This is a genomic window from Pedobacter sp. GW822-FHT03F06, assembly GCF_058801365.1.
The window spans coordinates 117,367-175,037 of sequence record NZ_JBXANE010000006.1 but is presented as its reverse complement, the minus strand read 5'-3'; the positions used below and the strand labels follow the sequence as shown (position 1 = coordinate 175,037).

The window sequence follows — 57,671 nt, the reverse complement described above, 5'->3', positions numbered from 1 at the left end:
TGGGATAATCTGTTCTGGTTTAAAGCGGTTACGCGGCAAGAAACCCGCAGTTTGCATCCCCAAAGGTTTGTAAAAATTTTCGTAGGTATATTGATTTAAAGGCTCTTCGCTAATATGCTCCACAATATCTTTCATTACATACATACTGATATCGCTGTACACATATTTGCCGCGTGTTTTAATTGGCGAATTGAGCATTTTAGGCCACATAAAATCTTTGAAAAAGCCTTTTTTGATATAATAATTATCGGCCACTTTGGTCGGATAAGCTGCCGAAGAATCCCTGCTATAATCACCTGTTTTCACATAATCGTGGAAAGGGATATAAGGAATGAAACCAGCCTGGTGCAACATCACCTCACGAACCTGGATGTTGTTCATCGGCGTAGTACGCGCCTTTGGGATATAAGCGCCGATGTTGGTATCTAATTTCAACTTTCCTTCTTCAAACAAACGCATTACGGCCGGTGTAGTTGCCGTTACCTTGGTTACAGAGGCCAGATCGAAAATATCGGTTACTTTATCAGGCACATTGGTATCATAAGTATGTGTGCCGTATGCCTTGTTAAAGATCACTTTACCATCCTTAGCTACTAAAACCACCAATCCTGGCGTTGCTTTCTGCGCAATTGCTTCAGCGGCAATGGCATCAATTTCTTTTAAGTTATTTGAGTTTAAGCCCGCATCTTCGGGTACGGTATATTTTAAACGGATGGCTGTTGTAGTAAAACCAGACCCCATGGTATAACGGGCAGAATATGCTGTTGTTAGTTTATTCGAAGCGGCAATGCCACCAAAAATATATTGCGGCACAATGGCAGCCGCATCTGCACTGTTTTGGGCAGTCCACACAATTGGCGATTTTAACAGATCGAATGATTTTAAACCTGGTCCGTTACCAAAAAAAGAAATAATTACCTGTTTATTTTTACTGATACTGTTAATGAAATTAATGTATTTCGCCTTGTTTACATTCTGATCATCGATACTGATTAAAATGGTATTAAAATATTTAAGATCATCTTCTAAATCGTTCAAATTCACGCTATCTTTATAAGAATCGGCAGAAAATGAGGTAATTTTATCATATTTATTCGCCAGACTATCAAAAACGGTACTGTAAGCAAAACTCAGGCTAACCGAAGCAATATTCTTTTTCTCCAACGATTTTAAAGGAATAACACCATCCTGATTATTTAATAACACGGTTGCATTAGCTATCGCGTTGGCAATAGCCAGTTTTTTCTCATTCGCTGTATGCTCCTGTGCGCAGGCCATTAAACATAAAATATTGCAGCAAAATGCTACAAACAGGATACACAATCTATTTCGCTTCATATACTTTTTCTCCGTTCAGGTAGGTTTTTAAAACTTTGGTTTTTAATATGTTTTGTGGTGTTGATTTCAAAATATCGTGATCGAGCATAACAAAATCGGCAAATTTACCTTTCTCCAAACTGCCCTTTTCATCTTCTTCAAAATTGGCTTTTGCTGCCCAGATGGTCATTCCGCGTAAAGCTTCTTCAGGCGTTAAGGCATTTTCCATTTGGAAGCCCCCTTTCGGAAAACCTTTTGCATCCTCTCTCACTGTTGCTGCATAAAACGTTAATAATGGATTAGTGTTTTCGACCGGGAAATCAGTGCCCAAAGGAATCCAACCATTTTGTTTTAACAATTGTTTGTAAGCATAAGCACTTTTTAATCTTTCGGCACCTAAACGCTGTCCGGCCCAGTACATATCGGAAGTGGCATGTGTAGGCTGTACTGAAGGGACGATATTGGCTTTGCCGAACAGGTCAAAATCTTTAGCGTTAACTACCTGTGCATGTTCAATGCGCCAGCGCTGATCGTTTTTACCTTTTAAAATTTTATTGTAAATATTCAGGATTACGCGGTTGGCCGAATCGCCAATGGCATGGGTACACATCTGGAAATGATTGGCCGCGATCTTTTTGGCCACTTCTTCAAAGTGTTTTTGATCGCTCAATAGAAAACCTGTTTTATTTGGCATGTCGCTATATTGGTGCAATAAGCAAGCCCCACGCGATCCCAAAGCGCCATCGGCATAAACTTTAAATGATCTCACATTTAAACGGTCAGTTTTAATCGGGCCACGATTAAATAAATATTTATAATTATCAGACTCATCAGAAAGCATGACGTATAGCCTCATTTTAAGTTTTTTCTCTTTCTGCAGTTTTTCAATAAAATCAACAGCTAAATAACTTAAACCACAATCGTCAATAGTGGTTAAACCAGCAGCAAAACAATTTTTCTGTGCATCGATAAATATTTTTTCGGCCATTTTAGCGTCTGGTGATGGTATTTTACGCTCTACTAAAGCTACGGCATTATCGATTAAAACACCGGTTAACTTCCCGTTTTGGGTAAGCATATCGCCTCCTACCAGTTTCTGTTCTCCTTTAATACCAGCATCATCTAGTGCTTTTTGATTGGCGATAGCCGCATGGCCATCAATACGGTTTAAAAATACAGGGCGATCAGGGAAAAGTGCTGTTAACTTTTCGTTAGTAGGGAAAGCTTTATTGTCCCAATCGTTTTGGTCCCAGCCATTACCAATTAACCAACCATCAGGATGCGTTTTAGCAAAGTCGGTTAAGCGCTTAAGTACTTCATCCCACGATTTTGTTTCTCTTAGATCAGCTGTCTGCAAACTTTGTCCGTAGCCATAAAAATGGGCATGAGCATCGATAAAACCTGGATAAACAGCTTTTCCATCGGCATTAATTTCTTCTTTGCCAGCGTATTTTGCTTTGATATCATCACTTTTGCCCAGGGCCAAGATTCTACCATTCTTTACAGCAAAGGCCTCAACTGTTTCGAACTTGTTGTTTACGGTATAAACTTTAGCATTATAAACAACTACATCAGCTTCTTCCTTCCTGGCACAAGAAGAGAAGAGTATAGCTAGAAAAAGGCTGTATAAGATGGATTTCATATCGATAAAGATAGAAAATTGAAATCATTTGGCTTTGTAAATTCGGTTTTACAGAGGGTAGTTTTTTTTGCCACGGAAACACAGAAAGCATGGATTTTATTTCTTAGTTTTTTGCCATATCCTGTCCGTAGAGTTAAGCGCAGCGTCTCTACGGATTGGCTAATAAGATTGAGTTTTCAAACTCAACAATTAAGAATGAGTCAGAGACTCTTTTTTATTCGTCATCCCGTAGAGCCCTTCGGAACTCTACGGACACCTAGGTTTTTATCCGTTCATAGATCCTGAAACAAATCCGATAGCTATCGGATCAGTAGGACGGCTCTTCGTAAAAATGGATGTTTATTTCTTCACGATGTTTGGATGAAGAGCCCTTTGTAAAATAAACCCGATGGAAGCGGTATACTTTTTGGCTGCCCTTCGACTCCGCTCAGGATGACAGCCAAAAAGATACAGCAGACAGCGGGACTCCCAGAACCGATTGACACCGGAACCTGTTTTTCAAAAAAACAAAAAATTTAAGCATAAAGAATTAATTCCTTCCAGCCATATCCTTCGACTCCGCTCATGATGACAACTGGTGTAAATAAAACCAGTAGAAGCAATTAATCCTATTTACCAACAGTCATTTACATGTTGAGTTTTAAACAAATCGGGTTCTTTAAGCTTATTTTGCATAATTTAGCAAATTCACTTTGCCTTAATACATGACTGATATTATTCACTTATTGCCTGATGCTGTTGCCAATCAAATTGCTGCCGGAGAAGTTGTTCAACGACCTGCTTCTGCGGTAAAAGAATTGCTCGAAAATTCGATAGATGCCGGCGCAGATAAAATTCAACTGGTAGTAAAAGATGCCGGAAAGGCATTGATTCAGATTATAGATAACGGCTGTGGAATGAGCGTTACCGACGCCAGAATGTGTTTCGAACGCCATGCCACTTCGAAGGTAAAAAAAGCGGAAGATTTATTCGCCATCCGTACCATGGGTTTCCGCGGCGAGGCCATGGCTTCTATTGCAGCGATTTCGCAGGTAGAAATGAAAACCCGCAGGCATGAGGATGAAATCGGTACCTGTATTTCTATCGAAGGTGCACAGGTAACCAATCAGGAACCCGTTGCCACCTCACCAGGCACACAGATTTCGATTAAAAACTTATTTTTCAATACGCCTGCCAGAAGGAATTTCCTTAAAAGTAATCCGGTAGAAATGCGCCATATCCTGGATGAATTTCAGCGGGTAGCATTGGCGCACCCTGCTGTATTTTTTAGTCTGCACCATGATGGCACCGAGATTTTTAACCTGCCAAAAGGCAATTTAAAACAACGTATTGTCCACCTTTTTGGTAACAACTATAACGAACGTCTGGTTCCTGTTGAAGAGGAAACAACCATTATTAACCTAAAAGGTTATATCGGTAAACCTGCTTTTGCAAAGAAAACCAGGGGCGAGCAGTTCTTTTTTGTGAATAACCGTTTCATTAAAGATCCATATTTAAACCACGCGGTAAGCTCTGCTTTCGAGGATTTATTACCGGATGACAGTTATCCGCTCTATGTACTGTTTATAGAGATCGATCCATCAAAAATCGATGTAAACGTTCATCCCACTAAAACAGAGATTAAGTATCTGGATGAAAAATCCATTTATGCGATTATGAAATCGGCGGTAAAACGTTCAATTGGCCGTTATAATATTTCGCCTACTTTAGATTTCGATCAGGAAACAGGTTTTAGCAATATGATTACCCATAAAGCGGTTGAAGATATTGTGCCACCGAGCATTAATTTCAATCCTGATTTTAATCCATTTGCAAGCGACAGCAGTTCTACATCCGGTTACGCCTCATCGCCAAGAAATTATGAAGCCAAACCGAGTGCTAAAAACTGGGGTTCGCTTTACGAAATAACAGAACAGCCAATTGTAGAACAAACTTCTATTTATGCTGATGAGACTGTTTTAGAAACCAAACAAAAGCAGTACATGCAATTGCACAACCGCTACATTGTTTCGCAGATTAAGTCGGGCCTAATGGTGATCGATCAGCAAATGGCACATGAGCGGATCCTTTACGAGCGTTTTCTCGTACATCTGGATGACCGCAAAGGTGCATCGCAGCAGAGTTTATTTCCGCAAACCATTACGCTTAATGCCAATGATTTTGAACTGGCTAAAAGTTTACTGGATGATATAAAAAGTTTGGGCTTCGATGTACGGGAGTTTGGGAAAAATACGTTGGTAGTAGAAGGCGTTCCGGTTGATCTGGGCAGCAGCAACATTAACGAAACGCAATTATTTGAACAGTTGATTGAGGGCTTTAAAAATTCGCAGCAGGAACTAAAATTGAGCAAACGTGATAGCCTGGCCAGAAGTTTAGCAAAAAATAGTGCAATTAAAGCGGGAACAAGCCTTGGTCAGGAAGAAATGAATACCTTAATTGATGAGCTTTTTGCCTGTAAAACACCTAACTTTAGCGTGAGTGGTAAACCGATTATCCAAACCATTACTTTGGCAGAGCTGGATAAGAAGTTTGAGAAAGGTTAGCAAGGTCGGAGGCCTGGAGTCGGAAGTCCGAAGATTAATGGCATAGCAAAACTTGAAGCCAAAGAGCAATACAAAACAGTTAACCGATTAACCAGTTTAAACAATTAACCAGGTTCGGCGTTTGGTGTTAGGCGTGTAGCGCCGATTAACTGATTAACCAGTTTAAACAATTAACCGATTTTTAGAATTAAATGAATAACATATATATTCCACCAGTAGTAAAAAACCTGCTGATTATTAACGTCTTATTTTTCGTGGCCAGCTACCTACTAACCACTCTTCACCTCGATGATCGGCTAGCGGTATATTATTTTGATTCTCCGAAGTTTGAGATATGGCAGCCGATTAGCTACATGTTTATGCATGGCGGGATAGCGCACATCTTTTTTAACATGTTTGCATTGTATTCTTTTGGAAGTTTATTAGAATCAAGATGGGGAGGCAAAAAGTTTATTATCTTTTATTTTATTACCGGACTAGGTGCGCTTGCATTGCAATGGGCCGTACAGGCTTACGAAGTACACCAGATTATAGGTAGTGCCACTAATAACGGAAAAATAAACCTTGCCGCATTATTTCAGGGGGAATTCAACACAAACCAACTATCGATGGCACAGGCGGTTACACTACGAAGCATCTATTTTGGCGGTATGGTTGGTGCTTCTGGTGCTATTTTTGGTTTATTGGTTGCTTTTGGTATGCTTTATCCAAATGCCGAATTACTGATTATGTTTATTCCTGTTCCGGTGAAAGCAAAATATATTATACCCATTTATATTTTAGTAGAGTTATCTTTGGGTGTTGCCCAGTTTGAAGGCGATTCTATAGCCCATTATGCTCACCTTGGGGGTGCTCTAATCGGCTTTATACTTGTTAAAATATGGAAAGACAAAAACGATACATTTTATACGCTTTATGAATAATACTTTCAAAGATTTAAAATACAAGGTTTTTCAATCGGGCAACCCATTGTTCTTTTACATCGGGATTAATGCAATGCTATTTTTAATTATCGCTGTTATCGGGGTAATTAGCAAGCTAAGTGGCCAAGGTGATATTATTGATATATTCGTAAGCGATTATTTAGCGTTGCCAGCAAATATTTCGAAACTGCCCGAACGCTTTTATACCCTGTTTACCTATATGTTTATTCATGACGGGATTCTTCATATCCTGTTTAACATGCTGGGCTTATTCTGGTTCGGCAATATATTCATGAATTTCCTAAAAAGCCGTCAATTTCACTTTGTATACCTGGCTGGGGGGCTATTTGGAGGTATATTTGCTGTTGCCGCGTTAAATGTATTTCCACTTTATGCCAGTGGATTAGCAGGCGTAACCATTGTGGGGGCATCTGCCGCTGTGATGGCCATTATTTTTGCCGCAGCAACACTGGTACCGAATTACACCATCATGCTGCTTTTCTTTGGCGAGGTTAAAATTAAATGGATTGCCATTGTCTATTTCATCCTCGATTTTATTGCCATCGGATCGGTAAATGCAGGTGGAAGTTTAGCCCATATCGGTGGTGCACTTTTAGGTTTCACTTTTATTAAAAGTTTGCAGAGCGGAAGAGATTGGAGCAAGCTGTTCGAACGAAAACCAAAACTAAAGGTAGTCCGGAATGAGAAACCAGTTAAAAAACCCGAATTTAAAGGCGGTGTTTCCCAACAGGAAATAGATGCCATTTTAGATAAAATATCAACCTCAGGATACGATAAATTAACAGCAGTAGAAAAAGAAAAACTGTTTAAGGCAAGTAAAGATTAATGGCCACAAAAAAAAAGAAGTATAGTTTAGTGGATAAACTCCTTTTGCCCATTGCCGTTGCATTGGCAATTGCTTTGCTATTGGGGGTTCTTGCCGGAAATATGGATCCAAGAAAACATGCCATTATTGCTTTTTTCGGTCTCGCCTATCCCTTTGTCCTGTTCATTAATATTATCTTCTTGGTCTGGTGGCTTTTAAGCAAAAAATGGATTTTTGCAATTGCTACCGTTCTGGTTATTGCACTTGGTGCTAAAACTTTAAAAGCAACCTTTGCCATTGGTGGCGATGAAGGTGGTACCGAAAAAGCAGACAATAGCATCCGGATGATGACCTACAATGTACATAGCTTTAAACTATACGGCGAAGACAATACCGAATCGGTAAAAGAAAAAATGCTTCAGGTGGTAAAAGATCAAAATCCCGATATCATCTGTTTCCAGGAATTTTTTACCCGTTACAAAGGCGCTTTTGATACGGTTGATAGCTTAAAAGCATTGTTAAATACAAAATATTACTATTTCGTACCCACCAATAAAAACGATTACGAAGCTACTGGCTTAGCCATATTTTCTAAATTCCCGATTAAGGATTCTGGTAAAATCCCTTTTGTTGAAGGTTTCCCCGGCAACATGAGCATTTATACCGATTTAAACATTAAAGGAAAAACCTTACGGGTTTATAACGTACACTTTCAATCTATCTCTTTCGAAAAACAGGATTACGAATACTTAGATAAGGTAAAGGAAATGAATACCGAACTGCAGCCATCTAAACGGATTTTAAGGATGCTGAAAAGTGCCTTTTTGAAACGTAGCGGTCAGGTAGATATTATGAAAAAGGAAATGGCAACCTGTAAAACCCCTTACCTTATTGCCGGCGATTTTAACGATACCCCGGCTTCTTATGTGGTTACTCAGATCACCGCCGGATTAAACAATAGTTTTATTAAAAAGGGTAACGGTTTTGGAAAAACCTACAATGGTAAATTCCCTAATTTCCAGATCGATTATATTGCTACTTCTAAGGATCTTGAGGTATTAAACTATAAAATTACCCAGGCCAAGTTATCCGATCACTTTCCGGTACGCAGCGATTTGAGGTTTGTGCCTTAATATTACCGTTGACTGAAGTCAACGGCTAAGAAAACCCCGCTTTACCGTCGGCTTTAGCCAACCGGGACCAAGCAAAAAATTTTCATCTGGAGCGCAAGGCCTGTCAAAACAATAAGTTTCTTCCCGTTTTCCGCTTTTACGCTTCGTTTCCTCGTGCCTCGTTGCTGCAGGTAACGCTTCAACCGGGGCTAGGTGGCCAAAACAGTTTTCATTTTTGGGGTTGCAAGGTGCACAAACCCTTGTTCCTAAACCCGATAGAGCGGAATAGCCCGGAGCGCAGCGAGGACTATAAGCGAAAGCGGGACTGAAGCTACCAAGAACCACAAGCCAATCATTTCCTAAATCCATTTCACATCTTATTCCGTTGACTGAAGTTAACGGCTAAGGAAAACCCCGCTTTACCGTTGGCTTTAGCCAACCGAGACCAGGCAAAAAATTTTCTTACCATACATCAACAATAGATTTATTCCTTATCTCCATATTTGCTTCATAAAATTTAAAAAAAATCTTCAAAAATATGAGCTTAATAGATGCCCTAAACTGGCGTTATGCCGTTAAGAAAATGAATGGTCAACCTGTTGAACAAGAAAAGGTTGATAAAATTATTGCTGCAGCACACCTGGCGCCAACATCCTCTGGCTTACAGCCATTTAAAGTAATTGTGGTAACCAACCAGGAATTAAAAGAGAAAATTGCACCGATTGCCTATAACCAATCGCAGGTTATCGATTCTTCCCACCTATTGATTTTCGCAGCCAACGAAAACTACACAGAAGAAGGTATTGATGCTGTTTTTAGCAGAATGAATGCGGAGCGTGGCTTACCTGAAAGCGGAACCGATGCTTACAAAGCGCAGTTAAAAGGCATGGTATTATCCAGAACTGCTGAAGAAAACTTTAACCATGCAGCCCGTCAGGCTTATATTGGTTTCGGTATCGCCATTGCAGAAGCAGCTTTGTTAAAAGTAGATGCTACCCCAATGGAAGGTTTTAATGGCCCTGCTTTAGATGAACTTTTAGGTTTAGATAAAAAAGGCTTAAAAAGTGTTACGCTATTGCCATTAGGACACAGGGATGAAGCCGGCGATTGGTTGGTAAACCTTAAAAAGGTACGTTCACCTAAAGAAGAATTCTTAATCGAGCTTAAATAACAGGCAAACAACATCATAATTTAAAACAGGCCGCTATTTAGCGGCTTGTTTTGTTTTAGAACATATTGCGATTGCGCCTCCCCATGTATCGCACAGAATGAACCTACGTGCATCGAACCAGCCTGGGATTTTGAGACAATTAACCGATTTAAACGATTAATCAGTTAACCCTAAAAGTACCCACATATTAGATCCTGAAACAAGTTCAGGAGGACGGTATGTGGGGAAATGAATCAATGAACAGTGAACTAATGACCTATGAACTTAAATCTTTTGTAAAAAAATGTTAAACATCATCACATTTTATGTGCTCTATTTATAATTGGATATATTTACGGGCTTAGCATTTAATATCCATTCCATGAAGATTTTTAGATTATCGTTTATCATACTGTCACTTCTATCAACACTAAGTTTTTCTTCGTCGGCACAAACCGATACCATTAGCATAAACAGTATCATTGCCAAAACGAATAAGGTGTTGAGTGATTATCCTGCTGAAAAAATTTATCTTCATTTCGACAAACCCTATTACGCTGTTGCCGATACGGTTTGGTTTAAAGCTTATGTTACCGAAAATCAGAATTTCTTATCTGCAATTAGTAAGATCATTTATGTTGATGTGATCAATCAGAAAGATTCGCTTATCCAGACTTTAAAACTACCCATTACCGGTGGTTTTGCTTACGGTAGTTTCCCCTTAGATCAGATTAATTATAAACAAGGTAACTACCATATCAGGGCTTATACTTTATGGATGCTAAACAATGAAGATCCTGCTTATTTTAACAAAACTTTTTATGTAGGGGAAGCCATTGATAAAGAAGTAAAAACCCATATCACCTATAAAAATACGTCTACCGATAAGTTAGAAAAAATTGACGCACGCGTACAATTTAAAGATGCCAATAATAAACCATATGCCAATAAAAATGTAAGCTGGCAAGTGGTTACGAGTTATACCGTTATTGCTAAAGGAAGGGGCACAACCGATGCCAATGGCTTTTTAACAATAGCCATGAGCAATGCACAAAAGGCAGAATATCAATTACAAAAAGGCGAACTGATTACCAGCATTAATACAACTGATAAAGATGTGGCAAGCAGTAGCTTTCAACTTAAAAATGCTATTGTAAGCAAAGATTTTCAATTTTTTCCTGAGGGTGGGAGTTTAATTGCCGGCTTAACCAACAAGGTAGCCTTTAAAGCCATTAAAAGTGATGGTTTGGGCATTAGCTCAAAAGGTACGGTAACCGATAATGATGGCAAAACAGTAGCTGCTTTTACTGCTCAGCATTTAGGAATGGGCAGTTTCAACTTATTGGCTGAAGCTGGAAAAACCTACAAAGCGGCAGTTACTTATGCTGATGGCACTACTCAAAATTATAATTTGCCTGCAGTTGCCGCAAATGGTGTAGCCATAAATATAGATAATAGCAGCGCTGATAATGTGGCCATAAAAATTGCAGCAAATGATGCTTTCTTTGAGCAAAACCAAGGCAAAAAGCTTTATTTAATTGCGCAGAGCAAAGGCGTGATCTGCTATGGTGCACAAACTGCATTATCAAACAAAGAATACAATACAACCATACTTAAATCTAAATTCCCGAATGGAATTGCACAATTTACCTTATTTAATGAATTTGGTAAACCATTAAGCGAACGCTTGGTTTTTGTTCAGCATAAAAATACCATGGCCGTAACTTTAACCAGTGCCGCAACTACTTACGGAATCAAGAAAAAGGTTAAAATAAATGTGGCGGCTAAAAAAGACGGCGCCCCTGTAGAAGGTAGCTTCTCGGTAGCGGTTGTAGATGAATCGAAGGTTCCATCAAGTGAGGACGCAACCAGTACTATATTAACGGGGCTATTATTAAGCAGCGATGTTAAGGGTTATATCGAAAAAGCAAATTATTACTTTAATGCACCCGACGCGAAGAAAAACGCAGATTTAGATGTATTGTTACTTACCCAGGGCTACCGCAGTTTCAAATACACTGATATTATTGCCAATAAATTACCTAAAATTGATTTCTTACCAGAACAAGGCATCGAAATTTCGGGTGTTTTACGTCAGAACAATGGTATACCAGTTAGAAAAGGAGCCTTATTATTAACCATACCTGATAAACGTTTTAATTTAGAAAGTACCACAGATCCTGTAGGGAATTTTAAATTCCAAAACCTGATATTTAACGACTCCTCTAAAGTGACCATTACCGCTAAGTACAATGTAAACTACAAAAACATGACCTTAAGCTTAAATGGTGCACCAGTACCTACACTAACCAGAAACTTTAGCGCTGCTGAAGAAGTTTTAAATATAGATAGTGCTTTAACCAATTACTTAGATAACAGCAAAAGGCAATACGCTTATTTACATACTTTAAAAGATGTAAACATTAAAGCCGCAGTTGTTCCAAAAGTAAGTCATAAGGATTATCCTGCACTGAGCGGACTAAGCCAAATGGCCGACCATGAAATAAGTGGAGATCGTTTAAAAGGCTGTGGGCTTTTAATCAACTGTTTACAGGGCATGTTGGCTGGTGTTACTTTTGCAGATAACAATTTCTACGTGAGCAGAGATTATAACCAGGGCAAAAAAATTCCGATGGGTATCTTTATCAATGGAATGAACGTGGATGTAAACCAGATCAATACACTTGATGCCAACCAGATCGAATCGGTTGAGGTGTTCTTAAGAGATGAGCTGGGACTGGTAAACCGTGCAAACAATGTAAATGGGGTGATTGTATTCAACCAAAAGAAAGCACCTAAAGGCACTAAAATTTCGAAAGCACAGCTGATGGATATGCTACCCAAATACTACGAACTTACTTTCTCACCACAGGGTTACAACAAAGAAAAACAGTTCTATTCTCCAAAATACGATGTTCCTGCAAGCATGAACCGCAATGATTTAAGAACTACCATTTACTGGAACCCTAAAGTGGTAACCGATGCTACAGGTAATACTTCTTTCGAATATTACAATGCAGATGGCAAAGGCCAGTATAAAGTAATTATTGAAGGTATAGATGCTAACGGAAATTTAGGAAGATCAGTGTTTAAGTATCTTGTTAAATAAGAAATGAGGAAAATGGGATTGCAAACTGGATGACAGGTTTTGCAAGGAATCGTCATCTCGACCGTAGTGTTCCAAAGGAACTCCTTCGGAGGAGAGATCTTTTGGACTATATTAAAAGATCTCTCCGCTCCGCGTTGCTTCGGTCGAGATGACGACTTTCTTTTGGAGCCTGCCAATGGATAGCCTATCAAGGGGCAAATATTTTTTATTTTCGATTATAAAGGGTCTTTAACAACATATCATTAAGATTGCAGTAGGAAAGGTCGTAATTGCAAACTACCACTCTCATTTATCTTACATCACCTCAAACGGCAGCTTCTCTCCTTTTAAACCAGCCAAAACATTTTTAACGATAATCTGTGCCATGGCCGCCCTGGTTTCTTCGGTAGCGGAGCCGATATGTGGTAAAACAGCTACGTTTTCCATAGCTAACAAGGGATTATTTTTATCCATTGGCTCCGGATTGGTTACATCCAAACCTGCTCCCCATATCATTTTCTCCTCTAAAGCTTTTATCAAATCCTTTTCATTATGGATACCACCTCTGGCGGTATTAATGAAAATCGAATTGGGTTTCATCTGCTTAAAAACATCAAGTGTAAATTTACCCTTCGTTTCGGGCGTTAGCGCAGTGTGTACTGATAACACATCACTTTGTGCCAAAAGTTCTTCAAACGAAACATATTTGGCTCCGATTTCTCTTTCAGCTTCTTCGTTACGCGATCTGTTGTGATAAATTACCTTCATCTGGTAGGCTGCCTTACATTTTTTGGCCATCTCCAATCCTATTTTCCCTAAGCCAAAAATGCCGAGGGTTTTGCTATTTACCTCAATTCCGAGTTCGGGTGATGGCTCATAGTTTTTCCATTCGCCTTTAATGATTTTTTTGTGCGAAAAAAAGGCCTTTCGTGATACGGCAAGCATTAATAAAAAAGCGGTATCGGCAGTTGCGCTGCTCAAAACACCAGGTGTATTTCCGATAGGAATATTAAACTTTTTGGCGGCAGCTACATCTACCTGATCGTAACCTACAGAATGTAGAGCAATAACCTTTAAATGGCTACAAGCCTTTAAAAATTGGGCATTAATTTTATTTGGCCCAACGCTGATCAAGGCATCCTGATCCTGGCAGGCTTCAATCAGTTCTTCGGCTGTAATCTGTCGGTTTTCTTTCCATTGGGTAATCGAAATATTGTTTTCTTCCAGTTCTTTTATGCCAACTGAAGCAATGTTGCCGCTTATAAATACTTTCATGTTTTATTTAACACTAAAAATTCTAAGGTGTTTTGGATAATACGAATTGACTTATGGGTACTATTTCACAGTTGCTGATAACACCTGGTAAGTATTGGCACTAAAATAGCCCAATGCCTGGTTAGAGATATTAGAAGTTGGGTTGGCGGGAGTTGTACCCTGATTTGGCCCCCGGTTCGATTGCTGACTTAAAGCATACCAATAATCGAAAATATTCGAATCGATACACTCCATTTCTATTTTAATCTTGTCGTTCGAATTCAACTCATCACTGTCGTGGTCGTTAGTTGGTGGTTTAAAAAACAACTGGATCCTTAAGTCGTTTCCATTTGTTAAACGATCGTTATTTACGTAGAAACGTTCCGATAAAATATCATTTACATAAAGGTTAAAATGATAAAAATTGGTTTCGTTAGCAGGATCTTTTAAAAATACAGCAGCAGTTTTACGTTCGCGGCCAAAGAAAAAGTTTTTAATCACCCCTATCGAATCCATTTTAACCATATTGGGCATTTTCGAACTGGCGGTGTAAGTTTGTCCTTCGGCAGTAACATTTAAATTATAGGTAACACCCGGCACGCCCTTCATTTTATTGATATAGGTTCCTGGTGTTGTACCTTCTTTAAAAACATAAGTATTCCCCTTATTATCGGTTACAGTTACGCTTGCTCCCGAAACTTTCGGAAAAATATTGGCTTCGGTATAACCGATGGTTTTGCTGATCTTAATCTGCTGATCGATCAGCGAATCGTTAATTACACCTTCAATTACCAGTTGAGGATCGGCATTTTCGGTTTCAATTTGAATAATTTTCTTGCAACCTGTAAAACAGAAAGTGAACAGCGAAAGGTATATAATCAGTTTTTTCATGCTTTTAAAATTTAAAGTTCCAGGTAATTGATGGAATAAGACCGAAAAGTGAAGTCTGCTGAGCGGCAGTTTTACTCGGATCGTTCGGATCTGTAATAAACTCAATAGAGTAGGGATTTTTTCTAGCCAATAAATTATAAATCCCGAAATTCCAGCTCGACTGGTATTTCTTACCAGGTTTCCCCTCTAAAGTTGCACTTACATCCCAACGCATATTATAAGGCATTCTGCCTGCATTTCTTTGCGTATAATAATAAGCAGCCTGGCCACCAATATTATATTTCCCTGCCGGATAAGTAACGGCATTACCTGTGCTGTAAATAAAACTCGAAGAAAAAGTCCACCGCCTGGTCATGTTGTAAATGCCAACTAACGAAATATCATGCGTGCGATCTTGCCGTGCCGGAAAATATTTACCATCATTAAGTTCAGTAAATTTACGTTCAGTACGCGATAAGGTATAACCCACCCAGCCGTTCAGCTTGCCAAATTTCTTCTTAAAAAACAGCTCCAATCCATAAGCCCTGCCTACTCCGTATAAAAGTTCTGATTCTACATTGGAGTTAGCCAATAATTCGGCCGCATTTTTATAGTCGATCTGATTCTGAAGCCACTTATAATAAATCTCTCCCGAGAGTTCATAATTGTTATCCTGAATGTTTTTGAAATACCCCAAAGCCACCTGATCGGCTATTTCGGGTTTAATATTGGTACTGCTCAACACATACTGATCGGTTGGCGAGCTGGAAGTAGCGTTGGTTAAAATATGGACGTTCTGGGTATTCCGGTTATAAGAAGCCTTGATCGAATTTTCTTCGTTAAACAGATAACTCACCGAAAAACGTGGCTCCAGGTTAAAGTAGTTTTTATGGAATTTTCCCTTGGCTACATTTTCTGTCGACAGGGTATTCCCATCGGCATCATATGTACTAAAATTACCTGGCCCCATTAAAGAAAAAGCAGCCAAACGCATACCATATAAAAAGTTTAAATGTTCGTTTACAGCCCACTCGTCAGAAATGTAAGCTGCTGATTCGATACCATAACGCCTTTCCTGCGTAAGCGAATTTACCTGCGATGCTTCATCGCTATCAATATCAATCGGCGAAATACGGTGCTGTGTGGCATTGATACCAAAACGAAGGGTATGTTTATTGCTGAAATACTGAAAATCTTCTTTAAAGTTAAAATCCCGAACCAGCGAGGTCGCTTTAAAGTTGGTCGCATCATTTAATAAGCGAACGGTATAATTATAGTTGTTGTAAATTAAGGAGGTATTCGAAAACAAACGGTCGCTAAAAATATGGTTTAAGCGGATGGTGGTGGTTACATTACCCCAGTTGTTTTCGAACAGGTCTTTAACACCGATATTATCCTTGCCAAAATAGCCGGAAATATAAATGATATTTTTATCATTGATTTTATAATTCGCCTTGGCATTAATATCATAAAAATTTAAGGTACTGCCGTTAACAGATGAATCTGGTGAAGCCCTTAAAAACAGATCGATATACGTTCTACGGAAACTCACCATAAACGAACCCCTGTCTTTTACAATCGGCCCTTCTGCTTTTACACGCGAAGCAATCAACCCGATCCCACCCTGAAATTTAAATTCCTTGTTGTTCCCATCGTCCATTTTAACGTCTAAAACCGATGATAAACGGCCTCCATACTGTGCAGGCATACCGCCTTTGTATAAACTTACATCCTTAATCGCATCAGCATTAAAAGTAGAGAAAAAGCCCAGTAAGTGAGAGGAATTGTATACCACCGCTTCATCCAGAATTATTAAATTCTGATCGGCAGCACCACCGCGCACATAGAAACCTGTGTTCCCCTCGCCGCCTGATTTTACGCCGGGCAACAGCTGGATGGTTTTTAAAATATCTTTTTCGCCTAGTAATACCGGTATAGAATTAAGCGATTTCATATCGATCCGCTCCAGGCCCATCTGCGCACTTTTAACGTTTTCGTTTTTACGGTTGTTGGCACTTACCGTCACTTCGTCTAAATCGTTTGCACTCTTTAATTCCTCATTTAACTTGGTATCTTTTGTTAGATTGATGGTTTTAACAATGGAGGCATACCCTGTATAACTTACGGCCACAGTGTAGGTACCTTCAGACTGTGTTAAAGCAAAATAACCATAATTATTGGTTAGGGTTGCTGCGGTAGAAGCCCCGGAAATCCGGATGGTGGCGCCTATTAAAGTTTCGCCTGTACCTGCATCGCGGATGGTGCCGCTAAGGGTAAATTTCTTTTGAGCAAAAATAGGGATGGAGAGAAAAAGGAGGAAGAATAAAGTTAAGTAGTGTTTTATGAGCATATCGGCTACTATCTAAATTTTTAAGTGGAAACCAAATGTACGAAATCCAAGTCCTATTAACGGATAGTGGGGAATTTCTTAATACAAGTTTGGGTTTACTTATTAATAACGGGATAAATGGCAATATGGTGTGAGCGTAACCGGTATGGGCTTAAATGATCTTTACCCGCCTGTTGAAAGGTGATCAGTTTTGAAGATTCTTTAGGCATATGGCAGTCGATACAATTGGTACTGAGCGATCCTTTTGCTAAAATGGCTTTGCTATGGCTGGTACTTTTGTGGCAATTGATGCAGCGCTGCGAATAAAGGCTTAAGTTCCCTTTAATATTTTCGTGTGTATTGTGGCACGATTGGCAAGTCATGGTTTCACTTTTCCGATAACAATTACTGCCCTTTAGCATGGCACTTTGGTTACCGTGCACATCAATATTACCACCACCGAAACCTGTAAAATCCTGCGAATAATAAGCCTCTAAATCGTCGCCGGGCTGGAAACCGAAAACAGATCGCTGTGCCACCAAAGTATTGCCCGAATGGCAAACCGCGCAAACATCCATCTTTTGTTTTCGGGTAAGTGTTTTATACAATGTGATAAATTTTGCATTCTTCTCTTCAGGGTTTTCCATATGAAAAACAACATGCTGTTTACCTGGTCCGTGGCAACGTTCACAATCTATCCCATAAATAACAGCACCCTTTTCCATTTCCTCATCTTTGGAAAAAGTAGATTTTTGTGTGATTTTAATATCAACATAAGATGCGTGGCACTCTAAACAACGGCTTGTTATCGCCCGATCGTAATAAAAGCTTTCTTTTGGAAAACCAGGGCTGATGGCCCAATTCTTAATAGCAGCGAAGTAAGATAAAGGCAGTTCGTACATCTTTTTGCCTTGCCAATAGGTATAAGTATAGGCTTTTTCGCCTGAACCAAACTGCATGTCAAACTTTTCGGCACGCACAGCTTTGCCATCCTGATAAGCGACCTGAAATATACCGCTGTCTCTTTTTTCAATCACCACTTTTTGATGTTCGTTGTATAAAAAGTGATTCGAATCAGGGGCAAAAACCTTTAACAAAGCTGTATCTACCACAGGCTTAGAGGTTAAACCATGCGGACTATGGGCATAAGATTGCGATAAATCTTTATGGCATTTCGCGCAGGTAGCCGCTCCGGTATAGGCCTCGCCCCTCGCATCTGCGGGCAATTGACTGGCCACATTCATGCATCTCGAAAGAACAACAACCGCAATGGCAATTGCGCCCAAAATAAGCAGGATACGTTTTACGCCTTTCAAGATGATGTTTTGTTTTTATTTTACAAATTGAATATAACCAAAATTATAACCTCCAACAGCTGTTAAAATCTTAATCTTTTGTTTACCTGCTTTTAAAGCAAGCTTCTTAACCTCAAAAGTTGCAAACTTCTTATTGTCTCCGGTATTTGGAACCACAATATCTTTAGCTACCACCTTGCCATCGATTATAATGGTCATCCTACCTCCAGCGTTATCTGCCGCAGCATTTATTTTTAAAGTGTAGCTTCCTTTTTGCGAAACATTTACGGTGTACTGCAACCATTCTTCTTTTTCGATATGGTTTACATAATACTTTTCGTACTGAGCAGAATCTTTTGCAATATCTACCCCATCATTCCGGTAAATCCGGCCACGGTTACCTGCACTTCTTTTTCCTGTTGAGGTATGGTAATCGGCTGTATCGGTATCGAAATAAGCTTTGCCGTTTTTACCTAAATCGTAATCTACAGCATACACAATGCCTTTATCTTTAATTAAATTGGGCTTAAACGGCTTGGTTTCATTACTAAAGGGCTGACGGATCATGGCATCTATTACATCTCTGTGAATGATGGTATTTTCTAATCTCGAATAAATAGCCAGCTCCATTAAACCGCTGTATACATTGCTGTCTTTGGGTTTATTGCCACCATTATTCAGGTACTTCACCAAAGCATCATAATTGGGATTCGATTTAATCTCCATAGGATTATTCGCCCCTATCTTTTTCAATGGCCACCAAGACCAGCCGATATTGTTTTTTTCTAAAAGGTGGATGGCATCCGTAAACCAAACATTAGAATTTTCACCAGTTTCGCCCAGCCAAACCGGAACATTCTGCTCATCCCTGGCCTTGATAATGTGTGCAATTGACGCCTGATCGTTATAATTCCAATATTTATGGTAACTCAAAACCATGTTTTTATCCCACAGTGGAAAAATGCCATTGTAATTATTGCCCCAGCCATTGCCTTCGATAATAATAATATGTTTTTGATCAACTTCGCGGATAGCCTTGGTAATTTCGACCATTAACTTTCTCAAAGGTGCATTCACTTTTTCTTTCGTCCCATTTTTATCTTCATCAGGGTTTGAGAAACCGTAGTTAGGTTCGTTCAAAATATCGTATGCGCCAATATAAGGTTCATCTTTATAACGTTCGGCCAGTTTTTTCCAGAGTGCAATGGTCTTCTCCTGATTGGCCTCACTATCCCATAGGTATGGTTTTGATGGATCGCGGTCGGCAATATTTAAATCGTTTCCTTGTCCACCAGGTGCAGCGTGTAAATCTAAAATTAAATACATTTTATTGGCCTTACACCAGGATAACAGGCTATCGGTTAAGGCAAAACCTTTCTCTAACCAGGTATTTTTGCCGGCAACAGGTTCTTTATCTGTTGGCAAAGTGTATAAGTTGTAGTGCATAGGCAAACGGATGGAATTAAAGCCCCAGCGTTTCATCGAATCGACATCAATTTTACGCATATGGTTGGCCAGCCAGGCATCGTAAAACTCCTGAGTCTGTTTTTGCCCCATCAATTCTTCTATCCGCTCGCGGATGCGGTATTGTTGTGCTTCTTTATTGATTTTGAGCATATAACCCTCTTGTAACATCCAACCGCCTAAACCAAAACCACGGAGTAAAACATTCTCGCCTTTTGCGTTGACTATTTTTTTGCCATCGGCTTTTAAAAACCCTTGGCAAAACGCTGTAAACGAAATGGTACTGAGCAGAAAAACGTATAATATCGATTTTGTGAAAGACATAAAAATAAGGTTAGGTTTTAGATAATTACCAGATATAAGTGGCTACAGATCCTTTATCGAGCGTTGCGACAAGTGTTTTGCCATTAAAGCTAATATTAAACGTAGTGGCATTTTTGCCGCTATTGGCTACGATTAAAACATGTTTGCCACCAGGTGTTTTAAAGGCAACATTTGGCAGATCGGTTAAATAATTTGTAGCTACCCGAACAGCGCCAGGCCGTACAAACTTAGAAGCATGGGCAATGGAATAATAAGCCAGGTTTCTGCTATAAGAATCTTTATCAATGGTTACTGCACCCTGGCACATCGAACAGCCGCCCCTATCGGTATAGGGTTTGTTTTCAGGATCGGCTGCCAGATTCCACTCCAATACATTTTTGCTCCAGTTTCTGGTAGCACCGATAACCAAACGACTAACCGGATTAACAATTTTAATATCCGCAGCATCTGGCTGTTCTACTACCATTTGCTCAGAAAAGTAAATGTTCTTATCAGGATGGGCATTGTGTACGTCAGTTAAAGCTTCTATCTTTCCTCCGTACAGGTGAAAGGCGGATCCATCGATATATTTTTTGGCTTCCGGATCGTCTAAAATGCTAATCGGGTAATCTGGCCGATCGGCATTATGATCGTAAACAATAATTTTGGTCTTAATATTGGCTTTGGCAAAAGCAGGACCTAAAAATTTCTTTACAAAAAACGCCTGATCTGGTGCAACCATGAGCAAGCTGGGGTTATTACCTGGGTGTAAAGGCTCATTTTGAACGGTAACCGCATCAATAGGAATACCTTCCTTTTGCATTTCCTGTACATACCTTACAAAGTACTTGGCGTAAGCATCGTAATATTCGGGTTTTAACATCCCGCCCCGGGCATCGTAGGTGGTTTTCATCCATAAGGGAGGAGACCATGGCGAACCCATAATTTTTAGCTTGGGATTTATGGCCAGGATTTCCTTCATTACCGGAATCACATCCACTTTATCCGGGCCAAGATCAAATTTAGCCTGTGTTAAATCGGTTTGTCCTTCGGGAAGGTCGTTATAAGAAAATACTTTTTCATTCAAATCAGAGGCGCCAATGCTTAGTCTGACGTAGCTTACCCCAATATTATTTCCATCAGTAGCAAATAACTCTTTTAATAAAGCCGCTCTGGCCTGTGCCGACATTTTAACAATATGCTGCGCACTTCCACCTGTTAAGGCATAACCGAAACCATCAATGGTTTGATAGGTTTCTTTGTCGTTTACGGTAATGGTTGGCAGATTGTTTTTAGCTACATTAAAACTTAATTTACTTGCCTGTTTGGCAAATAAAACAGATCGATCGGCTTTGGTAAGCCAAACTTCAGGCTGGTTTTGAGCAATAACAGCAAACGAAGAACAGGTAAAAACACAAATGATAAAAAGGCGAAAAAATTTGGTAGAAAGCATAGCTAAAAGATGAGCAGATTAAAAAAAACAGGAAGAAAGATTTCGCTTTCTCCCTGTTAACAATTAAACATTAAGCGTGTATAATAGATGAGCAACTATTTTGTTCCACCCCACTCTTTATTCTGCTCGATTTTGGTGTTGTTCAATTCGCCTTGCGGAATTGGGAATACTTCGTGTCGACCAGCAATGAAACCTTTCGAAGCCAATGTTGCAGCAGCTTTGCCCCAACGTACAAGATCAGGAAAACGCTGGCCTTCGCCTGCTAGTTCCAATCTTCTTTCTTTTTCGATGTTGGCCTGTGTTACGGCAACAGGATTAAGCCCTACCCTTGCACGAACGGCATTGAGCAAAGTATAAGCCCTTGAGCCTACCCCAACTGCTGCACCAGCATTCATCAAAGCTTCAGCCTCCATTAGATAGGTATCGGCCAAACGGATTTCATATTCGTCTATTCCGAAATTTAACTCTGGTGTATTTGCGGCTGCCTGGGTAGTTAAGCCCATGTACTTAGCAAAGAAATACCCTGTGTTATTGTATCCGGCAGTATACTTGGCAATGCCATTGGTTTGCAGACTATCTAGATTGGCTACCGTGGCCGCATTTCTCGGATCGAAATGGATGAAATCAAAAAAGGCCTTTGTAAATACAAGGAAACTATAGCCGCTAAAATAATCAGGAGCAGTAGAAACCGTTTTACTGTATCCCCGTGGACCCGTTGTGATGGACAGTAAATTACCTTCGCTATTACCTGCAGCAGACCAGTTGCCATTAGATTTATTGCTGTGTACAAACTCTATAATGGATTCTGAATTGAATTTATTGCTTGGTTTCCATAAATCGCCAAAATTAGGAATTAACTTGTAGCCATAAACTGAAGGCGAAACCCCAGGTGCGGTACCGTTTACCACAGCAAACTGATCGGCAGCTGCCTGCCATTTTTTCTCATACAATAAAACCTTGCCCAACAATGCCTGTGCTGCTCCTTTTGTTAGGCGGCCACCTTCTGTAGCAGCAGGAACTGTATTTGGCAATCCTGGTATTGCATCAGCAAGATCTTTCTCTACATATGCATATACTGCAGCAGGTGCGGCTTGGGTAACATTGTATAAATCTTTTGGATCAACAGTGCCTTCTATAATCGGTACATTTTTAAAGAAAGTAACCAGATCGAAGTAAAACGCTGCACGCATAGCTTTGGCTTCTGCAATGTATCTTGCTTTTAATGTCGCATCCATCGGGATGTCTACAATTTTTTGCAGCAGTACATTTACTCTATAAATTCCACTATATCCTCTGCTCCAAAGGTAACCCTGAGGGCCTGTGCTGGCATTAAGCGTATAATTTTGCATTACCTGCAAATCGTTAATATCACTTGGCCCCCCACCACCTGCCAACTGATCATCACCTGCAACACTCATTACCGCCGATTTATCGTACAAGCCACCTGATTGGTAAGCAAACCGATCATATATAGCCACCAATCCGGTAAAGGCATCAGCTTGAGTTTTATAATAATTATCTAGAGTTATACGGTCTTGCGGATTTACTTCCAAATCCTTTTTGCACGAACCCAACGTTACAGAAAGTACAATTGCTGTAAAGTATAAAAAATTCTTTTTCTTCATGATTTAAATTATATTAAAATCCAACATTTAAGCCAAACAAAAACGCCCTTGCCTGTGGATAAGCACCGCGGTCGATACCGTATTGTGCGCCACCACCAGAATCGGCAGTTACCCCTAATTCTGGATCGTAACCCGTGTATTTGGTTATGGTAAATAAATTTTCGGCAAGCACATAAACGCGGAGTTTTTTCATGCCCCATTTATTAATGATGCTGTTAGGCAATGAGTAACCTAGTTGCATTGTTCTTAATCTGAAAAAATTGCCACTTTCCAGGTACAGGTTAGTAAATTTAGAGTAGTTACCATTTGGGTCGCCATCAACAATGCGCGGAAGCGAGGCTCCGGTATTGCTTGGGGTCCATGCATCTAAATATTTGCTCTGGTAATTTGCAGTAGCAATATCTAACCTTCTTAAGCCCTGGAAAATCTGATTGCCGCCTGAACCACTTCCAAAAGCGGTAAAATCGAAGTTTTTGTAACCTAAATTAATGGTAATACCATAACTTACGGTTGGGTTTGGATTGCCTAAATAGGTACGGTCATCAGGATTGATGATGTTATCATTAGTTAAGTTGGCAAATTTTAAATCGCCTGGTTTTGCATTTGGTTGTAATTTGGTTACACCATCGGCCCCTAAATAACTGTCTACCTCGGCCTGACTTTGGAAAATGCCCAACGATTGGTAGCCATAATATTGCTGGTAAGGTAAGTTTAAACCTGTTCTGGTAATGTTTCCGAAATTCTGGAAAGTTGCGCTGTTATCTTCTAAGAAAAGGTTTCCGGGAAGTAACTGTGTAACTTTATTTTTATAAAACGAAATGTTTCCGTTTACACCAAAATCTAATTGACCGATTTTCTTTCTGTATCCCAACTCAATCTCTAAACCCCTGTTTTGAATGTCTGCTACGTTTTGCGCAAAACTACCATAACCCGCATATCCTGGGATTGGTGGATTTTGTAAAATACCCGTGGTTTTCTTGTCATAAATATCAACCGTTAAGGTTAAATTCTGAAACAACGTTGCATCGATACCAATATCTGCCTGACGGGTTTCTTCCCACTTCAAATCAGGATTGGCTGGAGCACCAGGGCTATACCCTACATAAACGGTTTCATTTGTAGAACCAAATACGTAATTACGATCTCCACCGGCGCCTACAATTGGGATATAAGGAAAATCGCCGATACCATCATTTCCGGTAACACCATAACTACCACGGATTTTCAGGAAAGTAAGTACATCATTTTTAGGGAAAAAGTTTTCTAAAGTAGGTACCCATCCTATTGACCCTGAAGGGAAGTAACCAAATTTATTATTGCCTCCAAACCTGGAAGATCCATCACGTCTGATCAAGGCAGAAAACAGGTATTTCTCACCATAGTTATACTGGATCCTCGAAAAAAGTGAATTGATTCTATGATCAGTACCATCGCCACCACTACTGTTTGTTCTATCCGCAGGCAATGCATTATACCTGAAAGATGCTTCATCGAAAGTTTTTGCTGGTACATTGTTGTACACTACAGTTGCCCTGCGCTGGTTGCCATCTTTATACTCACCATGGCCCAGCAAGAAAGTGAAATTATGCTTATCTATCACCTTGTTGTAGGAGATGGTGTTCTCCAGGTTCCAGTTAATTACATAGGTATTCTCTCTTGATAACGACGATTGGTTAATCGGCGTAGAGGTGTTGTAATACGCAATCGGGGTGAATGAATTACTTCCATAAAAGGCCATTTTGGTACCCAATGATGAACGGATGTGTAAACCTTTTATCGGTTCCAAATCAGCAAAAACGTTACCTACAATATTATGGTCGTAACCATAGTTTCCTAATCTGTTCTGGATCATAGCCAATGGATTCTTCATTTCCTGTAATACATACGGCGAAATCCCAAAAAGCTGGCCATCGCTATTTCTTGTTGCTGCGGCATTTTGTACCGGATTACCCGTAGCAGAAGGGAAAAAAGCCGATTGTGAAGAAGGGTCTGTAATAATCGAAGGCGTAATCGGATCTAAATTAATTGCCGAGCTTAGTACGCCACCAAACTCACGGTTGGTTTCACCAATACCGCTGTTTACACCATGGCTATAACCTAAATTTTCGCCAAATGTTACGCCTTTAATAGGTTTAAATGAGGTATTGATACGCACATTAGCCCTGTTAAATTTAGAAATAGGCGTAGCTACAATACCTTTGATATCGGTATAGCCAAAAGAGGTAAAATAAGATGCTTTATCACTTCCTCCAGATACACTAAATTCGTGGCTTTGCTTTGGAGCACTATCATTAAAAATCAAATCCTGCCAATCTGTCCCTGCACCTAATGCTGCAGGGTTGGCAAATGCCGGGGCTTTGCCTGCACTAACAAGTGCCTGGTTACGCAAGGTTGCATATTGAGTAGCATCCAACAAGTCTAATTTTTTAGCTGGTGCCTGAGTACCATAATAGCCACTATAATTAATGTTCAGCGTTCCTGCCTTACCTTTTTTAGTGGTTACCAAAATAACACCCGCAGCAGCACGTGTTCCATAAATTGCGGCAGAAGCACCATCTTTAAGTACCTCAATTGATTCGATATCGTCTTGATTTAAATAACCAATGCCACCTGCATCAATCACCACTCCATCGATTACCCAAAGCGGATCGTTCTTGCTGTTGCCAAAAGAAGTAAAACCTCTTAAACGCACGGTAGAGCTTGAACCTGGCTGACCAGAAGTAGCCGCAATAGTTAACCCCGAGGTTCTACCTTGTAAAGATTGCTCAATACGGACAACTGGCTGATTTTCGAGGTCGGAAGCCTTAACGCTTGAAATGGCTCCTGTTACTACACTTTTTTTCTGTGTACCATAACCCACTACAACCACTTCCGTTAAATCTTTCGAATCGGCAGTAAGCGAAACATTAATACGGCCGCCTGCCGGAACCGTTACCGTTTGCGTTGCCATACCAATTAAGCTGATGGTTAATTTACCGCCAACAGGCGCCTGAATACTAAAAACACCATTGGCATCAGTAGATGCAGCTTTGGTCGTTCCATCAAGCTTAACTGTTACGCCAGGTAAAGGGGCACCATTTTGTTCTGTTACTTTTCCTGTAACGGGAATGTCTTGTGCCAATAAGGCCAGCGGCAATGCCATGATACAGTAAATGAAGAATACGAATGTAAATCTTCCTCTCATAGAAATTAGTTTTAAGTTAATATTTGGTTATTTAATGACCTGGGCTTTTGGTCGCCCGTTTCATAAATCAAATCTAGAGAGGTGCAATGCATTAGCACAATTTAGCGCTACTACACAAACCATACAGCAGCACTCTATTAACCCAAAAAGAAGATTTTGAGGCCTACATAAGCCCTACAAGGCAAACGCAATTAAACTGAATATCAGATACTTAAACCGTTTTAACTAAAAACGTTCTTATTTGTAACGAAAACATTGTTTTAAGGCGTTTTTTGGCGGGCGATGCCGATCAGAAACTCATATAGATTAGTCTCGGGTTTAAGCTGAAGCTTTTTTCTTAAGCGATATCGGCCCACTTCGATGGCTTTAATGGTTACATTCATCAACTGCGCCATTTCTTTTGACGACAGGTTCATCGATAAGTAGGCACAAAATTTTAAATCGTTCTGACTTAAATCAGGATAAAGGTCTTTGAGTTTATTAAAAAATTCGGTGTTTACATGATTAAAGTGAACGCTCATATGATCCAGCTCCTGATCCTTCTTTTCCACATCTCTGATCAGCCTGATGAGGTGCCTGAAACTTGGCGAACTCTCATTAATATCGTGGTTTTTAATTACAGCCGATATCACTTCTTTAATTTTGGCCAATACCTTACCGCGTTGCACCAGGTGCATGGTCATGGTAGAAAGCTCTTTATTCTTATAATTTACATCGGCTTCTAACTTCTCGTTCTGCAGCCTAACAATTTCCTTTTCGTTACGATCCAGTTCCAGCTGATGCAGGTAACTCATCCGCTCCTGCTCTTTAATGTGTTTTCGCTTCTGCCATCTAATAATCAACCTAATTAACAGCACAATCAAAATCAGGTAAAAAATCCTCATCCATATGGTATTGTACCAGGCGGGCAGTACCACAAAAGTATAGCCTATCACTTCCGATTCATTACCTATATCTGTTCTTGCTTTAATATTGAAAGTATATTTGCCGGCAGGTAAATTGGTATAGTCCTTTTCGCTTTTCGTATTCCATGCCGACCACTCCTTATCGAAACCAACCAGCTGATAACTGAATTTAATATTTTTATCATGCTCGAACAATGTAGAGGAATATTCGAAATGCATTGAATTTAAATGATTGGTGTATTCTGGTATCTCGTTCTGATCCTGTTTGGCAGAAATTATACCCTTGGTTGTAAAATAGCCTCCAAAAACCAAACTATCTTTTTTACCAAGCAGTTTAATCTGTCCCAGCACTACAATTGGTTTGGTTATGTTTTCGATGTATTTTTCATAGTTAATATGATAGGCTCCCTTATTGGCCCCAATAAATATGTTCTTACTATCCAAGGGGTAAATAGATTCGAAGCCGCCTACTACTTTCCCATCTAACTCGGGCAGATAAAAAATACTAAAAGGATTCGATCCCGATGGCCGGCTAAAATCGATTACCCCTACCTTTTTATTGCTTACAAACCAAATGTTACCGTCGTTATCCTCCTTCATATACTGCACCGAAATACCCTTTATGGCATTGGCCAGTAATTTTAGGCGGACAAATTTTTTCTTCGCGTTATCATATTCATAAACGCCATCAACAGTTGCAATTACCACCCTATTTTTAATGTGGAACACGTAATTGTACAATTTAGAAGGTAATCCATCACGGTCGGTGTACATGGTAGTACGCAACACACGTTTATGATCGGGCTGTAATTCTATTTTATATACCCCATGGTAGGGGTGCGATGCCCAGATATGATCAGGGTTGTTATTATCTGCCACGATAAAGCGCAGCGGCTCATTTATACCGTCAACTCTTCCGCCATTGTTAAACAGCCCATCCTTATAGGTTAAACGTTGTAAACCCCAGTAAGTGCCTGCAATAACTTCGCTGCTTGGGTAAACCCGATCTAAGCTCTGGTACAACCAGGTACCTGGTAAATTGTAAAGCGGCTTAGCTACATTGTTCTGCACCAAAAGTGTACCCTCCTCGTGTGCTAACAACAGCTGGTTATTAATCTCATCAAGCCCCCAAACCTGTCCTTTGGTATTTTTTACCTCTTCAAAATTCGCAGTAGCATAACTTAAATCTTTGGCAGCGGGATTAACTTTTGTTCTATATAAACCGTTCGATGTACCGATGTAAACCGATTCGTCAAATTTTCTGAAGGCATAACTCGTAATCTGTTTATTACGGTCGGGGAAAATACTTTTAATGGCACTATTTATGGCCACATAAGCAATCCCATCGTCTAAAGCCAGCCACATGTTTTTATCCCTGTCCTGCAGAATCCCCCTTACATTGTTGTTCTGCAGTCCTTCCCTGTAATTGTATTTCTGAATCAGTTCTCCACCTTTATTCATAATATATACCCCGCCAGAGGTAGTACCTACTGCATATAGATTTTGATTGATCCTGTCGGCGAAATAAATCCGGTCGTTAAAAAACACATGATCAAGATTGGTTTTTAAGGGTTTAAGCTGATGGTTAATCAATAGAAAAAAACCACCCTTTAAGGTAGAAACCATCAAAGTATCGCCATTATAAGGCAAAATAGCGGTAACAGACGATTTCTTGAAAACCGGATCAGTACAAAAAGGTTTCCAAATTTCCTGCTCGTAAACCATTAAAACCGATTCTTCCGATTGGGCAAACACTTTGTTATTGGCTGTGCCCATAAATAACCAGGCCTTACTGGGTTTATAGTTTTTAATCACCCCATCCTTATAATGCAGGATGGCATTGTTCGACCTGAAAAAAACTTCATCATGAATAATCGAAATGTCCCATATATCAGCAAGTTTACGCAGGTTTTCGGGCAGCAAACCTAAAAGCGAAGTATATTTTAAAACGCCTTTCTCATTGGGGTAATAAAAACCAAATTCATCCTGTCCTCCTACATAAATCCGGTTTTTAGAGTCGATCCCGATGGAGCGTACAGAGGTATAATTAGGTAAGCGGAACAGGTTCCAATACCGGCCGTTAAAAGTAAGCAGCCCCTCATTGTTCCCAAAATAAAGAATCCCGTTTTTATCCTGTTTAACATCCCAGTTCTGCATACCCGCGTTATACTGCTCGTTATTGTAATTTACAATCTGCGGAATGCCCAAAAGATCCTGTGCTGATGCATAATAGCCCATCAGAAGAAAAGTAACAGCAAGCAGAAGTTTGTACATATGGTTAGGGGATGATTAGCACGCAATAATAAATATATAATTTTAATTCCGGTTAACATTACATACAACTATGCGCTGTTGTTAAACCAGGTCGCCCATTTCTTAGGGGGTAATGAAAAGCATAAAGCCAAATGTTTAGGTGCGCTAAGGTGACTAAGGTGGTAAACAATGATGTTTATTTTTTGAAGCGAAGTTCCTGTAGTGCTTCGGTGTGTTCCAGTCCCGCTTTCACTACAAGTCCTCACTCGTACCTCGCTCCGGGCTTACCGTTCAATCGGGGCTAGTTTATTGGGGGCAGCATAATAAAAATATAAACCCAAATCCTGAGGTGCCCTCAGCTGACTAAGGTGGTAAAACAATGATGCTTATTTTTTGAAGCGCAGTTCCTGTAGTGCTTCGGTGTGTTCCAGTCCCGCTTTCACTACAAGTCCTCACTCCTGCCTCGCTCCGGGCTTACCGTTCAATCGGGGCTATGGTTTAAGGTTGCAACTAATATCAAAGATGTGCAAAGGCGCTTAATAAGAGTGGTATGCCATTGTATTAAGATTAGCTTCGCTGAGCACTCCGTGGTTCCTGCCTGCGCAGGAATGACGAACTGAGCGCGAAATTACTTCAATAAGTGTCGCTCAACTGCTTTTCGCCAGATGGCATAACCCGCAGCATTCATGTGCAACATATCATCCACAAAAAGTTCTTGCCTAAGTTGTCCGTCTTTGGTTAGCATCAGCGGATATATATTAACGAATTTTGTATTGGCCTCTCCGGCTAAAAATTTCGCGATCAATGCGTTAGAAGCTACTGCCTTTTCTTTAAATTTATCCCTGCTCGGGCTTGGTTTAATAGAAATATAAACAATAGGCACCGTTGGTAACTTTGCCCTAATGGCCTGGTACAAACGGATGGTACGGTTTAAAACAGTATCTGGTGTAACCGTTTCGTTTGGTAAATCGTTCTCCCCCACATACAGTACAATCTGTTTTGGCTGGTAAGGAAAAACAACATCATTTAAATAATAGGTAATATCGTTTATTACAGCACCACCAATACCGCGGTTTAAAGCATTGTATTTAGCAAAAATCTGTGTACAGTCGTCCCACTTCCTGATGGATGAACTTCCTACAAACAACACGGGATGAACCGGTGGTTTATACATTTGATCGTACTTTTTAATGGTTTGCACATCATCCCAAAAATTAGGTTTCTTTTGGGCAAAAGCAGTTACAGTTAAAAAAGAAATCAAAAGAAAGCTTAAAAATGATCTTTTCATGCGGATAAGGATGTTTAAAGGCACACAATATACCAATATCCTGTTTTTTACAATCAATTCAATCAAATTTATTACGGTACGTGTGTAAAAAAATGAATTGAAGTTTTCTGTAGCGTAGTGCCTGATTCGCCTGCATTGAGTAATGCAGGCAAACAGGTCTTGTTATCATCAACTAACCAAACATATAATGATGAACAAATATAAATCTTTATTTAGAATTATTCTAAATAATTAACATTTATTAACTAAAAGAATAGTAACACGTTAATAATCAATTTATTTAATTTTAAAGAATTGCTTCACTACAAGACCTAATCAGTTTAAATGATAAACTATAAGCTTCTCCACGCTGAGTTTCTTTAGGACTATTAACGAATAATCCGTGATAATTAGTACAATATCATCTTTTCTTTAACCATTTAAGGCATATAGCTCAACAGCTAATGTATCGCTTGAAAATTGATAACTTGATTTTCTGCGCCGATCATCTTAAATCTGCGGTAGCGAATAAGCATAAGGGTTTCCCGCTGATATTGCGAATCTACGCAGCGTTAGTTCAAAGATCTCTCTGTTTCAGTCAGGGCGACGATTGATGATAGCGTTATAATTGCCTTGAGTTGCTTCCATGATTTGTCATCCTGAGCGGAGTCGAAGGATCTTTTCCAATTCGTTACGCTTAAAATAAACCTTGAAGGTCTTCGACTACGCTCAGACTGACAAACAATTTAATTTTAGCCCCACTACTCTGTCCTTAGAGTTAAGCGTAGCGTCTCTAAGGATACAAGAATAAAATTGAGTTTATAAACTCAATTGAACGAGTCACAGACTCTTTTCTATTATTAATCCGTAGAGCCCTTCGGAACTCTACGGACAGACAAGGGGTCTTCGACTCCGCTCAGACTGACAAACAATTAAATTAACCCCTAAATGCAGCACTAAACTTCCTGAAATCGAACGATAAAGCTGCAATATGCGCCAGTTTTTGCCTGGTAGAATGGTCATCATGATCAACATCTATTATATTAACATGAGGCACAGCATCATTTTTTAGCACCTCTCCGGTACTGAGGTTGCTTACAATCTGGCTAAGCAACAATGGGTCGGCCTGTTCGGGTTTATGGTTAAGTGAAAGGTATATAGAAGTAATAATTGCATTGATCTGGTAAATGGTCGACTGTATGCCATACAAACCATTAAAATCGATGTGTTTCCGCATCGGCTCCTGGCTGGCCGACTCAATCGCTTCGCTTAATGAAGATAAACTCAGGTTAGCATTTTTCCTGGCCATGCGCGAAATATTCTCATCCAGGTTCTCCTTCCTTTCTATCGCCACCTCCAAATAGTGCAAACTATCTTTTGTGGCTTTGCTTATTTTCGCTTTCAACTGGCGGCTGTCCCAGATGGGAAAAAGATAAGTGGCAAAAATAGCGATTACACAGCCCAGCACCGTAAATATAATCCTGTCGTGTACAATATGATCGAAATGGCCCTGGTAACTGCCCAGCGTTAAAATTACAGCAGGGGTAATAAACAATACACTTACGGTATAATTTAGGCGGTTAAAGGCATAAAAACCCAATAGAAAAATTACTGAGAACGAAAGCAGCACCGCCGGGCTCTTTACAAAATAGATGATGATCAACCCGATTACAACGCCCCCCATACTCCCCTTTAAACGCTGTAAGTTGCGTTTCCAGGTAATCGAAAACTTAGGCCTTGCCACAATAACCAGGGTGAGAAAAAGCCAGTAACTGTATTTACTCGGTTCTAATTGCCAAATGAGCAGGAAACCAAACAGAAAACAGATGGCCAAACGCAGCGAAAACCTAAAAATTGGCGACTTTAAAGTCAGGTGCTCCTTAATCGAAAAGCGATCGCCGGTAACAAACAAGGGATATGAAATCGATCCGCTTAATTCTTGTAAGTGTTTCTCAGGCCTGCGCTCGTTGCCCCTAATCATTTCGATAATGCGTACAATATCGTTCATGTTCGAAACCACCTTCAGCACAATTTTACGCTGGCTTTCGCTTAAATTTTCCATCTCCTGCAACAGCATGACGCGTTTCTGGTAATATTCGATATTGGTGGCCACTTCTCCTTTATAAGCCTTTGCCGACCGAACGTGCCTGCCCAGTTGTTCCAGCTCTTTGGCCAGCAATTCAATTAAGCTGGCAATCAGTTTCAGGCTCGGGCCAGTTGCCAAAGTTTTTCGAACCAGAGCATAATCGTAATGTACGGCATTCAACTGTTCATACAAATCGATCAGTAACCGCGCCCTTTCCAACAGCAGCTGACCTTTGGGGTTATCGGGGTTCATAGCGTACTTATCGGTAAGCAACAGATTGCGGATCAACTCGTGCTTCTGGTTCACCTTAATGTGCAGTTTTATGGCCTCCTTTTGTTGCAAATCAAGCGGAACATCCACATCGTAATTCTTCGCTTTGGCATTCAAAAATACCGCACTGCTCATCAGGCATTCGAAAATGGCATGGTGAAGCGAGCGGTAAGGGCGGATTAAAATCTGAATTAAACTGATCACATAATACCAAACCCCACCAAGCAAGATATAACTGCTAAAATACAGCGATCGTTCAGGGTGAAGCCCCATCACAAAGGTACATACAATCAGCGCCATGGTGCCGATCAGTGATAGTTTCTGTCCATATACGGCAAACATCGAAAAGCTGAAAGCCGCGATAACCACTACAATCGCAGTGAGGTAAACATGATCTAAAACCGATGAAACCACCAGCGTAGTGGCAAAAAAGACGATTATACTCGATAACGCTGTTTTCAGTTTGTTCAGTCGGTTATCGGGCAAATCGGTCAAACTGATTAACAAAGCACCAACCCCTATTCCCTTGGCCGCCTCCGGATTGCCCAGGTAAAAGAATAAAATAATGGGCAATACTACGGTAATGGTGGTGCGCAAGGCATCGGAAAAGTACTCGCCTAAAAAGAAATACGAAATGCTAGAGCCGATGCTGTTTTTGCCCATGTATATGTTAACGAATACTAATAATTGATAAAAGCTGCAAAGATAATAGATTTATAATGCATGCATAGCAAATATTGCACAAAACCAGATACCGATCTGTTCTTTGGGTTTTAGAAGCGTAATTCGTATTCGTAACTTATCTTATGTATTACTCGTAGTGACGCTGCGCTGAACACTAAGGATAGGAGGTACTTTGTTAAATATCTATCTGTCCGAATTCTAGAAAGCACAAGTCAACCAACAACACTACCCCGCCCGCTAAGACTCGCGTTATATGCGACTCACAAATTAAAAGTCTGTTGCTTTTCAACTGAGCCAGAAACCTAGTTGAATAAACATAAGGTAAAATTGGATAATTTAGTATATTGGTAACTTAAAACTAAACTCTCGTAGAATGACAAGCACAAATTTTGGCGGTAGCTCATACTCTTTAAGTAACCTTCCTAATAAATGTCCATATTGCCATCAGATGATTATACCGAACCCTATATCAGGGCATAAACGAAGTGGAGGAACAATAGATGTTTTCTTCAACTGTCCGGACATAACCTGCAACAGGAGCTTCATAGGTTACTACAATTACAGAACCAACTCATATGCATGGAACGGAAACACTTCAATCGGTAATATAAATGAACGTGAATTTACTTCTATAATAACAAACCTTTCTCCCAACTTCAATCTAATATATAACCAAGCATTTCAAGCAGAACAATATAATTTACTAGAAATTTGTGGTGTAGGATATAGAAAAGCATTAGAATTTTTAATAAAGGATTATGCTATTTCTTTGAATCCAACAAAAGAGGATTTAATAAAAAGTAAGCTGTTAGCACCCTGCATAAAAGATTATGTTGCAGATGAACGAATAAAAAAAGTTGCTCAACGTGCTGTTTGGTTAGGTAATGATGAAACACATTATGTTCGAAAATGGGAAGGAAAAGATCTCCAAGATTTGAAATCGTTAATTGATTTAACTATTCATTGGATTGAAATGGAGGAATTAACTAAATCAATAATTAATGATATGCCGGAATAAAAGATAGGTGCAAGTTACATAATGTAGGTATTCATCTTTTGCTGGTTTACACCTTGTCTTATGGGAAAAGAATAAAGGACTGAAGAATAAACATCCTAGCGCCCGAGACTTGTGCAAAGGACTGATTTGTGCTTTAAAATAACCTTTTAGGAAAAATTATCTATCCAAATTTTAGAAAGCACAAGTCAACCAACTCCACTATCCTACGCGGTAAGACTCACGCTAGAATGGGAATAAATTTTTCACTAAAAGCCTTGAAGCGTTTTATAGGTTACTTTCTGAAGCTTAAAACATCAACAATAGAAACGATTGTATAACTATGAATATATACTTAAGAGATGCAGGATTCTTTATTAGAGAGAGTTCTAGATTAATTTCCGACTCAATCGAAAAACCACAAGCCATACAAGCCATATTTAATCTCGCTTTAGGAATAGAAAGAGTTTTAAAAGGTATTTTATACAATGTGAACCCTGTATATGTCCTAATGGATCCAACTTTTAATAATTCACTTCAAGCACTCTATAAGGGTAAATTGATCAATAATACTGATGGACACACAGAGCTAAATAAAAATACAAATACAGATGTAATTACCTTTAAAAACTCTTTGCTACGAGCGCAAGCTGTTTCAGAAACGACATTTAACAATAAAAACCTTTTATTTACAATTGCAAATGCACGTGATATAATAGCCCATAATGACCTAAATCTACTAGAGATAGATAAACTCATAAAACTTTTGAAGAGAGATTATTATCAATTGATTTCAAATTATTGTTTTGAGCTAAATATATCTCGTGGTAAATATTTTGATGGCTATCAAATTAAGTTATCTGAACTTTCATCAAAATACAGTGAAGATATGGGTCAAAAACTAGAACTAAAATATGTTGCACACAGAGAAAGATGGCACATGCTACAACTTACAACTGGTTTTAAAGAAATGGCAGATAAAATAACTGAAGAAATATTAACATCACCAGGAAAATCTCCAATAGAATGCCCTGCCTGCAGCAATACTGCTGTAGTTTACTCAAAATTCATAAAGGAATTTAATCCTTTCGAAAATAAAGAAATAGTTGTCGGATCCAAAGTCGCCGAATTAAGATGCCGTTATTGCAAACTAGATATCAAAGATTACAAAGAATTAGATTATTTAAAGCTTGATAACCAAACGATGGAATCAGAATAGCAGTTAATTAATGGGTTGAATGAACTAGTATTGCTAATCCTAACTATTCTAGTGCTAGCCTTTTCACTCTAGCCCATGCAACGCTTAAGACTTGTGTCTTCAGGAGGCAAATAAAAATCACGATCAAAAACTAACCCAATGGATTGTATCTTGAATATCTAATAGCATACTGTGGAGGTTAGTTTTAGAAAAAAACAAATGAGTTAGGCATGATACGATCTTCTTTTAAGGGGGATAGTCATTGTGAAGCCAATTTTTTATTGAACGAAGCAATCTTAAAGCGATGGCTGTAAACCCAAAGTTGTAAGATTGCTTTGTACCTAGCAATGACGAATTTATATTATTTTTTTTAATCCCTATACCCATCCCTAAAACTATAATGCGTTTGTGCATTACAGATTACATAATCGATAATTTCGATGTTTAGCTTTGCGCAGGTATTAAAACAGGTGCTTACAAAAAGTTCATCGAGTGGGTTAACCTTAATGCTTTTCACATCGCAATAGTTTAAAACAAGTACACCATAGGCATTACAGGCAACGGCCAAGCCCGCCAGTTGCTGTATGCAGTTAATCGGTTTTGCCTGTTGCTTTAGTTTGTGCCAGCAAAAAACCTCGTGGCTTTGGTTTACAAACAGCACATACCAATCGCAGGCTTTACCGGATGATGGTTTGCCACGGAGAGATTTTAGTTTTGAAAACGAACTAAAAAGATTGCTTCACGCCACCACAACAGCCCTACCCTTCCGTTCGCAATGACGTATTTTTTCAACTAATTTACCCCCTCTTGTACTTCTCCACGCCCTTTGCGCGCTCTTCTTCCCGACCTTTGCGGTTAAAAAAATCGACGTATGTTAACGTTGATTCGCCCAGACTTCCGACCCCGGTCACCCGACTCCCGGCTAATCAAAATCCCTCTTTTAACAATTAACAAAACAATTGCCTTTTAAAAAGAATTATATAAATACACCTATAACAATTGATATGAAAACGAAATTAATAATCTTAGTAACCGCCTTTGGTTTAGCATTGTCAGCATGTAGTGGTAAAAAAGCCGATCAGGAAAACGCTGATAGTACGTATAAATACACCGACACCAACAAGGTGATTGACAGTGCCAGTACTGATTCTATAGCAGATTCGACTACCAATGCCCCTGCTGATGTAAAACATTAAAGGTAATAAACAAACAAAAACGCTCATGCCGAAAAGTATGGGCGTTTTTTTATGCCCGAACGTAATTTATAATAGCGATGAAACGAAAACCAAAGAATCTCTTCTTTTTTAAAAAATGAGAATATAGTTGACAATTTCAACTATATTCAGTTACTTTGCAATAGTTGATCTTATCAACTATATGACACATAGAAGTATAATTATGACACCAATTTCATTTGCAGACATCAGGATCAGAACAACACTGCATCCGGGAGACTTAGGCTATATCGCCTATATCCATGGGTACTTATATGCCAAAGAATGTGGTTACGGCCTCAGTTTCGAAGGATATGTGCTCGACGGCCTGAAAGATTTTGCTAAGGAATACGACCAGGAAAAAGATAGGATTTGGATATGCGAACACGACGATAAAATAGTGGGTTGCCTTATTGCACATTGTCGCAACGACGCATTACAGTTCCGATACTTTATTTTCCTTCCCGAATATCGTGGTTTGGGGCTAGGCAAACACCTGATGCAACAGTTCATTGCTTTTATGAAGGAAAAGGAAATAAAACATGCGTTTTTATGGACTACCGAAGAACAACTTACTGCTGTATCTTTATATACGAAGTATGGATTTCAATTAACTGAAGAAAAAACATCCAATAGTTTTGATAAGCCGCTTAGAGAATTCCGATACGACCTTTTATTCAATTAATTGCCAAATCAGTTTATTATGGAAGACAAATTAAAAATTGTAGACGAAATCAGAAGTTTTAACCGGTATTACACAAAATTGCTGGGCCTTCTAAATAATCATTTGCTCAATAGCAAATATTCTCTTACTGAGGCACGGATACTTTATGAAATACATGCTCGCGAAAAAGTTACCGCAACACAGATCGTATCTGCGCTTGGAATTGATAAAGGGCAGTTAAGCAAGGTTATGAGGCACCTTGAAAAGTACGGGTTAATCACCCGGAAGGCTTCTGAAACTGATGGAAGAGTGATACTCATTTCACTCTCACCCTCAGGCAAAAAAGTTTATAACGAACTCGATGCCGCATCTAACCAACAAATTAGTGATATGATTTCGGTTATACCAGAAGGTAATCAAAAGCAATTAACCGCATGCATGCAGGAGATCAAAAAGATACTGACCAATTCGTCTACAGAAGACCTTAGAAAGCAATCTTAATTTCAGTGCAAACAATGAGACAAACTCATCTCTTTTAGATTTGTCGCCACAAGTGACCCCTCAGGGGTTCGAACCCTGGACCCACAGATTAAGAGTCTGTTGCTCTACCAACTGAGCTAAGAAGTCTGGTTTAATAAATATAAGATTTGATGGGGACATTAGAAAGATTTAACCAAAGTTATTTATACCAATAAGATCATACTGAAGCTACAGTTATGTTGGGCCTTTTTTACTTAATTTAGCTTTTAACAAAGTAGGATAAACAACACTATGAGTAATTATATTTCTAGGAGTGGGTGGTTTAGCTTCACACTAACTAATGGTTGGACAGCATACGATGATGCGGAAGATTCTACGGATGCTTTCTGGAATGAAGCGGAAACCTCATGGACTGGTAATTTTAGGATTACAACTTTCCAGTGGCCAAATGTAACTGACTCAAATGTGGATAAAGCTAGTGAATATATTACTACTGAGGTTTTGGAAAATACAGGTGCACAGAAAATTATCTTAGGTGAATACAACTGCGCGCATTACAAGAGAGAATTTCAACAAGAGGGAGACCACCAAATTATTTATTATTGGATAACAGGAAAGCAAAATGATATATTTATCTGCACATTCTCAATTGATAAGGAACAGGAGGCAATGCCGATTAATACAAGGGAACTAACATCTGTTCAAAATATGATCGCCAGTATCAAAATCATTTAGAACGATTGATTTTATTTATTTACCAATTTGCCAACTTATTAGCAAGACAAAGACAGCATGTACATTCAAGAAATATCAATTGATATAAAGACAAAATTGGATAAAGACGAGCTCATTGATGAATTTGGTATACTAATGTCTTTTTATCGTGGAAATGGACAGACACAAGGAAGAATAGAATCACAGTATATTAAAAACGACAAAATAGTTTGTTTGCCTTTCACGCTTGAGAAAAATTCTCTTGACAAGAAATTCAATAACTTCTATGTAAATAGACAAACAAAAAAAATTGAAGATCTGTGTAACTCCAGGCTGAGCTATAAAACTATCGGCAAGTCGTATGGCAGTTACAAATCTCCTTGCAAATGTAAAAAGTCTCACTTCTATATTCTGATTACAAATTATATCACCATTGAATCTCCATTAACTTGTGGGACTTGTAACCAATCAGTACCACTTTATAGATTACCAATTTATTACGATCATGGCTATATGCCAATTTTAAGCTGGGAAACGAATTATATTTCCTGCGACAGTTTACAAATGAATTGTGAAGTTGGAGAACGTTGGGCGCTAAATCAGATGCAAGAAATTAAATCCCAACTATCCAGGCAAGGACTTGAAATTTGCAGAAAAATCGAAGAACTGACTTCAATTCCAACTTTTTATTATTTACATAATTACAAGAAATATAAAGGAGATCAGCTGACAAGGCCTTGTCCGGGTTGCAACAAGAAATGGAATTTAAAAACACAACTAAACGATCAGTATGATTTTAAATGTGACGAGTGTAAAATAATATCAACAATATCGCCAAACGTTTAAAATGCTTTTAATAAATTGATACGCGAATCTCACTAATGGCTTAACGAATTGTGTACGGTAAATACACAAGTCATCACCCCAAGCGCCTGCACGCTAAGACCTGCGCCAGTAAGGCTTATGCTTTTGATACATTAATCTCACTAAAAATCTTAACGGGTTAGATGCCGTATATACACAAGCCGTTCATCACGCTGCCTTGTGCACGAACACTCCCGACGCTAAAGAGTTAACAGTTAGGAGGTAATATTTACTGATTTACTTCGGGCTTTGTTCGGCTACAATTGTAACAACGCTGTCAGAAGTCCGAACCAACTCCGAACCAAGCCCGTCTCAACCCTCGATCGGATAAAACGATTTTACCTTTATTTCTCTCCGCCTTTACACTGAAAGTAACTCGATAAATGATTACCACATTTATGATAGGATAGAAAACGTAATCACATTAACAAATTCATTTCCCAAATTTCTTGATACATTTTTAATCAGTGGTGTTTTCGATGGACTGTACACCTGGAGAAAAAACGTTGAAAGATTGACAAAATAAAATTGGCTTTAGCTAGATTTACGTCAAACTCATTAAAAAAAAATTAATCACAGAAATAATATTTAAATTAACCCTTATGCTCAATTTATCAGTTCTAAATATACACTTACTCATTAAAGGGATTTCGCGCCATTCAAATCGAAAATTTGACAAAAGAAGAGTTGTTTAAATTAGTTTGCGCATAATTATATGAAGACCCTTTTTAATGTATTAACCCTACTCATTTTGGCAGCAAATTTAGCCAGTGCACAAACCATGGATGTTTACGAAAAACTCATCGCACACAATCTGATCGATAAAACCCAGATAAAAGAATTTGATGAGTTTTACAAGAGTAGTAACATAAAATCTAATCCAGGCTATTTATATGCGCTCTTTCAGATCGAATACAAGAAATTAAAAGGAGAAAAGTATTCTGAATTTAGCACATACCTGAACTTTAGTGAAGAAAAAATCAAACCGGAAGAACAAATAAAAATCAACAAAGATTTAACGGTTTACCTTTCAAAACTGAAATCATGTAGTATCATTAATAAAATTGAATATCAACAGTTTAGAACCGAAATCAGTAATAACAAATTTGCACACTTCCTCGAGCTCTTGCTGGCTATTACCGCACAACTTGCCTTACAGGAATATATGAACCCTGAAAAATTAAAAGTATTTGCCAACAAACTAAAAAGCAAAGAAATTGTAAGTGTTAAATACGACCAGCTTATTTCAGCTATCAACAAAGGGCAATTGCAAAACCCTATCGATTTCCTGAATTATTGCAACAAGGCTGTCATTATAAACGACCACGACTATGCAAACGAACCAGAAAAATATCTTGAACAAATCCATAAAAAAACAGCAAGCATTTTTCCAGAACTGGCTTTTACAGACTTTCAGTTCCAGATTGTACTAGACAGTACATTATCTGATGATGAAAGTAAATTTTACAACTTTATTGTTTCATTAAAATCGAACGGCAAGAAGTATAAACAAAAAAGTCTTTATCGTTTGTACAGCCAAACTAAAGACCAATATTTTGGAGACAAAATAGACCAACAAGAATATTATAAAATCTTCAATAAAATTTTGGCAGATCTGCAATCGCCATACCGGCTACACGAAGTAAAAGCCGATCAGGGAAATGCCGTTACCTGGAAAGTATTTGGAATAATCGCATTAGCCAAAGAACAGGCAGACGCATTGCGTAGTGGAGATGATTATTATTCGCCCAGTTACGAAAGTTTTAAGAACACTTTAACCAGTAAAAATATAGCTAAAGCAATCGAAGAATATGAGAAAATAGGATTGCTTTCTCATTTAACAGCTGCCCAAATTGAAAAGGCAAAAGAAACAGTTTCTGAACAGGAGAATATTAATCTGAACGATGTACTTTTGGCTTTTCCCGAAATTATACATCAGTTCGATACGGAGTTGGCGAACCTCGAAGCGCCATATGATGAATTAATAAAAGAATATCAAAAAATTTCGCATCAGGATTTTAACCCAACTGAAGTTTCAGACAATTTTGACTTAGAAAAAAACAAAGAAGTTGTACTCAGATTTAAACTAGGAGAAAAATTATACAACGGAAAATTTAAAATTGAGAACGATTGGATTGATCCAAAGTTTTTCGATTTTATTAAGGCGGTAGTGACAGAAAACAAACTCAAAGGACAGTTTTACGAACTTTATACAGGCGGGCAGGAAGCAAGCATTATCTATCTAGCAAAAGACCAATACGAATATTTAAGAGCAAATAAACTCCTAATATTTGGCGACGAGTGGCAGGAAGAAGAGGAATAGTGCTCTCAATAGCCGTCGACTATGGATATAGAACAATAATTTCATATGAAGAAAATGTAATTGACAAGAAAAAAGATGGATCAAATTGAAAATTATTTACAGAGAGCCTGGTCGGACGGAGTTTCCAATATAAACATCGAGGATGTTAAAATTGCAATTGAAGAGCTAAAAAAAATGGATGATGAGCACGGAGCAATTTGGGTAAGTGTTATTAAAAATGATGAGAATGTGATCGAAGTTAATAAAGACTTATCTATCGCTGTTATCTTCGAAGAACGGGAGCCCATAAATGCAAAATTAAATTCGTGGCAAGAAGTAATTGATCTTTACCAACTTCTACTTGACCAAAAATTTGACGATGTCATTAATTCACTTGGATAAAAAAACTGATCAACCCATACGCAAACTTCAGTTTTATGTTGTTTTATTGATTCGTTATCTAGCGCAAGTCTTAGCGCCCTAGCCTAAGCAAAGGCCCGACTTGTGTTTTCATTAAATATAGAACAACTTCAATCCTTCCACCCCATGGCTAAGCTATCAAACAGATTGCTTCACGCTCCCTCACCAATCCACCCTTCCGTTCGCAATGACGAATCGGCTCGATTTTAGAACCCCAAACTTCACTACTTCGTCTCCTAACTTCTCAAACCCTCATCAAAATATACCCAATAAATGGTATTGACGCCCAGTAGGGTGATTGGGAAATTTGCCAATAACAAACAAACTATAAAGCATGAAAATAAACAAACTACTATTAATGGCAGTGCTTGTGCAATTGGTTACGATATCCAATTTAATTGCGCAGGTAAAGAAATCGCCAGCCAAAACGGCTGTTCCTGTTAAAACCAAATATGGTGCATTGGCTATAGACCGATCCAATGGTTTTTATTATGGTTTTTCATTCGATCAGCCAAACCGGGCAGAAGCTGAGAAGAGAGCGGTTGACGAATGCAACAAACGCGGTGGATCTTGTAGCATTGTGCTCACCTATTCGGGTACAGGTTGTGCAGCATACCGCACCATAAACGGCAATGTGGGCACCGCATTTGGCTGGGGCATAGCAAAAACCAAAGAAGAGGCCGATGCAATAGCAACTAAAGAATGTTTAAAAAGAAGCGGCGGCATACAACCTACTAACTTTGTTTGGAGCTGTAATGCAGCACAAGCGGCGCAGTTAAAAGAATTGTACAATGCCTCGCCAGAAATTACAGGGCCGGTAAAAATTGGCAACCAGGTATGGACAAGCACCAATTTAAACGTGAGCACCTATAGAAACGGCGAGCAGATTTATTATGCGGCCAACCAAAAAGAATGGGAAAAGGTAAGCAGGGAAAAAATTCCGGCTTATTGTTACCTTAATTTCGACAGCAGTAATGAAAAAAAATATGGTAAGCTGTACAATTTTTATGCAGTTACCGATCGCCGCGGCTTAGCGCCTGCCGGTTGGCATGTGCCCAGCAGCAGTGAATTTTTAACGCTTATTTCGGCTTTAGGTGGAGAAAAGGTAGCCGGTAAAAAAATGCGTGGTACTACTGGCTGGGACGTAAAAGATTCGTACAAATTTGCGCACGGAAATGGTGATAACTCATCAGGTCTCAATTTATTGACCAATGGCAGTGCTGGTGGTGATGAATATGGTGGCGGCCAATCTTTCAAGTACGGGGTATGGTTAAGCTACTGGTGGTCGAGCACGACCAAATCAAGCGGCGACAGCTTTGCCTACTACCTTGACTTTAACAAATACAGCGAACCGCGTGTAACCGACTACAGTAAGACCACAGGCGCCGCGGTAAGGTTAGTGAAAGATTAATTTCCCGTATCGCACCAATGCATATTTCGAAACCTAAAGGTTAGAAATCGCTTAATCAACTGGGAATGACGAAAGTTCCCGGTTGATTTTGTTTAAGGGCCTAACAAACCACACACCTTAAAAGTGACATTTGACCACATAAGGAATTGAAGGAATATAAGCCAACAGGCTTCTGTTCGCAATGACGTTTCAGTCCCCAAACGCCAAACGCTTAACTCCAAACTAATTAACTTCCCAGCTCCCCAACATAGCGATAAGTATTCAGCTGCACCCCTGTTGACGTAGTTTTCGTGCTTACAAAAGCTAGTTCGCGCGCATCAGCAGTGTCCGAAAAGAAACGTTTGCCCGTGCCCAACAATACCGGGTATACCATCAGCACAACCTCGTCAACAAGTCCATGCGCTAACAGCACAGCTACCACTGTTGAACTTCCATACACGATCAGATCAGGACCCGCTGTTGCTTTGAGTTCGCGAATACGCGTTACGATATCTGTGCCTAAATCTTCAACCGGTCCCCATTCGAGGCTGTCGGGCCTATGCGTGGCCACATATTTTTTGCCATTATTTAAACTGTTCGCCATTGGATTATCGCCAGCCTTTGGCCAGTACTGGGTCCAGCTTTCGTAGGTTTTACGGCCAAGCAGCAGATCAATGTTAGTGCCCTGTGCCTCCAGTACGGCGGCCAACCCCTCCAGGCTCCGGTAAGGTGTTGTCCATCCGCCATGTGCGAAATCCTCGCTGTTTTCGTGCTGCATCACGCCATCAAGCGAGATGTGTTCCATTATTCTGATCTTTCTCATCTAATTTCCTATTGATTTGATGATGATAAAGTTACAACGGAAGCGCTATGCAAATGAGGGGTAATCGTGACAATATCAAGGCGTTTTTATGACTATTTGAATTTATTTATGGGTTAATGGTTAACTGAAAAGGCCAGCTGGAAATAGTAAAGAATTTAGAAACGATGGGTGCTGTGCTTTTCGGGCAACGCAGCCCCGCCATTCGCTACAATCTTTTTGTTACTGTTATCCTGAATCTATGGAAGAGGCAACAAAAAGGATTTCCGCTGCTGTCGGGTTTAGTGAGGAGGACCTGTAACTTTTGGGAGAGGTTAAATAGCGATTGTTATATTCATATGGCCTTACCGTTTCGATTGATGAATACTGGTATGGATAAAGTTGACTGTAGACTGTCAATTTAAAACTGTAAACTAAAACCCCTAACTTGTGTCAACTAAATTACCAACCATGCTCATAGATTTGATACCAGTAATTGAAATCGGATATAACAATGAGGAACTAACGGCACCAGACAAATTTCCCTATTGGGAACATCCTGAAATCTGGAACGCTTATCATCAAGAATGCTTTCGAAAAGCGGGCTTTAAAGATAAACTGACACCTTATTTAAACGGTTTTCCATTCTATAAGCTCTCAGAAATTACTGATAACAACTTAACCAAACTCATCATTGACCATACGCAAGAAATGAGAGATGGAAAATATGAACGACAACAGTCTGCAACATTTTTTGGCGGTTATGTTTTGAATGTTGATGGGCAAGACAAATATTTTCCTCAATGTTGCGGAGGCCTAAGTGATATCATTTATTGGGACAGACTTTCAACGTTACAAAATACTTATTATGAAGGACACCCTGCCCCACAGATCAAATTTGATTGCGACAATATCGTATTTGATTTTTCGGTTGGCGAATTTGATGAACCCTTTCAACCTACACCACGAGAAAGTATACTATCAATTGACCGACATGAGCTCAAAAAAGCGGTTAAAAAAGTTAAAATAACACTTAAATCTTTTGAAAAACGTCTTGATGAAATAAACGATGTCGAAAAATTAAACATTGAAAACATTGGCGGACTTTTAATTTGGAACGATCAAAACTATGGAATAAGATATTAAATAGTTAAATACCCCACAGATCAAATCGTTCGCAGATTTTTTCTTATAAATTGCCAGTCTGAGACTAGTCGCAGACCGCCCAACTTTGCGCCCTCTGCACCTTCTCTCTGTGATCTTTGCGGTTAAAACCCGATTATTCCGTTAACTTCTGCTTAATCCCTTCAGTAAGCTTTTTCACTTTCATATAGCCTGCTAAAGAGCTGTTCCGTTTATCAAAGTCGATCACTAACCAACCTTTTTTGGCTTTAAGGTTAAACTTATCGCTGCCATTTAAGTTTACGAACAGATCGATATTCTGATCTAATGGAAGTTCGTTATTCAAGGCACTATCCAGGTATTTTTCCAGTTTCGCAGTTTTATCTTCGGCATACTTTGCCTCAAATTTAAAATCGCTATTGGTATCTGAAGCACTTATTGATAAATAACCACCTCTATTATGGCATCCGTAACCTAAAGCGGTAAATAAAATCGCGATACTGTAGATTATATTTTTCATGTTACTATTAAATTGTAATTGTTAAAAATTGTCATCCTGAGCTTGTCGAAGGACAAATGTTTTTTTGTTTTCACCAATTAAAGGTCTTCGACAGGCTCAGACTGACATTTTGGACTCTGGACTGATTACTCTAGACTTAGGACTAAAACTATCCTCCCGCTCTTCCCTTAATATCATCGGTAGCCGTATTTCTAGACCGGGCCGATTTTACATTCTGGTTTCCGAAATTGTAGCTGACGCTGAAATTTGCCCTTCGGCTGGTGTAGCGGTTCACTACGTTCATATTGATGTTCTGATAAACCAATTTCCCCTCCCAATGGTTGGTAAGTAAAATATCATCCATATTTAAACGTAGTTTAAGCTTTTTATCCATCAAAGTTTTCTGGATTCCGGCATTTAAGGCGCCCTGATAAATGGTGGTTTGTTCTACACCCGAAACCCGTGGGGAGTTCAGCCATGCACTAATTTCGAGACTAAAGTTTTGAGGTAAGGTAAAGGAATTGGAAGTAAAAACATTTACCGCAGCCTTTCCTGCACTGTATGCAGCACCTTCAATATTCCCATCATTAAATTTGCTGTAATAAACACTAACATTATTTTGAATATTCCACCATTTCGTAACCTTAACAGGAACATATAAATCGGCAGAGTAATTCTGGAAACGGCCTAAGTTCTGGCGGATTACACTGATCACCCGGGTAGCATCGTCCTGTTTACTAATTTGCGTAATCATATCGCGGGTATTCGAATAACTTAGCGAGAAAGAAGCTTGTTTATAACTGTAACTGATCTGGTAATTATCAGTAAACTGAGGTTTCAGATAAGGATTTCCCTGATCAACCGCCAAAGGATCCATATAAAATACAAATGGATTTAGCTGTTGGTAATTCGGACGGTCTACCCTTCTGCCATAAGAATAACGGATGTTATGGTTTTCACTGATTTTCTGGTTTACAAAAACAGTTGGAAAAACAGATAGATAGTTCCGGTCTACTTCTTTCTGGTCGGTTACAGAAGTGCCATTAGAATGTGTGTGCTCCGCCCTTAAGCCCAGCTGAATTTGCCACACCTTCCATTCTTTAGCGAAACTACCATAAATGGCGTTAATATTTTCTTTGTACACAAAATTGTTCGATTTACCCAGATCATTTTGCCACACCCCTTCAATCAACTGTTCTGAAATAAAGTCGTTATGGGTAACTACATAGCTGCTTTTTAAACCGGTTTCCAGTTTCATGGTTTTCGAAATCGGTAAGGTAAAATCCGTTCTGGCGGCATACACATTAATCTCCGCATCTGTATTGTTCCGTAAAGTAGTTTGGCTGGTCGAACTACCGCTGCTGTTTAAATAATTGGCCAGAAAATTTTCATCTTTTTTATTGCTGAAACCCGAGTAATCCATATCGAAAGTGATACTTTTTCCCTTTTTATCAAAATCATGTTTGATATTGAAGTTGGCTGTTAAATTGCCTACAGGCGAATTCGAATTGGCATCCTGTAAAATGTAATTCAGAACTGATGCGCCATTTTGTACCGCATTAATATTGGTATTGCTAAAATTGGTGAGCTTAGTGGTTACTGTATTGGCATCCAACATCACCCCAAAAATGGTTTTATCAGAAGCATAATAATCTGCCCCCAGTTTCCCTTGAAAACCAACACCTTTATTTTTGCGGTCGAAATTTTGCGTAAGCGAACTTGCCAATCCCTCCGACAAAGTGGTGCGGGTTAAAAACGTATTGTTAAATTGGGCTTTGCGTACCACAGCACCATTTCCAAAAATGTTCCATTTACCTTGTCTATGGTTTAAGTTCAGGTTTACACCCGCACGGAACAAATCACTTGGTGAATCCGGCATAATACCTTGCCCAGTGTTTAATGTAACTGTACCATTAGTGCCATAAGCCTTATTACGTTTTAGTTTGATGTTGATGATCCCTGCATTTCCGGCGGCATCGTATTTAGCAGATGGATTGGTGATGAGCTCAATGGTAGAAATCTGATCGCTGCTCATATTGCTCAGCAATGTGGTAACATCAGCACCCGATAGGAAATTTGATTTCCCGTCGATCATCACCATCACACCGCTTTTATTATTCAGTTTAATCTGGTCGTTTTGGCGGTCGATCTGCACGCCCGGGGCTTTTTCTAAAACTTCTAAAGCCGTGCTGCCAGTTGCTGTGATGCTATTCTCTACATTCAATACCGTTTTATCAATCTGGTGTTCAATAAAAGGTTTTTTGCCCTGCACGCTCACTTCTTTTAATTGTTTGCTTAAGCTTTCGATCGTGATGGCAGGTAATTTCAAGTCTTCATTAAGCGAAAAATGGCTGGTCTTTTTACTTTTAAAACCCACTATAGAAACCGATAATACATACTCACCGCTTTTTAGCTCATCAATTGCAAACTCGCCTTCAATATTGGTCGATACGCTTTTAACTACGGTGGTATCAGGATAATGCAGTACCCTAACAACCGCAAATGATACGGGAACAGTCTTTTCATCAACAATTTTCCCTGTAAGTTTATTTAATTTTTGGGCAAAAGAAGCCCCACATGCCATTAAGCATGCAACTAGCGTAAATAATGTTTTCATGGCTTTTCTTTTAGGCGTTATATTTTTATTGCTGAGATAAATCCGTCATTGCAAGGCACGAAGCAATCCTACAACTATGGGTTTGTAATTATTGAATAGCTAAAAGTGAGCTATTGTATTAAGATTGCTTGGTGCCTCGTAATGACGAACCAGCCTAGCCCCCTCGAAATGACGGAACTATTATTCAGGTGCTATACCCAACTCTTCTTTAACTTCCTTAATCCGGTTTGATACGGAATCCTGGTAAAGGGTATCATTAGGTTTATCTTGCTTCAAATGGTCTAAATCACGTAGCTCCTGCTCTAACTTTTCCTTTTTTAACGCCTCTTCTTTTAATTTCGCAACGCATTTCAAACCATCATCCGTCATAATCCATATGCTGGAATCGTTATGATCATTTTCGCTGTCGTTACATTCCCAAGTCCAGTAATTATTAACATAGCGGTAAGCATCCTGCTTTAAAATTAATTTTGTACCCACCGGAATTTCAAGATTTAACCTTACTTCCTGGTTTCTCCAAATGGTTCCCTTTCTCAATTGAAACCGCGGACTAAAAATCAGTTCAGCATCTTTCACTACATAATTGTAGCTAATGTTCTGCGCATTTTGCAAGGCACTTTGAAAAGTTTTACCCTGCGATTCGTACTTCTGTGTTAAACGGGTAACACCAGTTTCACTTTTATTAATATCAATGCGGATATGGTTCGGTGAAACAAAAGGTCCGTCTTCAAAATCATCAACTACAATCTGATGGCGGTTGTTCGCATCAATGTGGTAAGCCACGCTATCTTCTTTGCTGAAATATTTACTTTTATCGATATTGATGGTATATACCGGATAAGCTTTCAAGTCAGTTGTTTGTGTTAACTCCGCATGCTGCTTAAATTCTGACGAAATCTTGGCTGCCTGATAACCTGTTATGGCTACACCGGCCAACCAGATAATTAACAAAGCGAAAGAAAGTGTTTTATTAATGGCCTGTTTGTTAAAAGCTACCCTGATCGAGAATAACACCAGGGCTAAAACCGGTACAAAGCAAACAATAAATGCACCAAATAAAATTGCCCCCCTATTGCCTTCATTAATAATAGAGAAGGGAAAATATTCGTAAATACTGGCATCCCAAAATCCCTGAAAAGCGGCCGTACCTATAATTAAAGTAATTAAAAAGAGTACACCAAACACAACGATGAAACCCGCAATTACTTTAAAAATAATCTTTCCGGTGCCCGATATAAACCGGCCAAGCCATTCGAAAAACTCTCCGATAAAATTCCCTAAACGGGCAAATATAGGCTGAGCATGTTTATTTACTTCGCCCAAACGTTCCTTAACGGCCTGTAGCTCTTCATCTAAGTTCTTTTGGAAACCCTGAAGATTTGCAGGTTCGCCTTTCATTTCCATCCTTTCGATACGCGATTTGGCCTTTGGCATGATGATCCAGAGTATGGCGTACACTAACAACCCAAATCCACCGGCAAAGCTGATCAGTAATGTAGCCAACCTGATCCATTTAGGATCTGCGTTTACATAATGTGCGATACCTGCACAAACACCCGCTACCACGCGGTCGTCCATATCGCGGTACAGTTTTTTCTCCGTGTACTGGTATTGATAGTTGTTATTGATTACCGGCGCTTCTTCACCTTCCTCTACCGTATCAAAATCCTGCACCTTGCCCATTTGCGCAATCACCGAATTTACGTTGGCCGAATCTACCACTTGTTTTTTCTGCTCTTCCAATTGCTCGGTTAACAGTTCGGCAATCCGGTTTTCGATATCTGTTACAATTTCAAGGTCATCTGCATGGTTGGCAAAATACTGTTTTACTTCGTTCAGGTAGGCCTTTAAGAGTTCGTAAGCACTTTCTTCAATATGAATAATCGTGTTTCCTATGTTTATGATGATGGTCTTTTCCATTTCCTTTTTAATATTTATGAATTGGCTCCTTTTTGTGAAATACCTACAGCATAAGCCAGCTCCTGCCAGGTTTGATCTAGTTGTGATAAAATACCCCGACCGTCTTCGGTTAAGGTATAATATTTACGCGGTGGACCTGAGGTAGACTCTACCCAGTTGTAGCTTAACAAACCGTTGTTTTTAAGCCTCGTTAATAATGGATATAATGTACCCTCAACCACCAATAGCTTTGCCGTCCTTAATTCGGCAATAATATCCGAAGCATATATTTCGCCCCGGGAGATGATTGATAAAACACAGTACTCCAGAATTCCCTTCCGCATTTGTGTTTGCGTATTTTCTGCTATCATAATACAAAGATATATGTTTTATATACTACCATGCAATACATAGTACTAAAATAAATCAAAGTAAATTCACAAATAGCTGATTATCAGGTCAATAATTTTAAATAAAATTTTGTGTTTTGAAAATAATTCCTTAAAAGCGAATAAATTCTAATTCTTTTTAGAAAAGCAAGGTCCTGTAATGCTTCGGTTTATGTCGTCCTGCTATCACCTATAGTCCCGATTGGACCTGTGTTAAACTTACGAAGTTTGCGCTGCCCGTGCCTGTTAAACTTCGTAAGTTGGCCTGCCTTGAAATCGGGAGCTATTTGGTTCTATCAGGTTTAGCTGGAGCGGCGTAGTGCTACTATTAATGGTTTGGAATAATACCTGAACAGTCCTTTGTAAATAAACCCGACAGAGCGGGTAGCCCACAGTGAAGCAAAGCGTAACGAGGACTACAAGCGATGGCGGGACTACAGTACCTATGAAAAACAGCACGTACATTTTCAAAAAAGGCTTTGTGGCCTCTAAAGTTAAACGGTACATATCTAATTTTGAGGTTTACAGAAATTAAGCATACAAATACGATAGATTTAATATATTTTGATAATTTTGCAGCGTCTTAACTTATTTTCATGAAAAAATCTATTGCCAGCATTGTTGCTGAGGCAAACGAAAGCGGCGAAGGAACGCTCAAAAGAACCTTAGGCCCTATCAACCTTATTTTAATTGGTGTTGGCTTAACGCTTGGTGCAGGTTTATTTTCCATTACAGGTTTGGCCGCAGCCAATCACTCCGGTCCGGCAGTTACCTTATCTTTTGTTATTGCGGCATTGGGTTGTGGTTTTGCAGCTTTGTGTTATGCAGAGTTTGCCTCGATGATTCCGGTTGCAGGTAGTGCTTATACCTATTCTTATGCCACCATGGGCGAACTTTTCGCCTGGATTATAGGCTGGGATCTGGTATTGGAATATTCTGTGGGTTGTGCTACCGTAGCCATCAGCTGGTCGCAGTATTTAACCAGGTTTTTGGCCAGCCTGCATATTTATCTCCCTCCGCAGCTAACCTTATCTCCTTTCGAAACCGCTAAACTTGCAGATGGCTCAACGGTTAATGGCATTATTAACATTCCCGCAGCATTGGTGGTGATATTAATGACGGCCATATTAATCCGCGGTACCAAAGGCTCAGCCATTGTAAATGGAATTATTGTATTTCTTAAAGTTGGTGTAGTATTGGTTTTTATTGCGCTGGGCTGGCAATATATCGATCCTGCAAACTACCATCCATACATCCCCGAAAATACCGGAACATTTGGTCAGTTTGGCTGGAGCGGTGTTTTACGTGGTGCAGGTTTAGTGTTTTTTGTATTTATCGGCTTCGATGCCGTAGCAGCTTCGGCACAGGAAACAAAAAATCCTGCCCGCGATTTACCAATCGGTATTATTGGATCGTTGGTGGTTTGTACGGTTCTATTCGGTTTGTTCGGACATGTGATGACTGGCCTGGCCAATTATAAAGAATTTGCCAACAGCGGTGCCCCGGTAGCCATTGCCATCGAAAAAACACCTTACGCCTGGTTAAGCCAGGCGATTATTTTAGCTATTTTAATCGGTTATACTTCCGTAATTTTAATCGACTTAATGGCTCAATCGAGAATGTTTTACTCCATTAGTAAGGATGGGTTATTGCCAAAGATGTTTTCTGATGTACATGCTAAATTTAAAACGCCGTACAAATCGAACATTATACTCTGTGTATTTATCGGACTTTTTGCGGCATTTGTCCCCATGAATGTGGTTGGCGAAATGACAAGCATTGGTACCTTATTGGCCTTTTTAATGGTTTGTGTTGGCATCTTGATCTTAAGAAAAACAAATCCCGAAGCTAAACGTCCATTTAAAGTTCCTTTTGTACCCTTAATCCCTATTTTAGGCATTTTAACCTGCATTGCCATGATGGTATTTTTACCTTGGGAAACCTGGTTGAGGTTAGCCGTATGGTTAATTATTGGCTTAGCCATTTACTTCTGGTACGGTAAAAAGAATAGCAAATTAAAAGCGCAGGAAGACAAGGCGATGCAATAGCTAATAAACTCATTACTATACAAATGCCGCGATAAAGCTGTTTGATTTTCTATACAGCTTTATCGCCTATTTATCACCCAATTGTATTTAAAAAAGAATAAATATCAGTCGAAAAACAAAAAAGCATAAGTTATTAACAATTCAACATTTTTTTAGGCTTTTGGCTTGGGATTTGTCTTAAGAAAAATAACCCTTTTAAACTTATCCCTATGCTTATTAAATTAGACACCACGGTTTTCAGGCTTTCCAGGCATAAAGCAGAAACTGCAAAAAAAATTGTTACACCACTTACAAGAGCGCAATGGATTGCCGCCGATAGAATCGTAATAGCAGCGATATTTATTGCAACAATTGTTGGTGCAATCTTATTTTAAATTTCCGATGGTTGATCAAAAATCTTCAGAAATCATTTCCTTATTCATCACCACAGCGGCCATTGTTCCGGCAGCTGTAATGATAGATAGCGACCTGAACAGGGTTGCACAATCTCCTGCGGCATAAACGCCTTTGGCAGTGCTTTGCTGCTGCTCATCTACTTTTATTGTTTTTAAATCTGTTAATTCAAACCCGAGCTGTTCGTTGAAGTTGCCATGTTGTTCAACATCCGATTTGAGGTATATCGCCTTTAAGGCTATTTTTTCGCCATTTTTAAAAACAACATCTTCGAGATAACCATTATTGTGGAGCAGTTCAGCAACTTCATCTTCTATAATGGTGATTAATTTGGATTTCAGTTTTTCAGTCTGCTCCGCGCTTAGCTGCGATTTACCGTTGGATAAAATCGTTAAATCTTTATTCCAATGACTTAGGGTTTTTGCCATCTCAAATGCATGCTCGCCGTTCATCAACAAGCCTATTTTTTCATTCTTCACCTCATAACCATGGCAATAAGGGCAATGTATAGCAGAAATGGCCCAGCACTCAGCCAAACCTTTAATATCAGGCAGTTCATCTTTTAAACCTGTGGCCAATAATATTTTCCGTGCAGTAAAATTTTCGCTGTTTTCTAAGCTTATGCTAAAACCTCCATCTATTTGCCTGGCCGAAATCGCTTGCCCCTCTAAAAATCGAACTGTTGGATATTTCAGTACTTCTGCTTTAGCAGCTTTAGCAATATCGGCAGGCTTATCGCCATCGTGCGTTAAAAAATTATGCGAATGTGGGGTTTGCCTGTTGCATGGCTTACCAGCGTCGATTACCAAAACATTCCTGGTCGCCCTGCCCAAAGTTAATGCGGCAGATAAACCAGCATAACTTCCTCCTATTATAATTACATCAAAATCCATATCTAAATCTTTTAATACAAAGATCTGAAAGGAATTATTAAACGCAACAATATTGCATTAAATAAATGTCATTTTATTTTTCGGAAGATTGTTGCCTTAATAAAGCCTCCATAATATAGCCGTTCCTCAACAATCAGGTAATTGGCATTGACAAAGTAAGGATTCATATCGATAAGCTGATTTGCTTCTACTATGCCCAATAATTTAAAAAATCCGTACATCGATCTGAGCAACAACCATTTCCACCAATTTCCGTTGGTTTTATTTAACGAAAAATCGACCAGGAGCCATAATCCATCTTTCTTTAAATACTCGTTTAATTGGTCGAATACTTTTACCGCGCGTTGTTCCGCAAAGTTATCAAACAGAAAAGGCGTTAAAATTACATCAAATAATACATCAGTTTTAAAATCTTCAATACCAATATTTACGAATTCTACCTGGTTGTCTTTATAGTTTCGTTTTTGAGAAAGTGCAATCATTTTAGCAGATATTTCTACGTAAACGATTTTTAATCCACCTGTATAAATCTTCGAGAGTTCTTCCAGGATCCATCCGGTTCCACCGCCAACAATTAATACATGGCTATTTCCCTGAATATATCCAAGTTGATTAATCTGCGCATTAACCTGCGATTTAAAAAACACCAATCGGCTTAAAGTATCGTAGTAACCGGCTATTTTATCGTAGTTGTTAAGCATAGTATCAAGTAACGAGGTTCAGGTATCAAGATTGAACTTTTCAAATATAACATTGGCTTTAGACTTTATGCTTTGGTCTTTTAGCTTAATGCACAAACTGCATTCCGATTATTCCGCATATTGCCTTAAATAAGATCAGGCCATCAATTACCATCAGGTAATAGAGAATGTTTTTTCTGCGGTGCATGGAATAGGCCACGTAAATGGTCAGGATAAAAGGTAACACATTAAATAAAACCTGTGGCAATCCAAAACCTTTGTAACTGGCAAATATGCCTAAAGAAACTAAACCTATAATCAGCAATGGAATCAGGATACTGAAAATTGTTCTGCGCAGGCCATAACGTACTACGAATGTTCTTAAATGTTTATTGGCATCTGTTGGGTAATCTTTAATATCAAAAATGATTGCGTTTACCGTGCAGAACATCCAGTTTTTAATAAATAGCCAGGTCCACAGTACAGAATCATGGTAGCCAACCCCAGTTTCAATTTTAAGCATAATCAACGGCAGCACATTGGCACAACAGGCCCACACAAAACCGATTACAAAAGCTTTTAACCAGCCTGTATTGCGCAGATTAAATTTGAGGAAAGACCGGGGTAATAAACCATAATATAAGCCACCTGCAGTAATGATGATTAATATTGCTACCCAATAACTGATCGGCAAAGCCATAATATGCTGAAAGTTTCGGTAAAGCAGGTTTATGGCCAACAACATACAAATAATAAAAAGCATAGCCTGACTCCAGTTAATAAACTGTTTATGTTTGAAGTACCACTGGTTACGCGGATTAGTTGTTGATGGCCTGGTTGAAACCTTATTGTAAGCGTAGGTATAATAGATGGTTGGCGCCAGAAACAATAGCAGGTAATAATTTAAAGAGTTAAGCGGCAGCCTTAACTGGAAAGTAGCTTCGAGCGTTAGGGCAACAGCCAAAATGCCTACAAAGTAATTTCCAAAAAAAATGAACCTGATAACTTTACCGAACATCTGCCGCAATTTTTCAGCTGGCAATTTCGGATATATAATTGAATAAGGTAAATAAATAAAACATAAATTATATTCCATTTAAAACTCGTGTTCAATCTTTTCTGTTGAGAAAAATATACTTGAGGAGAAGTAATTTTCTGCTATCTTGAAATCAATAAAAAGACCAACAAGAATGATATAGGTTGTAACAGTGCTTGTAATCAGCTAACTAAAAAATAATATGGAAGAACCAAAAGACAACTTAACTTCAGCTGCAGACAATACTCCAAAGGTGACCGGAATTGGCGGCATTTTCTTTTTTTCCGATAATCCGCAGGAAACGAAAGACTGGTATGCTAAAAATCTAGGATTTGAAATGAGCGCCTGGGGCACCTCAAGTTTTGAATCCAGAAACCTCAATAATCCTGATGAGATCGAATCACTTCAATGGAGTCCGTTCAAAAAAGGGGATGAATATTTTTCGCCATCCAAAAAAGATTTCATGATTAACTATCGTGTACAGCATATCGAAGGTCTTGTTGAGAAACTCAAAGAAAACGGCGTAACCATACTCGATGAGATTGCAACTTACGATTATGGGAAATTTATCCATATTATGGATGGAGAGGGTAACAAGATTGAGTTGTGGGAGCCTAAATAGCAGCTTTTGTCATTCTGAACGCAGTGAAGAATCTTTTTAAGATACTCAGGATCAAACATGATCAGGGCGCTATATTAGGGATTCTTCACTGCGTTCAGCATTATAGAGCTCAATAGGTGGTTCTTATAGCAGATGCTGAAATAAATTCAGCATGACGACCGTATTATAGAAAGATTCTAAGAAGTCTTTATATTTCAGGTAATTTGAATTTGATTTACAACAAAAAAGCCTCTCAATAAATTGAAAGGCTTGGTGGGAAATAATCCCGATCCGAATCGGGACGCCCCTCTCGGTATAAAGGAGTCCTTAAACCAGCTGAACTAATTTTCCTCAAGAGCATAAAAAAAGCCTCTCAAATAAATTGAAAGGCTTTTAGTTGTGGGAAATGAGGGGTTCGAACCCCCGACCCCCTCGGTGTAAACGAGGTGCTCTGAACCAGCTGAGCTAATTTCCCTTTTTTGGGTGTATTCAAAGTTTTATAAAAAAGCCTTCCAGTTGTACTGAAAGGCTTGGTGGGAAATGAGGGGTTCGAACCCCCGACCCCCTCGGTGTAAACGAGGTGCTCTGAACCAGCTGAGCTAATTTCCCTTT

Annotated in this window: 42 protein-coding genes and 3 tRNA genes (1 of these 45 running past the window's edge); 20 read left to right on the top strand and 25 right to left on the bottom strand. The window is 39.2% G+C overall.

Features of this window, described 5'->3' with window-relative positions:
* On the bottom strand, positions 1–1,278 hold the 5' portion of the coding sequence (locus AC1RJ8_RS12205) for a serine hydrolase domain-containing protein (RefSeq protein WP_492954107.1). Its footprint begins 480 nt before the window's first position; the window shows 1,278 of its 1,758 coding nt (coding positions 1–1,278); the start codon lies at positions 1,276–1,278; its stop codon lies beyond the left edge, outside the window.
* A gap of 46 nt (positions 1,279–1,324) precedes the next feature.
* Positions 1,325–2,959, bottom strand: coding sequence for an amidohydrolase (locus AC1RJ8_RS12200; RefSeq protein WP_492954108.1), 1,635 nt, complete (start codon positions 2,957–2,959; stop codon positions 1,325–1,327).
* Between the two features lie 704 nt (positions 2,960–3,663).
* On the opposite strand from AC1RJ8_RS12200, the gene mutL reads away from it, so the two are divergent.
* The 6 genes from mutL (at position 3,664) to AC1RJ8_RS12170 (ending at position 12,622) form a co-directional block, all read left to right on the top strand.
* Positions 3,664–5,502, top strand: coding sequence for a DNA mismatch repair endonuclease MutL (mutL, locus tag AC1RJ8_RS12195; protein ID WP_492954109.1), 1,839 nt, complete (start codon positions 3,664–3,666; stop codon positions 5,500–5,502).
* A gap of 191 nt (positions 5,503–5,693) precedes the next feature.
* On the top strand, positions 5,694–6,425 hold the full coding sequence (locus AC1RJ8_RS12190; RefSeq protein WP_492954110.1) for a rhomboid family intramembrane serine protease: 732 nt from the start codon (positions 5,694–5,696) through the stop codon (positions 6,423–6,425).
* The gene (locus tag AC1RJ8_RS12185; RefSeq protein WP_492954111.1) at positions 6,418–7,272 is read left to right on the top strand and encodes a rhomboid family intramembrane serine protease; all 855 of its coding nucleotides are present in this window, start codon (positions 6,418–6,420) and stop codon (positions 7,270–7,272) included. The genes AC1RJ8_RS12190 and AC1RJ8_RS12185 overlap by 8 nt, the downstream gene beginning before the upstream one ends.
* Positions 7,272–8,384, top strand: a complete 1,113-nt coding sequence (locus AC1RJ8_RS12180; RefSeq protein WP_492954112.1) for an endonuclease/exonuclease/phosphatase family protein — start codon at positions 7,272–7,274, stop codon at positions 8,382–8,384. The genes AC1RJ8_RS12185 and AC1RJ8_RS12180 overlap by 1 nt, the downstream gene beginning before the upstream one ends.
* Positions 8,385–8,901: 517 nt before the next feature.
* Positions 8,902–9,534 (top strand): nitroreductase family protein, encoded by a 633-nt coding sequence (locus tag AC1RJ8_RS12175; RefSeq protein ID WP_492954113.1) that lies wholly within the window; start codon positions 8,902–8,904, stop codon positions 9,532–9,534.
* A 361-nt stretch (positions 9,535–9,895) separates the two neighbouring features.
* Complete coding sequence (locus tag AC1RJ8_RS12170) at positions 9,896–12,622, top strand: carboxypeptidase regulatory-like domain-containing protein (protein ID WP_492954114.1); 2,727 nt, start codon at positions 9,896–9,898, stop codon at positions 12,620–12,622.
* Positions 12,623–12,916: 294 nt separating this feature from the next.
* Here AC1RJ8_RS12170 and AC1RJ8_RS12165 read toward each other — a convergent pair whose 3' ends face one another.
* The 11 genes from AC1RJ8_RS12165 to AC1RJ8_RS12115 all read right to left on the bottom strand — a co-directional run bounded on the left by AC1RJ8_RS12165 (position 12,917) and on the right by AC1RJ8_RS12115 (position 33,822).
* Positions 12,917–13,876 (bottom strand): 2-hydroxyacid dehydrogenase, encoded by a 960-nt coding sequence (locus tag AC1RJ8_RS12165; RefSeq protein ID WP_492954115.1) that lies wholly within the window; start codon positions 13,874–13,876, stop codon positions 12,917–12,919.
* Positions 13,877–13,936: 60 nt separating this feature from the next.
* Positions 13,937–14,746 (bottom strand): DUF4249 domain-containing protein, encoded by an 810-nt coding sequence (locus AC1RJ8_RS12160; protein WP_492954116.1) that lies wholly within the window; start codon positions 14,744–14,746, stop codon positions 13,937–13,939.
* A 4-nt stretch (positions 14,747–14,750) separates the two neighbouring features.
* A complete protein-coding gene (locus AC1RJ8_RS12155; RefSeq protein WP_492954117.1) occupies positions 14,751–17,075 on the bottom strand; it encodes a TonB-dependent receptor in 2,325 nt (774 codons plus the stop codon).
* A 95-nt stretch (positions 17,076–17,170) separates the two neighbouring features.
* A complete protein-coding gene (locus tag AC1RJ8_RS12150; RefSeq protein WP_492954118.1) occupies positions 17,171–18,370 on the bottom strand; it encodes a multiheme c-type cytochrome in 1,200 nt (399 codons plus the stop codon).
* A 15-nt stretch (positions 18,371–18,385) separates the two neighbouring features.
* On the bottom strand, positions 18,386–20,137 hold the full coding sequence (locus AC1RJ8_RS12145; protein ID WP_492954119.1) for a cellulase family glycosylhydrolase: 1,752 nt from the start codon (positions 20,135–20,137) through the stop codon (positions 18,386–18,388).
* 25 nt (positions 20,138–20,162) lie between these two features.
* The gene (locus AC1RJ8_RS12140; protein ID WP_492954120.1) at positions 20,163–21,569 is read right to left on the bottom strand and encodes a glycoside hydrolase family 30 protein; all 1,407 of its coding nucleotides are present in this window, start codon (positions 21,567–21,569) and stop codon (positions 20,163–20,165) included.
* A 95-nt stretch (positions 21,570–21,664) separates the two neighbouring features.
* A complete protein-coding gene (locus tag AC1RJ8_RS12135; protein WP_492954121.1) occupies positions 21,665–23,194 on the bottom strand; it encodes a RagB/SusD family nutrient uptake outer membrane protein in 1,530 nt (509 codons plus the stop codon).
* Between the two features lie 13 nt (positions 23,195–23,207).
* Positions 23,208–26,378: a SusC/RagA family TonB-linked outer membrane protein gene (locus AC1RJ8_RS12130; RefSeq protein ID WP_492954122.1), complete on the bottom strand. Its 3,171-nt coding sequence runs from the start codon at positions 26,376–26,378 to the stop codon at positions 23,208–23,210.
* A 260-nt stretch (positions 26,379–26,638) separates the two neighbouring features.
* Positions 26,639–29,557 carry a ligand-binding sensor domain-containing protein gene (locus tag AC1RJ8_RS12125; protein WP_492954123.1) on the bottom strand — a complete coding sequence of 973 codons (2,919 nt, stop codon included), beginning with the start codon at positions 29,555–29,557 and terminating at the stop codon, positions 26,639–26,641.
* 607 nt (positions 29,558–30,164) lie between these two features.
* Complete coding sequence (locus AC1RJ8_RS12120; RefSeq protein WP_492954124.1) at positions 30,165–30,824, bottom strand: GDSL-type esterase/lipase family protein; 660 nt, start codon at positions 30,822–30,824, stop codon at positions 30,165–30,167.
* A 916-nt stretch (positions 30,825–31,740) separates the two neighbouring features.
* Positions 31,741–33,822, bottom strand: a complete 2,082-nt coding sequence (locus AC1RJ8_RS12115; protein WP_492954125.1) for an FUSC family protein — start codon at positions 33,820–33,822, stop codon at positions 31,741–31,743.
* A 394-nt stretch (positions 33,823–34,216) separates the two neighbouring features.
* On the opposite strand from AC1RJ8_RS12115, the gene AC1RJ8_RS12110 reads away from it, so the two are divergent.
* Both AC1RJ8_RS12110 and AC1RJ8_RS12105 read left to right on the top strand, forming a co-directional pair.
* On the top strand, positions 34,217–34,861 hold the full coding sequence (locus AC1RJ8_RS12110) for a hypothetical protein (RefSeq protein WP_492954126.1): 645 nt from the start codon (positions 34,217–34,219) through the stop codon (positions 34,859–34,861).
* 319 nt (positions 34,862–35,180) lie between these two features.
* Positions 35,181–36,056 carry a hypothetical protein gene (locus tag AC1RJ8_RS12105; protein WP_492954127.1) on the top strand — a complete coding sequence of 292 codons (876 nt, stop codon included), beginning with the start codon at positions 35,181–35,183 and terminating at the stop codon, positions 36,054–36,056.
* Between the two features lie 349 nt (positions 36,057–36,405).
* Here the strand turns inward: AC1RJ8_RS12105 and AC1RJ8_RS12100 are convergent, their stop codons facing one another.
* Positions 36,406–36,696: a hypothetical protein gene (locus AC1RJ8_RS12100; protein WP_492954128.1), complete on the bottom strand. Its 291-nt coding sequence runs from the start codon at positions 36,694–36,696 to the stop codon at positions 36,406–36,408.
* 343 nt (positions 36,697–37,039) lie between these two features.
* Here AC1RJ8_RS12100 and AC1RJ8_RS12095 point away from each other — a divergent pair, with 343 nt between their 5' ends.
* The 3 genes from AC1RJ8_RS12095 to AC1RJ8_RS12085 all read left to right on the top strand — a co-directional run bounded on the left by AC1RJ8_RS12095 (position 37,040) and on the right by AC1RJ8_RS12085 (position 38,414).
* Entirely contained in the window at positions 37,040–37,231 is a 192-nt protein-coding gene (locus tag AC1RJ8_RS12095; protein WP_492954129.1) for a hypothetical protein, read from the top strand.
* Between the two features lie 202 nt (positions 37,232–37,433).
* Positions 37,434–37,934, top strand: a complete 501-nt coding sequence (locus AC1RJ8_RS12090; RefSeq protein WP_492954130.1) for a GNAT family N-acetyltransferase — start codon at positions 37,434–37,436, stop codon at positions 37,932–37,934.
* Between the two features lie 18 nt (positions 37,935–37,952).
* Complete coding sequence (locus tag AC1RJ8_RS12085) at positions 37,953–38,414, top strand: MarR family winged helix-turn-helix transcriptional regulator (RefSeq protein WP_492954131.1); 462 nt, start codon at positions 37,953–37,955, stop codon at positions 38,412–38,414.
* 53 nt (positions 38,415–38,467) lie between these two features.
* Here AC1RJ8_RS12085 and AC1RJ8_RS12080 read toward each other — a convergent pair.
* Positions 38,468–38,540, bottom strand: a tRNA-Lys gene (locus AC1RJ8_RS12080).
* Positions 38,541–38,684: 144 nt separating this feature from the next.
* On the opposite strand from AC1RJ8_RS12080, the gene AC1RJ8_RS12075 reads away from it, so the two are divergent.
* From AC1RJ8_RS12075 to AC1RJ8_RS12055, 5 genes are all read left to right on the top strand, one after another.
* A complete protein-coding gene (locus tag AC1RJ8_RS12075) occupies positions 38,685–39,128 on the top strand; it encodes a DUF3805 domain-containing protein (RefSeq protein WP_492954132.1) in 444 nt (147 codons plus the stop codon).
* A gap of 57 nt (positions 39,129–39,185) precedes the next feature.
* Positions 39,186–39,953, top strand: coding sequence for a DUF2310 family Zn-ribbon-containing protein (locus AC1RJ8_RS12070; protein ID WP_492954133.1), 768 nt, complete (start codon positions 39,186–39,188; stop codon positions 39,951–39,953).
* Between the two features lie 733 nt (positions 39,954–40,686).
* A complete protein-coding gene (locus tag AC1RJ8_RS12065; protein ID WP_492954134.1) occupies positions 40,687–42,294 on the top strand; it encodes a hypothetical protein in 1,608 nt (535 codons plus the stop codon).
* Between the two features lie 75 nt (positions 42,295–42,369).
* Positions 42,370–42,675 carry a hypothetical protein gene (locus tag AC1RJ8_RS12060; RefSeq protein WP_492954135.1) on the top strand — a complete coding sequence of 102 codons (306 nt, stop codon included), beginning with the start codon at positions 42,370–42,372 and terminating at the stop codon, positions 42,673–42,675.
* A gap of 352 nt (positions 42,676–43,027) precedes the next feature.
* Positions 43,028–44,104, top strand: a complete 1,077-nt coding sequence (locus AC1RJ8_RS12055; RefSeq protein ID WP_492954136.1) for an FISUMP domain-containing protein — start codon at positions 43,028–43,030, stop codon at positions 44,102–44,104.
* 226 nt (positions 44,105–44,330) lie between these two features.
* Here AC1RJ8_RS12055 and AC1RJ8_RS12050 read toward each other — a convergent pair whose 3' ends face one another.
* Entirely contained in the window at positions 44,331–44,906 is a 576-nt protein-coding gene (locus tag AC1RJ8_RS12050; protein ID WP_492954137.1) for a dihydrofolate reductase family protein, read from the bottom strand.
* A gap of 426 nt (positions 44,907–45,332) precedes the next feature.
* Between AC1RJ8_RS12050 and AC1RJ8_RS12045 the strand changes: the two genes are divergently transcribed.
* A complete protein-coding gene (locus AC1RJ8_RS12045) occupies positions 45,333–46,028 on the top strand; it encodes a hypothetical protein (RefSeq protein WP_492954138.1) in 696 nt (231 codons plus the stop codon).
* A 133-nt stretch (positions 46,029–46,161) separates the two neighbouring features.
* Here the strand turns inward: AC1RJ8_RS12045 and AC1RJ8_RS12040 are convergent, their stop codons facing one another.
* From AC1RJ8_RS12040 to AC1RJ8_RS12025, 4 genes are all read right to left on the bottom strand, one after another.
* Positions 46,162–46,524 carry a hypothetical protein gene (locus AC1RJ8_RS12040; protein ID WP_492954139.1) on the bottom strand — a complete coding sequence of 121 codons (363 nt, stop codon included), beginning with the start codon at positions 46,522–46,524 and terminating at the stop codon, positions 46,162–46,164.
* Positions 46,525–46,672: 148 nt separating this feature from the next.
* Positions 46,673–49,120, bottom strand: coding sequence for a TonB-dependent receptor domain-containing protein (locus tag AC1RJ8_RS12035; RefSeq protein ID WP_492954140.1), 2,448 nt, complete (start codon positions 49,118–49,120; stop codon positions 46,673–46,675).
* 180 nt (positions 49,121–49,300) lie between these two features.
* Positions 49,301–51,040: a PspC domain-containing protein gene (locus AC1RJ8_RS12030; RefSeq protein WP_492954141.1), complete on the bottom strand. Its 1,740-nt coding sequence runs from the start codon at positions 51,038–51,040 to the stop codon at positions 49,301–49,303.
* A gap of 14 nt (positions 51,041–51,054) precedes the next feature.
* The gene (locus AC1RJ8_RS12025; protein ID WP_029275299.1) at positions 51,055–51,390 is read right to left on the bottom strand and encodes a PadR family transcriptional regulator; all 336 of its coding nucleotides are present in this window, start codon (positions 51,388–51,390) and stop codon (positions 51,055–51,057) included.
* A gap of 614 nt (positions 51,391–52,004) precedes the next feature.
* Here AC1RJ8_RS12025 and AC1RJ8_RS12020 point away from each other — a divergent pair.
* Both AC1RJ8_RS12020 and AC1RJ8_RS12015 read left to right on the top strand, forming a co-directional pair.
* Entirely contained in the window at positions 52,005–53,456 is a 1,452-nt protein-coding gene (locus AC1RJ8_RS12020; RefSeq protein ID WP_492954142.1) for an amino acid permease, read from the top strand.
* A 209-nt stretch (positions 53,457–53,665) separates the two neighbouring features.
* Positions 53,666–53,830: a hypothetical protein gene (locus tag AC1RJ8_RS12015; protein WP_492954143.1), complete on the top strand. Its 165-nt coding sequence runs from the start codon at positions 53,666–53,668 to the stop codon at positions 53,828–53,830.
* 15 nt (positions 53,831–53,845) lie between these two features.
* Here AC1RJ8_RS12015 and AC1RJ8_RS12010 read toward each other — a convergent pair whose 3' ends face one another.
* From AC1RJ8_RS12010 to AC1RJ8_RS12000, 3 genes are all read right to left on the bottom strand, one after another.
* Positions 53,846–54,742: an NAD(P)/FAD-dependent oxidoreductase gene (locus AC1RJ8_RS12010; protein ID WP_492954144.1), complete on the bottom strand. Its 897-nt coding sequence runs from the start codon at positions 54,740–54,742 to the stop codon at positions 53,846–53,848.
* A 68-nt stretch (positions 54,743–54,810) separates the two neighbouring features.
* Complete coding sequence (locus tag AC1RJ8_RS12005; protein WP_492954145.1) at positions 54,811–55,443, bottom strand: class I SAM-dependent methyltransferase; 633 nt, start codon at positions 55,441–55,443, stop codon at positions 54,811–54,813.
* Between the two features lie 85 nt (positions 55,444–55,528).
* On the bottom strand, positions 55,529–56,440 hold the full coding sequence (locus AC1RJ8_RS12000; protein WP_492954146.1) for a UbiA prenyltransferase family protein: 912 nt from the start codon (positions 56,438–56,440) through the stop codon (positions 55,529–55,531).
* Between the two features lie 220 nt (positions 56,441–56,660).
* On the opposite strand from AC1RJ8_RS12000, the gene AC1RJ8_RS11995 reads away from it, so the two are divergent.
* Positions 56,661–57,080 carry a VOC family protein gene (locus tag AC1RJ8_RS11995; RefSeq protein ID WP_492954147.1) on the top strand — a complete coding sequence of 140 codons (420 nt, stop codon included), beginning with the start codon at positions 56,661–56,663 and terminating at the stop codon, positions 57,078–57,080.
* Positions 57,081–57,459: 379 nt separating this feature from the next.
* Here AC1RJ8_RS11995 and AC1RJ8_RS11990 read toward each other — a convergent pair.
* Positions 57,460–57,534, bottom strand: a tRNA-Val gene (locus tag AC1RJ8_RS11990).
* A 56-nt stretch (positions 57,535–57,590) separates the two neighbouring features.
* Positions 57,591–57,668 (bottom strand) — tRNA-Val (locus tag AC1RJ8_RS11985).
* Between the last annotated feature and the right edge of the window lie 3 nt (positions 57,669–57,671).

What these genes read in the sequence shown, in the direction of transcription:
- AC1RJ8_RS12135 (WP_492954121.1), bottom strand. Translation starts at nt 23,194, where the DNA reads ATGAAGAAAAAGAATTTTTTATACTTTACAGCAATTGTACTTTCTGTA.
- AC1RJ8_RS12155 (WP_492954117.1), bottom strand. Translation starts at nt 17,075, where the DNA reads ATGCTCATAAAACACTACTTAACTTTATTCTTCCTCCTTTTTCTCTCC.
- AC1RJ8_RS12065 (WP_492954134.1), top strand. Translation starts at nt 40,687, where the DNA reads ATGAAGACCCTTTTTAATGTATTAACCCTACTCATTTTGGCAGCAAAT.
- AC1RJ8_RS12185 (WP_492954111.1), top strand. Translation starts at nt 6,418, where the DNA reads ATGAATAATACTTTCAAAGATTTAAAATACAAGGTTTTTCAATCGGGC.
- AC1RJ8_RS12025 (WP_029275299.1), bottom strand. Translation starts at nt 51,390, where the DNA reads ATGATAGCAGAAAATACGCAAACACAAATGCGGAAGGGAATTCTGGAG.
- AC1RJ8_RS12050 (WP_492954137.1), bottom strand. Translation starts at nt 44,906, where the DNA reads ATGAGAAAGATCAGAATAATGGAACACATCTCGCTTGATGGCGTGATG.
- AC1RJ8_RS12005 (WP_492954145.1), bottom strand. Translation starts at nt 55,443, where the DNA reads ATGCTTAACAACTACGATAAAATAGCCGGTTACTACGATACTTTAAGC.
- AC1RJ8_RS12110 (WP_492954126.1), top strand. Translation starts at nt 34,217, where the DNA reads ATGACAAGCACAAATTTTGGCGGTAGCTCATACTCTTTAAGTAACCTT.
- AC1RJ8_RS12070 (WP_492954133.1), top strand. Translation starts at nt 39,186, where the DNA reads ATGTACATTCAAGAAATATCAATTGATATAAAGACAAAATTGGATAAA.
- AC1RJ8_RS12130 (WP_492954122.1), bottom strand. Translation starts at nt 26,378, where the DNA reads ATGAGAGGAAGATTTACATTCGTATTCTTCATTTACTGTATCATGGCA.
- AC1RJ8_RS12200 (WP_492954108.1), bottom strand. Translation starts at nt 2,959, where the DNA reads ATGAAATCCATCTTATACAGCCTTTTTCTAGCTATACTCTTCTCTTCT.
- AC1RJ8_RS12075 (WP_492954132.1), top strand. Translation starts at nt 38,685, where the DNA reads ATGAGTAATTATATTTCTAGGAGTGGGTGGTTTAGCTTCACACTAACT.
- AC1RJ8_RS12180 (WP_492954112.1), top strand. Translation starts at nt 7,272, where the DNA reads ATGGCCACAAAAAAAAAGAAGTATAGTTTAGTGGATAAACTCCTTTTG.
- AC1RJ8_RS12030 (WP_492954141.1), bottom strand. Translation starts at nt 51,040, where the DNA reads ATGGAAAAGACCATCATCATAAACATAGGAAACACGATTATTCATATT.
- AC1RJ8_RS12170 (WP_492954114.1), top strand. Translation starts at nt 9,896, where the DNA reads ATGAAGATTTTTAGATTATCGTTTATCATACTGTCACTTCTATCAACA.
- AC1RJ8_RS12120 (WP_492954124.1), bottom strand. Translation starts at nt 30,824, where the DNA reads ATGAAAAGATCATTTTTAAGCTTTCTTTTGATTTCTTTTTTAACTGTA.
- AC1RJ8_RS12145 (WP_492954119.1), bottom strand. Translation starts at nt 20,137, where the DNA reads ATGTCTTTCACAAAATCGATATTATACGTTTTTCTGCTCAGTACCATT.
- AC1RJ8_RS12055 (WP_492954136.1), top strand. Translation starts at nt 43,028, where the DNA reads ATGAAAATAAACAAACTACTATTAATGGCAGTGCTTGTGCAATTGGTT.
- AC1RJ8_RS12140 (WP_492954120.1), bottom strand. Translation starts at nt 21,569, where the DNA reads ATGCTTTCTACCAAATTTTTTCGCCTTTTTATCATTTGTGTTTTTACC.
- AC1RJ8_RS12125 (WP_492954123.1), bottom strand. Translation starts at nt 29,557, where the DNA reads ATGTACAAACTTCTGCTTGCTGTTACTTTTCTTCTGATGGGCTATTAT.
- AC1RJ8_RS12165 (WP_492954115.1), bottom strand. Translation starts at nt 13,876, where the DNA reads ATGAAAGTATTTATAAGCGGCAACATTGCTTCAGTTGGCATAAAAGAA.
- AC1RJ8_RS12115 (WP_492954125.1), bottom strand. Translation starts at nt 33,822, where the DNA reads ATGGGCAAAAACAGCATCGGCTCTAGCATTTCGTATTTCTTTTTAGGC.
- AC1RJ8_RS12085 (WP_492954131.1), top strand. Translation starts at nt 37,953, where the DNA reads ATGGAAGACAAATTAAAAATTGTAGACGAAATCAGAAGTTTTAACCGG.
- AC1RJ8_RS12095 (WP_492954129.1), top strand. Translation starts at nt 37,040, where the DNA reads ATGAAAACGAAATTAATAATCTTAGTAACCGCCTTTGGTTTAGCATTG.
- AC1RJ8_RS12090 (WP_492954130.1), top strand. Translation starts at nt 37,434, where the DNA reads ATGACACCAATTTCATTTGCAGACATCAGGATCAGAACAACACTGCAT.
- AC1RJ8_RS12105 (WP_492954127.1), top strand. Translation starts at nt 35,181, where the DNA reads ATGAATATATACTTAAGAGATGCAGGATTCTTTATTAGAGAGAGTTCT.
- AC1RJ8_RS12060 (WP_492954135.1), top strand. Translation starts at nt 42,370, where the DNA reads ATGGATCAAATTGAAAATTATTTACAGAGAGCCTGGTCGGACGGAGTT.
- AC1RJ8_RS12040 (WP_492954139.1), bottom strand. Translation starts at nt 46,524, where the DNA reads ATGAAAAATATAATCTACAGTATCGCGATTTTATTTACCGCTTTAGGT.
- AC1RJ8_RS12190 (WP_492954110.1), top strand. Translation starts at nt 5,694, where the DNA reads ATGAATAACATATATATTCCACCAGTAGTAAAAAACCTGCTGATTATT.
- AC1RJ8_RS12160 (WP_492954116.1), bottom strand. Translation starts at nt 14,746, where the DNA reads ATGAAAAAACTGATTATATACCTTTCGCTGTTCACTTTCTGTTTTACA.
- AC1RJ8_RS12035 (WP_492954140.1), bottom strand. Translation starts at nt 49,120, where the DNA reads ATGAAAACATTATTTACGCTAGTTGCATGCTTAATGGCATGTGGGGCT.
- AC1RJ8_RS12010 (WP_492954144.1), bottom strand. Translation starts at nt 54,742, where the DNA reads ATGGATTTTGATGTAATTATAATAGGAGGAAGTTATGCTGGTTTATCT.
- mutL (WP_492954109.1), top strand. Translation starts at nt 3,664, where the DNA reads ATGACTGATATTATTCACTTATTGCCTGATGCTGTTGCCAATCAAATT.
- AC1RJ8_RS12020 (WP_492954142.1), top strand. Translation starts at nt 52,005, where the DNA reads ATGAAAAAATCTATTGCCAGCATTGTTGCTGAGGCAAACGAAAGCGGC.
- AC1RJ8_RS12175 (WP_492954113.1), top strand. Translation starts at nt 8,902, where the DNA reads ATGAGCTTAATAGATGCCCTAAACTGGCGTTATGCCGTTAAGAAAATG.
- AC1RJ8_RS12000 (WP_492954146.1), bottom strand. Translation starts at nt 56,440, where the DNA reads ATGTTCGGTAAAGTTATCAGGTTCATTTTTTTTGGAAATTACTTTGTA.
- AC1RJ8_RS12015 (WP_492954143.1), top strand. Translation starts at nt 53,666, where the DNA reads ATGCTTATTAAATTAGACACCACGGTTTTCAGGCTTTCCAGGCATAAA.
- AC1RJ8_RS11995 (WP_492954147.1), top strand. Translation starts at nt 56,661, where the DNA reads ATGGAAGAACCAAAAGACAACTTAACTTCAGCTGCAGACAATACTCCA.